The 53,531-nt window shown below is 72.5% G+C and carries 62 protein-coding genes and 1 pseudogene (1 of these 63 only partly in view); 25 read left to right on the forward strand and 38 right to left on the reverse strand.

The features are described from left to right. Window positions 1-91 precede the first annotated feature (91 nt). Both IQ279_RS03115 and IQ279_RS03120 read right to left on the reverse strand, forming a co-directional pair. A complete protein-coding gene (locus IQ279_RS03115) occupies window positions 92-466 on the reverse strand; it encodes a hypothetical protein (RefSeq protein ID WP_206346738.1) in 375 nt (124 codons plus the stop codon). Continuing rightward, window positions 463-690: a hypothetical protein gene (locus IQ279_RS03120; RefSeq protein ID WP_206346739.1), complete on the reverse strand. Its 228-nt coding sequence runs from the start codon at window positions 688-690 to the stop codon at window positions 463-465. Before IQ279_RS03120 ends, IQ279_RS03115 begins: the two co-directional genes overlap by 4 nt. A gap of 174 nt (window positions 691-864) precedes the next feature. Between IQ279_RS03120 and IQ279_RS03125 the strand changes: the two genes are divergently transcribed. The 3 genes from IQ279_RS03125 to IQ279_RS03135 all read left to right on the forward strand — a co-directional run bounded on the left by IQ279_RS03125 (window position 865) and on the right by IQ279_RS03135 (window position 2,615). Further along, on the forward strand, window positions 865-1,695 hold the full coding sequence (locus IQ279_RS03125) for a helix-turn-helix domain-containing protein (protein ID WP_206346740.1): 831 nt from the start codon (window positions 865-867) through the stop codon (window positions 1,693-1,695). Beyond that, entirely contained in the window at window positions 1,692-1,907 is a 216-nt protein-coding gene (locus IQ279_RS03130) for a DUF397 domain-containing protein (protein ID WP_206346741.1), read from the forward strand. The genes IQ279_RS03125 and IQ279_RS03130 overlap by 4 nt, the downstream gene beginning before the upstream one ends. A gap of 408 nt (window positions 1,908-2,315) precedes the next feature. After that, entirely contained in the window at window positions 2,316-2,615 is a 300-nt protein-coding gene (locus IQ279_RS03135) for a DUF6342 family protein (protein ID WP_206346742.1), read from the forward strand. 90 nt (window positions 2,616-2,705) lie between these two features. On the opposite strand, the gene IQ279_RS03140 is transcribed toward IQ279_RS03135, so the two are convergent. Then, window positions 2,706-3,353, reverse strand: a complete 648-nt coding sequence (locus IQ279_RS03140) for a helix-turn-helix transcriptional regulator (protein ID WP_206346743.1) — start codon at window positions 3,351-3,353, stop codon at window positions 2,706-2,708. A gap of 92 nt (window positions 3,354-3,445) precedes the next feature. On the opposite strand from IQ279_RS03140, the gene IQ279_RS03145 reads away from it, so the two are divergent. Beyond that, window positions 3,446-3,904, forward strand: coding sequence for a hypothetical protein (locus IQ279_RS03145; protein ID WP_206346744.1), 459 nt, complete (start codon window positions 3,446-3,448; stop codon window positions 3,902-3,904). A 369-nt stretch (window positions 3,905-4,273) separates the two neighbouring features. Here the strand turns inward: IQ279_RS03145 and IQ279_RS03150 are convergent, their stop codons facing one another. From IQ279_RS03150 to IQ279_RS27715, 11 genes are all read right to left on the reverse strand, one after another. Further along, window positions 4,274-4,495: a hypothetical protein gene (locus tag IQ279_RS03150; protein ID WP_206346745.1), complete on the reverse strand. Its 222-nt coding sequence runs from the start codon at window positions 4,493-4,495 to the stop codon at window positions 4,274-4,276. Window positions 4,496-4,580: 85 nt separating this feature from the next. Continuing rightward, window positions 4,581-5,552: a CAF17-like 4Fe-4S cluster assembly/insertion protein YgfZ gene (ygfZ, locus tag IQ279_RS03155; protein ID WP_206346746.1), complete on the reverse strand. Its 972-nt coding sequence runs from the start codon at window positions 5,550-5,552 to the stop codon at window positions 4,581-4,583. A gap of 9 nt (window positions 5,553-5,561) precedes the next feature. Beyond that, window positions 5,562-6,050, reverse strand: a complete 489-nt coding sequence (locus IQ279_RS03160) for a Fur family transcriptional regulator (protein ID WP_206346747.1) — start codon at window positions 6,048-6,050, stop codon at window positions 5,562-5,564. Between the two features lie 45 nt (window positions 6,051-6,095). Further along, window positions 6,096-6,725, reverse strand: a complete 630-nt coding sequence (locus IQ279_RS03165; protein WP_206346748.1) for a restriction endonuclease subunit S — start codon at window positions 6,723-6,725, stop codon at window positions 6,096-6,098. After that, the gene (locus IQ279_RS03170; RefSeq protein WP_206346749.1) at window positions 6,722-8,404 is read right to left on the reverse strand and encodes an N-6 DNA methylase; all 1,683 of its coding nucleotides are present in this window, start codon (window positions 8,402-8,404) and stop codon (window positions 6,722-6,724) included. The genes IQ279_RS03165 and IQ279_RS03170 overlap by 4 nt, the downstream gene beginning before the upstream one ends. Before the next feature lie 16 nt (window positions 8,405-8,420). Continuing rightward, window positions 8,421-9,065 (reverse strand): hypothetical protein, encoded by a 645-nt coding sequence (locus IQ279_RS03175; protein WP_206346750.1) that lies wholly within the window; start codon window positions 9,063-9,065, stop codon window positions 8,421-8,423. Window positions 9,066-9,617: 552 nt separating this feature from the next. Beyond that, window positions 9,618-10,187, reverse strand: coding sequence for a heme-binding beta-barrel domain-containing protein (locus IQ279_RS03180; RefSeq protein WP_093847181.1), 570 nt, complete (start codon window positions 10,185-10,187; stop codon window positions 9,618-9,620). Between the two features lie 322 nt (window positions 10,188-10,509). Next, window positions 10,510-11,328, reverse strand: a complete 819-nt coding sequence (locus IQ279_RS03185) for a hypothetical protein (protein WP_206346751.1) — start codon at window positions 11,326-11,328, stop codon at window positions 10,510-10,512. A gap of 187 nt (window positions 11,329-11,515) precedes the next feature. Further along, a complete protein-coding gene (locus tag IQ279_RS03190) occupies window positions 11,516-12,415 on the reverse strand; it encodes a hypothetical protein (protein ID WP_206346752.1) in 900 nt (299 codons plus the stop codon). Next, entirely contained in the window at window positions 12,412-12,798 is a 387-nt protein-coding gene (locus IQ279_RS27710; protein ID WP_241027539.1) for a hypothetical protein, read from the reverse strand. Before IQ279_RS27710 ends, IQ279_RS03190 begins: the two co-directional genes overlap by 4 nt. 147 nt (window positions 12,799-12,945) lie before the next feature. Further along, window positions 12,946-13,338, reverse strand: coding sequence for a hypothetical protein (locus IQ279_RS27715; protein WP_241027683.1), 393 nt, complete (start codon window positions 13,336-13,338; stop codon window positions 12,946-12,948). Window positions 13,339-13,445: 107 nt separating this feature from the next. On the opposite strand from IQ279_RS27715, the gene IQ279_RS03200 reads away from it, so the two are divergent. Then, complete coding sequence (locus tag IQ279_RS03200; protein WP_206347165.1) at window positions 13,446-13,808, forward strand: DsrE family protein; 363 nt, start codon at window positions 13,446-13,448, stop codon at window positions 13,806-13,808. A gap of 172 nt (window positions 13,809-13,980) precedes the next feature. On the opposite strand, the gene IQ279_RS03205 is transcribed toward IQ279_RS03200, so the two are convergent. From IQ279_RS03205 to IQ279_RS03230, 7 genes are all read right to left on the reverse strand, one after another. Further along, on the reverse strand, window positions 13,981-14,268 hold the full coding sequence (locus IQ279_RS03205) for a DUF1416 domain-containing protein (RefSeq protein WP_206346753.1): 288 nt from the start codon (window positions 14,266-14,268) through the stop codon (window positions 13,981-13,983). Window positions 14,269-14,321: 53 nt separating this feature from the next. Further along, window positions 14,322-15,167: a sulfurtransferase gene (locus IQ279_RS03210; RefSeq protein WP_206346754.1), complete on the reverse strand. Its 846-nt coding sequence runs from the start codon at window positions 15,165-15,167 to the stop codon at window positions 14,322-14,324. Window positions 15,168-15,335: 168 nt separating this feature from the next. Next, window positions 15,336-15,419 carry a putative leader peptide gene (locus IQ279_RS28760; protein ID WP_369126573.1) on the reverse strand — a complete coding sequence of 28 codons (84 nt, stop codon included), beginning with the start codon at window positions 15,417-15,419 and terminating at the stop codon, window positions 15,336-15,338. Window positions 15,420-15,673: 254 nt separating this feature from the next. Beyond that, on the reverse strand, window positions 15,674-16,360 hold the full coding sequence (locus tag IQ279_RS03215) for an LmeA family phospholipid-binding protein (protein WP_206346755.1): 687 nt from the start codon (window positions 16,358-16,360) through the stop codon (window positions 15,674-15,676). Between the two features lie 210 nt (window positions 16,361-16,570). Continuing rightward, on the reverse strand, window positions 16,571-17,737 hold the full coding sequence (locus tag IQ279_RS27720; protein WP_241027541.1) for a hypothetical protein: 1,167 nt from the start codon (window positions 17,735-17,737) through the stop codon (window positions 16,571-16,573). After that, window positions 17,734-18,000: a MoaD/ThiS family protein gene (locus tag IQ279_RS03225; protein WP_206346756.1), complete on the reverse strand. Its 267-nt coding sequence runs from the start codon at window positions 17,998-18,000 to the stop codon at window positions 17,734-17,736. The genes IQ279_RS27720 and IQ279_RS03225 overlap by 4 nt, the downstream gene beginning before the upstream one ends. 12 nt (window positions 18,001-18,012) lie before the next feature. Beyond that, window positions 18,013-18,933 carry an alpha/beta hydrolase gene (locus tag IQ279_RS03230; RefSeq protein ID WP_372445074.1) on the reverse strand — a complete coding sequence of 307 codons (921 nt, stop codon included), beginning with the start codon at window positions 18,931-18,933 and terminating at the stop codon, window positions 18,013-18,015. Window positions 18,934-19,172: 239 nt separating this feature from the next. On the opposite strand from IQ279_RS03230, the gene IQ279_RS03235 reads away from it, so the two are divergent. The 5 genes from IQ279_RS03235 (at window position 19,173) to IQ279_RS03255 (ending at window position 24,333) form a co-directional block, all read left to right on the forward strand. After that, window positions 19,173-19,997, forward strand: a complete 825-nt coding sequence (locus IQ279_RS03235; RefSeq protein ID WP_206346758.1) for a response regulator transcription factor — start codon at window positions 19,173-19,175, stop codon at window positions 19,995-19,997. Window positions 19,998-20,021: 24 nt separating this feature from the next. Further along, window positions 20,022-21,047 carry a LacI family DNA-binding transcriptional regulator gene (locus IQ279_RS03240; protein ID WP_206346759.1) on the forward strand — a complete coding sequence of 342 codons (1,026 nt, stop codon included), beginning with the start codon at window positions 20,022-20,024 and terminating at the stop codon, window positions 21,045-21,047. Between the two features lie 103 nt (window positions 21,048-21,150). Next, on the forward strand, window positions 21,151-22,122 hold the full coding sequence (locus IQ279_RS03245; RefSeq protein WP_206346760.1) for a S1C family serine protease: 972 nt from the start codon (window positions 21,151-21,153) through the stop codon (window positions 22,120-22,122). 22 nt (window positions 22,123-22,144) lie between these two features. Continuing rightward, a complete protein-coding gene (locus IQ279_RS03250) occupies window positions 22,145-22,924 on the forward strand; it encodes a response regulator transcription factor (RefSeq protein WP_206346761.1) in 780 nt (259 codons plus the stop codon). Beyond that, window positions 22,921-24,333: a HAMP domain-containing sensor histidine kinase gene (locus tag IQ279_RS03255; protein ID WP_206346762.1), complete on the forward strand. Its 1,413-nt coding sequence runs from the start codon at window positions 22,921-22,923 to the stop codon at window positions 24,331-24,333. Before IQ279_RS03250 ends, IQ279_RS03255 begins: the two co-directional genes overlap by 4 nt. On the opposite strand, the gene IQ279_RS03260 is transcribed toward IQ279_RS03255, so the two are convergent. The 5 genes from IQ279_RS03260 to IQ279_RS28435 form a co-directional block, all read right to left on the reverse strand. Then, window positions 24,321-24,488 carry a hypothetical protein gene (locus IQ279_RS03260; protein WP_206346763.1) on the reverse strand — a complete coding sequence of 56 codons (168 nt, stop codon included), beginning with the start codon at window positions 24,486-24,488 and terminating at the stop codon, window positions 24,321-24,323. The two genes, IQ279_RS03255 and IQ279_RS03260, sit on opposite strands and share 13 nt — an antisense overlap. 64 nt (window positions 24,489-24,552) lie before the next feature. After that, the gene (locus tag IQ279_RS03265; RefSeq protein WP_206346764.1) at window positions 24,553-24,912 is read right to left on the reverse strand and encodes a DUF4180 domain-containing protein; all 360 of its coding nucleotides are present in this window, start codon (window positions 24,910-24,912) and stop codon (window positions 24,553-24,555) included. A gap of 97 nt (window positions 24,913-25,009) precedes the next feature. After that, on the reverse strand, window positions 25,010-25,177 hold the full coding sequence (locus IQ279_RS03270; RefSeq protein WP_206346765.1) for a hypothetical protein: 168 nt from the start codon (window positions 25,175-25,177) through the stop codon (window positions 25,010-25,012). 102 nt (window positions 25,178-25,279) lie between these two features. Beyond that, a complete protein-coding gene (locus tag IQ279_RS03275; protein WP_206346766.1) occupies window positions 25,280-25,618 on the reverse strand; it encodes an SCP2 sterol-binding domain-containing protein in 339 nt (112 codons plus the stop codon). A gap of 137 nt (window positions 25,619-25,755) precedes the next feature. Next, window positions 25,756-27,069, reverse strand: coding sequence for a hypothetical protein (locus tag IQ279_RS28435; protein WP_206346767.1), 1,314 nt, complete (start codon window positions 27,067-27,069; stop codon window positions 25,756-25,758). A gap of 260 nt (window positions 27,070-27,329) precedes the next feature. Between IQ279_RS28435 and IQ279_RS03285 the strand changes: the two genes are divergently transcribed. Further along, a complete protein-coding gene (locus tag IQ279_RS03285) occupies window positions 27,330-27,572 on the forward strand; it encodes a hypothetical protein (RefSeq protein ID WP_206346768.1) in 243 nt (80 codons plus the stop codon). A gap of 343 nt (window positions 27,573-27,915) precedes the next feature. On the opposite strand, the gene IQ279_RS03290 is transcribed toward IQ279_RS03285, so the two are convergent. Next, window positions 27,916-29,733 (reverse strand): bifunctional metallophosphatase/5'-nucleotidase, encoded by a 1,818-nt coding sequence (locus IQ279_RS03290; RefSeq protein WP_206346769.1) that lies wholly within the window; start codon window positions 29,731-29,733, stop codon window positions 27,916-27,918. Between the two features lie 146 nt (window positions 29,734-29,879). On the opposite strand from IQ279_RS03290, the gene mshD reads away from it, so the two are divergent. Beyond that, complete coding sequence (gene mshD, locus IQ279_RS03295; protein WP_241027542.1) at window positions 29,880-30,803, forward strand: mycothiol synthase; 924 nt, start codon at window positions 29,880-29,882, stop codon at window positions 30,801-30,803. Between the two features lie 17 nt (window positions 30,804-30,820). Here the strand turns inward: mshD and IQ279_RS03300 are convergent, their stop codons facing one another. The 5 genes from IQ279_RS03300 to IQ279_RS03320 form a co-directional block, all read right to left on the reverse strand. Further along, window positions 30,821-31,708, reverse strand: coding sequence for a hypothetical protein (locus IQ279_RS03300; protein ID WP_206346771.1), 888 nt, complete (start codon window positions 31,706-31,708; stop codon window positions 30,821-30,823). A 528-nt stretch (window positions 31,709-32,236) separates the two neighbouring features. Further along, a complete protein-coding gene (locus IQ279_RS03305; protein ID WP_206346772.1) occupies window positions 32,237-33,640 on the reverse strand; it encodes an SWIM zinc finger family protein in 1,404 nt (467 codons plus the stop codon). A 59-nt stretch (window positions 33,641-33,699) separates the two neighbouring features. After that, the gene (locus tag IQ279_RS03310) at window positions 33,700-33,906 is read right to left on the reverse strand and encodes a DUF397 domain-containing protein (RefSeq protein WP_206346773.1); all 207 of its coding nucleotides are present in this window, start codon (window positions 33,904-33,906) and stop codon (window positions 33,700-33,702) included. Between the two features lie 85 nt (window positions 33,907-33,991). After that, complete coding sequence (locus IQ279_RS03315; RefSeq protein ID WP_206346774.1) at window positions 33,992-34,198, reverse strand: DUF397 domain-containing protein; 207 nt, start codon at window positions 34,196-34,198, stop codon at window positions 33,992-33,994. Next, window positions 34,195-35,082: a helix-turn-helix domain-containing protein gene (locus IQ279_RS03320; protein WP_206346775.1), complete on the reverse strand. Its 888-nt coding sequence runs from the start codon at window positions 35,080-35,082 to the stop codon at window positions 34,195-34,197. Before IQ279_RS03320 ends, IQ279_RS03315 begins: the two co-directional genes overlap by 4 nt. Before the next feature lie 502 nt (window positions 35,083-35,584). Between IQ279_RS03320 and IQ279_RS03325 the strand changes: the two genes are divergently transcribed. From IQ279_RS03325 to IQ279_RS03340, 4 genes are all read left to right on the forward strand, one after another. Then, entirely contained in the window at window positions 35,585-37,798 is a 2,214-nt protein-coding gene (locus IQ279_RS03325) for an RNA degradosome polyphosphate kinase (RefSeq protein ID WP_241027543.1), read from the forward strand. Beyond that, window positions 37,782-38,981 (forward strand): CHAD domain-containing protein, encoded by a 1,200-nt coding sequence (locus IQ279_RS03330; protein WP_307792113.1) that lies wholly within the window; start codon window positions 37,782-37,784, stop codon window positions 38,979-38,981. The genes IQ279_RS03325 and IQ279_RS03330 overlap by 17 nt, the downstream gene beginning before the upstream one ends. After that, on the forward strand, window positions 38,981-39,502 hold the full coding sequence (locus IQ279_RS03335; RefSeq protein ID WP_206346778.1) for an NUDIX hydrolase: 522 nt from the start codon (window positions 38,981-38,983) through the stop codon (window positions 39,500-39,502). The genes IQ279_RS03330 and IQ279_RS03335 overlap by 1 nt, the downstream gene beginning before the upstream one ends. A 157-nt stretch (window positions 39,503-39,659) precedes the next feature. After that, window positions 39,660-40,082 carry an Hsp20/alpha crystallin family protein gene (locus IQ279_RS03340; RefSeq protein ID WP_206346779.1) on the forward strand — a complete coding sequence of 141 codons (423 nt, stop codon included), beginning with the start codon at window positions 39,660-39,662 and terminating at the stop codon, window positions 40,080-40,082. A 67-nt stretch (window positions 40,083-40,149) separates the two neighbouring features. On the opposite strand, the gene IQ279_RS03345 is transcribed toward IQ279_RS03340, so the two are convergent. Then, window positions 40,150-40,977 carry a class I SAM-dependent methyltransferase gene (locus IQ279_RS03345; RefSeq protein ID WP_206346780.1) on the reverse strand — a complete coding sequence of 276 codons (828 nt, stop codon included), beginning with the start codon at window positions 40,975-40,977 and terminating at the stop codon, window positions 40,150-40,152. Between the two features lie 202 nt (window positions 40,978-41,179). On the opposite strand from IQ279_RS03345, the gene mshA reads away from it, so the two are divergent. From mshA to IQ279_RS03390, 9 genes are all read left to right on the forward strand, one after another. Then, on the forward strand, window positions 41,180-42,499 hold the full coding sequence (gene mshA, locus IQ279_RS03350) for a D-inositol-3-phosphate glycosyltransferase (RefSeq protein WP_307792115.1): 1,320 nt from the start codon (window positions 41,180-41,182) through the stop codon (window positions 42,497-42,499). Beyond that, a complete protein-coding gene (locus IQ279_RS03355; RefSeq protein ID WP_206346781.1) occupies window positions 42,492-43,025 on the forward strand; it encodes a type III secretion system chaperone family protein in 534 nt (177 codons plus the stop codon). Before mshA ends, IQ279_RS03355 begins: the two co-directional genes overlap by 8 nt. A 279-nt stretch (window positions 43,026-43,304) precedes the next feature. Next, a complete protein-coding gene (locus tag IQ279_RS03360) occupies window positions 43,305-44,519 on the forward strand; it encodes a substrate-binding domain-containing protein (protein WP_206346782.1) in 1,215 nt (404 codons plus the stop codon). A 5-nt stretch (window positions 44,520-44,524) separates the two neighbouring features. Further along, the gene (locus IQ279_RS03365) at window positions 44,525-45,280 is read left to right on the forward strand and encodes an ABC transporter ATP-binding protein (RefSeq protein WP_206346783.1); all 756 of its coding nucleotides are present in this window, start codon (window positions 44,525-44,527) and stop codon (window positions 45,278-45,280) included. Then, complete coding sequence (locus IQ279_RS03370; protein ID WP_307792120.1) at window positions 45,277-46,101, forward strand: ABC transporter ATP-binding protein; 825 nt, start codon at window positions 45,277-45,279, stop codon at window positions 46,099-46,101. Before IQ279_RS03365 ends, IQ279_RS03370 begins: the two co-directional genes overlap by 4 nt. Beyond that, window positions 46,101-46,973: a branched-chain amino acid ABC transporter permease gene (locus IQ279_RS03375; protein ID WP_206346784.1), complete on the forward strand. Its 873-nt coding sequence runs from the start codon at window positions 46,101-46,103 to the stop codon at window positions 46,971-46,973. The genes IQ279_RS03370 and IQ279_RS03375 overlap by 1 nt, the downstream gene beginning before the upstream one ends. Further along, window positions 46,970-48,130, forward strand: coding sequence for a branched-chain amino acid ABC transporter permease (locus IQ279_RS03380; RefSeq protein WP_206346785.1), 1,161 nt, complete (start codon window positions 46,970-46,972; stop codon window positions 48,128-48,130). Before IQ279_RS03375 ends, IQ279_RS03380 begins: the two co-directional genes overlap by 4 nt. Continuing rightward, complete coding sequence (locus tag IQ279_RS03385; protein WP_241027544.1) at window positions 48,127-49,098, forward strand: alpha/beta fold hydrolase; 972 nt, start codon at window positions 48,127-48,129, stop codon at window positions 49,096-49,098. The genes IQ279_RS03380 and IQ279_RS03385 overlap by 4 nt, the downstream gene beginning before the upstream one ends. Window positions 49,099-49,489: 391 nt before the next feature. Next, on the forward strand, window positions 49,490-50,248 hold the full coding sequence (locus IQ279_RS03390) for a phosphoglyceromutase (RefSeq protein WP_206346786.1): 759 nt from the start codon (window positions 49,490-49,492) through the stop codon (window positions 50,246-50,248). Between the two features lie 104 nt (window positions 50,249-50,352). Here IQ279_RS03390 and IQ279_RS03395 read toward each other — a convergent pair whose 3' ends face one another. The 5 genes and pseudogenes from IQ279_RS03395 to IQ279_RS03415 all read right to left on the reverse strand — a co-directional run. Then, the gene (locus tag IQ279_RS03395; RefSeq protein ID WP_206346787.1) at window positions 50,353-50,526 is read right to left on the reverse strand and encodes a hypothetical protein; all 174 of its coding nucleotides are present in this window, start codon (window positions 50,524-50,526) and stop codon (window positions 50,353-50,355) included. Window positions 50,527-51,020: 494 nt separating this feature from the next. Next, window positions 51,021-51,872, reverse strand: a pseudogene (locus IQ279_RS03400) (tyrosine-type recombinase/integrase); the annotation flags it as partial. A 262-nt stretch (window positions 51,873-52,134) separates the two neighbouring features. Further along, window positions 52,135-52,908 (reverse strand): aminotransferase class IV family protein, encoded by a 774-nt coding sequence (locus tag IQ279_RS03405; protein WP_206346788.1) that lies wholly within the window; start codon window positions 52,906-52,908, stop codon window positions 52,135-52,137. A gap of 75 nt (window positions 52,909-52,983) precedes the next feature. Continuing rightward, on the reverse strand, window positions 52,984-53,397 hold the full coding sequence (locus IQ279_RS03410; protein WP_093847114.1) for a PIN domain-containing protein: 414 nt from the start codon (window positions 53,395-53,397) through the stop codon (window positions 52,984-52,986). Then, window positions 53,379-53,531, reverse strand: partial view of a hypothetical protein gene (locus IQ279_RS03415; RefSeq protein ID WP_206346789.1) — the 3' portion only. Its footprint extends 132 nt past the window's final position; 153 of the gene's 285 nt are visible here — the last part of the coding sequence; its start codon lies beyond the right edge, outside the window; the stop codon is at window positions 53,379-53,381. The genes IQ279_RS03410 and IQ279_RS03415 overlap by 19 nt, the downstream gene beginning before the upstream one ends.

The raw sequence follows: 53,531 nt of genomic DNA on the forward strand, positions 1-53,531 counted from the left end.
CACCAGGTTCCCGGAAGCGGAACGGGCTGGGTACTACCACTTGGCTATAGCACGGTGTTATGGCCCGGGCTTTCGGAACCCTGAGGGCGGCTCAGAGGTAGATCTGCCGCCCGCAGTCGCGGCAGTGGATCCTGCCGCCGAGCCTCCCGATCCGCCGGTGCCCGCACGCGCCGGTCCCCGCCGCACCGCCCGTGCCGCCCGTTCCGTCCGGCGGCTCGTCCCGGCCGTGGGACTGGAGGCGCACCATGTGGTCCAGCTCCGCGATGCACGGGCCGCACGCGTACACGTCGCCCGCCGCGCCGGGAGTGCGCACCGAGCCGATCCACAGCACGCGCACACCCTCGCGGCGGCAGTACAGCCAGCAGCCGCCCGTGGTCCAGCCGTTGGCGTCGTCGGTGTGCGCCGGCAGCGGCCACCCGTCGCGCCACGGGCGCTCGGCGGCCGGGGCGAACGAGGGCGGCGTCACACCGCACCCCGCTCGATGACGGCCGCCAACTCCCGCGCCACCGGCGCGGAGCACTCGCCGAGAACCACCATCGCGTAACCGGCCGCCCCGTCCGCGCGCACGGGGATGCGGACGTCCACGGCCGGGAACCGGATTCCCGCCCGCCGCAGCGCCTCGGCGAGCGCGTCACGGGCCGCCTCCGCCTCCCCGATCCGTTGCTCCCCAACCTGATCCGAGTCTTTCATCACCATATGGTGTGATCCCTCCACCGTATCCCTGTGCGAGAAGCGACAGCGCGACTACCGTCGGTCGCGTTCGCTTTACGAGCATGAACCGGAGTGGAGCGCGAACACCCGTGGCCGGAAAGCCCTTCCCGGCCGCCCGGTGCCGCTTCCACACATTCCACGGAGGGGGACGGAATGCCGCCGAGAAGAGTGGTCACAGGTCGCAGCCAGGAGCCGCGCCGGCGGTTCGCCGAGGAGTTGCGCACCCTGCGCACCGAACGCGGCGACAGCCTGCGGAAGCTGGGTGAGGCACTGGGCTGGGACTGGTCGCTGTTCGGCAAGATGGAAAGCGGCCACACCATCGGCAGCCCGGACGTCGCCCAGGCTCTCGACCAGTACTACGGCACCCCCGGCCTGCTGCTGGCCCTGTGGGAACTGGCGGCCGGGGACGCCACCCGGTTCCGCGAGAAGTACCGCCGCTTCATGGCACTCGAGGGCGAGGCGGTGAGCATCCAGAAGTACTCACCCGGTGTCGTGCCGGGGCTGCTCCAGACCGAGGCATACGCCCGTGAGCTGTTGACGCTGGGTGGCCTGCGTCCAGGCGACGAACTGGAGCAACAGGTGAAGGCGCGCATGAGCCGCAGAGATGTCCTGACGGGCGATGGCGCACCTCAGCTCAGAGCGATTCTCGACGAGGCCGTCCTGCGCCGCCCGTTGCCGGACGCCACGGTATGGCGCGAGCAGTTGAAGTATCTGGTCGATACGGCAGAACTGTGGAACGTGATACTGCAAGTGCTCCCGTTTCGCGCCGGACTGCGCGAGCTGAGCCACACGGACACGGCGTTCCTGCGACTGCTGGACGGCAGGACCGTCGCCTGGGTGGAGACCGCCTACAGCGGGAAGTTGATCGAGGAAGCGGCCCGGGTCGAAGAACTCCAGGTCGGCTACGATCGGCTGCGCGACCACGCCCTGTCCCCGCGTGACTCGGCGGAGTTCCTACTCCGACTCCTGGAGGAGCTTCCATGACCACCTCCCCGCACGAGATAACCGCCGCACGGTGGCGCAAGTCCAGCTACAGCAACCTCAATGGAGGCGACTGCGTCGAGGTGGCCGACAACCTCCCGGGCACCGTCCCCGTACGCGACAGCAAGGCCCCGCACGGCCCGGCCCTCGCCTTCGCCCCGGACGCCTGGGCGTCGTTCCTCACCGCCGTCAAGGACGACCGGCTCACCGGCTGAGCCGGACCGGCGGGCACCTCGGAGTTCGGATGCCGATGTCCAGCGGTCTCACCGGCGAGGAACCGGAGACCAGTGCCGGACCGGAGGGGCCGGCGGCCGCGGCGAGGACCGGGTGGCCGAACCAGGCGCGCACCTACAGGGCGGTGACAGGGAAGCGCCCCGAACCAGCCTCAAAGTGATCAGATGTTGGCATCCGCTGTCATCAAGGTTCCCTGAACGAAAGAGAAGGGAAATAAGCGAACCTCTGTCACTGGAATGGGCGAAGCGTGTGTAGTTTTTCAGCGGGTTCACGGAAGAGCTTGTGAAGCCGAAGGAAGGGCGGGCCTTCCGGTGTTTGGGCATGCTGGCTCACGTATGCTCGGATTCCCGGAACAAAAGGGGTCCGCCGTGATCAAGAGGGGGTGCATCATGGCAGACATCGACCTCGGGCTGGCGACCGACTGGGACGAGGGGGACACTCACGGCCGGATCAAGCTGCGGCAGAATCAGGTCTACCCGAACGCTCCCAAGAAGGACGTGCTCATCAGCTCGCCGGTGAGCATCGAGCTGTCGGTGAACACGAACTACTCCACCTCCCAGGAGGCGGACAAGATCTACTTCACGACGCACCACGGCTCCACGAAGAAGATCATCGCGATCCTCGACTCCGACGGTAACCTGCGCATCGCCGGTCGCCTGATCGAGGAGCAGCGGGACCTGTCGTACTGACGGGCGGGTCACCGTGACGGCCCGCCGGCCAGGTCGGCGGGCCGTCACTGCTTTTCCCACTCCGGTGCGGACTGTTGAATCCTCTGTCGGTCAACTGCCGTACAGCGAGCGGATATCCGCCGCGGCGCGGGCCAGATCCGCGCGGGCCTCGGAAGGGGCGAGCACCTCCACGTCGGCGCCGAACTGGAGGAGCTGGCGGACCGCCGGGAGGACCGGGTAGTCGAACCCGGCGCGCGCCCAGCCCGCTCCGTCCGGGGTGGAGGGCTCGCCCGCGAGGTGCGCGCCTGCGATGCGCACCACCATGTCCAGCCGCTCGCGCCGCACCCGCGCCGTGATCCGGACGCCGCCGGGACGGTCCTCCACCTCGCGCCGCAACCCCGCCCACACCTGAGCCAGTTCCACGCCCTCGCGGCGCCGCACCGGCGACTCGGTGACGGCGAGGTCCGTCAGCCGGTCGGCGCGGAACAGCCGGCCGCGCCCGCGGTGGTCGGCCACCAGGTACCAGGTGCCCGCCTTGGCGACCAGCCCGTAGGGATCGACGGTGTAGGCGCGCGCCTTTTCCCGGCCGCCGTGCCGGCCGCGTTCGGCGTAGGCCGGGATCCCGGCGGCCGACAGGGCCTCGATGTCGCGGTGGACGGTGCGCACCGACACCTCCAGGCGCTCGGCGAGCTCCGCGGCCCGCACCCGGCCGCGGGTCTGGAGGAGCAGGAGGATCGACAGCAACCGGTCGGACTTCACACCGCCGAGTGTGCCCGGAGAACATGACGGCGGTTGTCAGGTTATGCGGGCAGCCTGCGGCCGTACGCACGGTGCGGACGGAGGAGTAGCCCATGAGCCACGGGAGCAGCCCGGTCGCGGCCGGAGAAGGCGAAAGGGCGGGGCGGAACGGGCGGGATGCCGGCCACCCGGTCCGCCGCCTGCTCGCCCTGGACGCGGCCGGGATGGCCGTCGTCGGGCTCGTCTACCTGGCCGCCGCCGCGCCGCTGGGCAGGGCGCTGGGGCCGGGTACGGCGGTGGTGTCCGCGGTGGGTGCGGGGATGCTGGCCGGTGGGGGAGCGGTCGGCCTGGTGGCGCGGCCGCCGTACGTCCGGCCGGGGGCGGTGCGCGCGGTGGCCGCCTGCGGGTTCGGCCGGCTCGCGCTCAGCCTGGCCGTCCTGGCGTCCGGCCTGCTGGACCTCACCGCGAGGGGGAGGGCGTGGACCGTGGTGCAGACGGTCCCGGTGGGCGTCCTCGCCGTGCTCCAGGCCAGGGCGGCGGCCACCGTCAGCGGCGGGAGGAGCCTCGGCTGACCTGCCGGGAGCGGTCGCGCCTGCGGCGCGAGGAGTTCGACGGCCGCTTCCTGCCGCCGCCGTCCCGTCCCGGGCCCTCGCCCTTGGCGGCGCGGGCCGCGCCGGTCGCGTCGGCGGCAGCGGCGGTGTCGGCGTCGAACGGCGGCTCTCCGGTCTCCTCCGCGTCGTCGTAGTCCGGGATGTCTCCGAAGTCCGGTGCCTGGAAGGGGTTCCGGGCCGGGGGCCGGGCCGCCGCCTGGGGGGTCGGGGGCGCCTGGTCCGGAGCGGAGAACAGTTCGGTGGTGTCGATGGGGAGATCTGCCTCTCGGGGCGGAAACGTGGTGTGGGGGGAGGCGGCCGACCGCCTTGCGGCGGTCGTGCGCGGCGGCCTCAGAGAGCGTTCAGCTTGTGGTATGGGCTGAGGATCCGCACCTGCTTGGACCCGAAGTCGACGAGTACCGCGACGCCTTCCTCGACGGTGACGATCCGGCCGAGGCCGTACGTGTCGTGGGTGACCCGCTCACCCTCGGCGAAGTGCTTGTCGGGCGGTGCGACAGGGGCTTTGAAGGGGCTGGTGGGCAGGTGGCGCCGGGCTACGGCCGATTTTGTCATTAACGCCAGTATGCACCCGGCGGTCCGGCTCGCGCCCCTGCGTACCGCTTCCACTTCCCGGTCCGCACCTTCCGCCGGGGCGTTCCTACGGCTCGACGACGGTCTCCTGGGCAGCGGCGGTGTCGCCCGCGATCAGCTCCGCGTCCACCGGGACGTTCCGCTTCACCAGGGCCAGAGCGATCGGGCCCAGTTCGTGGTGGCGGGCCGAGGTGGTGACGAAGCCGAGCTGCCGCCCCTCCTCCCCGTCCTTGGCCAGCCGCACGGGCGTGCCGTGGCCGGGCAGGTGCACCTCGCTGCCGTCCAGGTGGAGGAAGACCAGCCGGCGCGGCGGCTTCCCCAGGTTGTGGACGCGCGCCACGGTCTCCTGGCCCCGGTAGCAGCCCTTCTGCAGGTGGACGGCCGTGCCGATCCAGCCCAGCTCGTGCGGGATGGTGCGGTGGTCGGTCTCCAGCCCCAGCCGGGGCCGGTGCGCCTCGACGCGCAGCGCCTCCAGCGCCAGCACGCCGACCGCCGGGCCCAGGGAGGCGGTGTAGGACTCCAGCTCGCCGCGCGGCAGGAACAGGTCCCGCCCGTACGCCGTCTCGCGGACGGCCACGCCCTCGGGCACCTCGGCGATGGAGCCCGCCGGGAGGTGCATCACGGCGTACGCGGCCGTGGCGTCGGCGACCTCGACCCGGTAGAAGAACTTCATGCTCTCCAGGTAGGCGATCAGCGCTTCCCGGGTGCCCGGCTCGACGTGCATCCAGGTCGTGGCGCCGTCGTCCACCAGATAGAGCGCGTGCTCGATGTGGCCGTTGGCGGAGAGGATCAACGCCTCGGTGGCGTGGCCGGGCTCCAGCTCGCTGACGTGCTGGGTGATCAGCAGATGGAGCCAGCTCAGCCGGTCCTCGCCGGTGACGGTGACCACGCCGCGGTGCGAGAGGTCGACCACTCCGCCGCCGTCGGCGAGCGTGCGCTGCTCGCGGAAGAGGTCGCCGTAGTGCGCGGCGACGCCTTCGTCCGGCGCCTCGGCGGGGACGGCGCCGGGCAGCGACAGCAGGGGGCTCTTGTACGACATGCGGCCAGCCTACGACCCGGAGCCGCCCGCGCTCTCGTCCGCGTCCCCCTCGGTGTCCTCCGCCGTGTTCCCATCGGCGGCCCGCTCGGCGCAGTCGCGGCAGCGGCCGAAGATCGCGAAGTGCTTCATGTCCGTGTCGAAGCCGAACTTCTCGCGCAGCCTGTCGGTGAAGTCGGCGGCGAGCGCGATGTCGGCCTCGATCACCGTGGTGCAGTCCCGGCACACCAGGTGCATGTGGTCGTGCCGGTCCGCCAGGTGGTAGGTGGGAGCGCCGTGGCCCAGGTGGGCGTGGCTGACCAGCCCCAGCTCCTCCAGGAGCTCCAGCGTGCGGTAGACGGTGGAGATGTTCACGCTCCCCGCCGTGCGACGCACCTCGGCGAGGATGTCCTCCGGAGTGGAGTGCTCCAGCTTGTCCACGGCTTCCAGCACGAGCTGGCGCTGCGGCGTCAGCCGGTATCCGCGTCTGCGTAGGTCGCTCTGCCAGTCGGTGCTCACCACAGTTGCCAGTGTAGGAGGGGCGCCGGGCATAGCTGCCGGATCGCGCTATCGAGCGCCGAGGAGCCCGGTGAACAGCAGGTCCTCCAGCGTTCCGCGGAGTTCGGCGGTTGTCCGTGCGATCTCCGTGTGGATCCGGACCTTCTCGTCCAGCGCGGCGAGCTGTCCGCCGATCTCCCGCTGGGTATGGAGGGGGGGCAGCACGACGGGGATGCCGCCCAGGTCCTGGAGGGAGACGTGCTGGATCGTCGACCCCCGGGTGTGCCTGGCGACGTAGGCGGCGACAGCCGGTCGCGAAAGGCAACACACCAGGAAATCGGGGAGGACCTCGTCCAGAGGCCTGATCCTCACCAGGTGCCCGCTGAACAGCCAGCCTGCCTGCTGTTCGGATACCAGGGCGATACGCCCTACGGCGCCCGAACGGGCGAGGAGAACGTCTCCGGGCCTGAGACGGTGGTGGGAGGACCGGATGGGAACGGCTTCCTCCGGGATCCTGCCGACACTGTCCGGAGTGATCCGCCGACCGCTGATATCCCGGGGCCTGACAAGGGGAACGCCCTCACCGTCGTGCCGACCGGTGCGCAGGGTGGCCCAGGACGGCCCGCCCTGGAGTTCGCATACCTCCGCGAGACGCACCTCGCGCCATCCCGGCGGCAGTGGACCGGTCGGTCGGCTCATGCGTTGTGCCTCCGCAGTATCGATTCGACAGCCGCGTCAATCCTCGCCGCTTCCTCGTGCAGCCTGGCGAGTTCGTCGCGCAGACCGCCGATACGGGCGCGGTGGTCGGGCGCGCCCCCCTCCACAGGAGCGGGGGACACGTACAGGGAGGGAGCGAGGGCGTAGCCGTTACCGCGTATCTCGCCGATGCTCGCCGACCTGCTGAACTCGGCCCTTCCCCGGTACGCCGTACCCGTCGCCCGGGCGTCCCGCCAGGCGTGGTACTCCCGGGCGACGGCGGCGATCTCGTGGTCCGGCAGGTGCCGGACGCTGCGCGAGAGCATCTCCCCCAGAGCGCGGGCGTCGATGAAGAGGATCTCGTCACACCTTCCCGTCGGCGCACTCAGGATCCACAGCGTCACGGGGATGCCGGTGGAGAAGAAGAGCCCCGGGGGAAGCGAGACCAGGCACTCCACGGCGCCGTCCTCCACCATGGCGGACCGGATCGCCCGCTCTCTCCTGTTGGCCGAGGTGGCCGCGATGTTGGCCATGACCAGACAGGCTCGTCCACCGGGAGAGAGCAGGTCCACGGCGTACTGCAGCCAGTCGAAGTTCGCGTTGTGGGAAGGGGGCGGCCCGTACCGCCAGTGGTCCGACTGGCGTACGGAGCCGGCGACGCGGACATTGAACGGAGGATTGGCCAGAAGGAGACCAACCTTGCGTCCGAGCGGAGCCGTGAGCGCGGACGGAGCAGCGGCACCCGGTTTCATATCGGCCGAGGAGTGTCCGCGCAGGCCCAGCCCCATCCTTGCGAGTCGGAGGGGGAACTCGGGCAGACCGGCTCCGCTGACCCGGGTGGAGCCCGCGGAGCCTGTGGCGGTCCAGGCGTCGACGACGGCCGTCAGCATCTCGCCCGCACGGCAGAACGGGTCGTGCGCTTCGGTCGCGTCGACAGCGGGTGTCACAAGAGCAGCGGCAGCGCGCGCCACGGACACGGGGGTGAAGAGCTCGCTTCCCGCTCGCCCGGCCCACTCCTCGGTATATCTCTTCACCAGGAGATCGAAGGCGCGGACATACTGACCCAGGTCCTCCGCGGCATGCGCGTCGATCAGGCGGACGGCATCCGCCAGGGCCTGTTCCCTGCCCTGCCAGGACTGCACGGTGGAAGGAGAGAGCCCGGTCGGAAGACCGCCCGCGATCACCTGCCGGAGGTCGGCGGTTTCCGGACCGCGCGCCGTGCGGTCGGCGAGCTTCCTCAGTGAGCTCCACACCTGGGGTTGGGAACCGCACAGGTAGATCAGAGCCAGCAGCATCTCGGCGCGATCGGGCAGGGGCACACTCCCGCGCGGCAGGAGGGCTTCGTCGCTCGCGAGCCGCTCGACGGCGCGCAGCAGCGGTGCGGCGTCCACAGCCTTCGAGGGCGCGACGGTGGTCGCTTCCGAGCCGGAACGGAAACGATCTCCGTATGTCGTACCGGCAGGCTCGCCATCCCCGCGTGCGTTCACCGGGATGACGCGGCGGTCCAGCCAGTCCGCGACCTCCGCCGCGCGGAAGAGTTCCGTTCCGCCCTCCCCGGCCGGAACGGGTCCGGGAAACGTGTCGGGGTGACGCCGCTCCCAGTTGCTGACAGCGGGGCGGCGCACTCCGGCGAGCCGGGCGATCTCGGCCCGTGAGACGAGCCTGCCGTCGAGGTCTTCCACGGGCGCCTCCTTCCGGTCAGAAGCGTGAATCCGGCCCGTTGCGGCGGGCGAGTACGGAGGGGAAGCGGTCGAGTGCCTGGATCTCCTTCACGAGCTCAGGACTCATGTACCCCAGCAGACGGTAGATCTTGGTGTGATCGGCGGCCAGGTCGCGGTGGTGGACGGGCTCGTGGTGCATGACCCGGTTCCGGAGCAGCACCAGCGACCAGAGACTGTCGTAGAGGACCCCACGCCTGCCGGAGTAGTGCGGGAAGGCACGGTGCAGGACGGGAACCCACAGGGAGCGGTCGTAGCCACGGCTGAGAAGAGAGGCCCAGAAGCCGAAGGACAGTTCGGCGACCACGCTGTCCGCGGGCACGGACCGCAGGCCGCGATCCTCGCATTTGCGCCGTGCTCGGGCGACCAGACGCCGGCCGTTTCCGTTGAGGGGGAAGGCGTCCCACCAGTCCTCCCCGTACTGCTGCCCGATCCGGTCGTGCAGGGCGTTGCGCAGAGTCACCTCAAGGCAGTGCAGAGGGCCGTAGAGAGCGGCGGATGCCTCCACGTTCCACCAGTAGAGCCGTGTTGCCGCGGTGGCGTCTCCCCCGGTCGCCCGCAGGTAGCGGTTCAGACGGGGCTCGGAGAAGGCGCGCAGCATCCAGTCGGGCAGTTCCTCGGCCATGGTGCTCCCCCCGGAGGCGAGGGCTGCCTCTCGCAGCCCGGTGCGTTATCGGACGGTCGTGGTAGCGTGGTGGTGAAAGCCCCTGGTCCGCCTCTGCAAGCAAGCCGCCAGGGGCACGGCTTTCGGAACCCCCGGTCACCGCTGATGACCGGGGGTTCCGCTGTTTTCCGGGCTCTCTCCGGATATGTACGCGGAACCGCTCCGCCGCGAGGCGGCGAATCGAGGCGTTGGGGGGAGAAGTTAGCGACAGAGCAGAAGGATGTCAAAGAGCACTTCCATGCTCTTTGTTTTGTTAACTCCCTGTGGGTTGCATGGAGGGCATGGCTCTTCCCTCGTCCCGCGAGACTCAGCGGACCCGTTGTTGCGGGAGAGAAGGACGAAAGTGTCGCACCTGAGAACAAGAAACCCTCGTGGTGGTCGGTGATGGACCACCACGAGGGTGTGAAGCCATAAAAACTGTTAACCCCTGCGGGGTCGCGCTCACGCTCCGGAGCGGCGGCCCCGGCGCCGTCCGGGCCCGCCCGGGGGAACGGGAAGCGGCCTGCTCGCGGCCTACTTGAAGAAGGCGATCCCGTCGTCCGGGAGGTCCTTGAGGTCCTTGGCCCACTCGCTGGGGTCGACGACCTTCTTCAGGTGCGCCGACATGTACGGGCGCAGCGGGCGCTCCGGGTCCGGGGTGGCCAGTTCGCCGACCCACATCAGGTCGCCCTTGACGTAGCCGTACAGTCGCTTGCCGCCGGAGTACTCGCCGGCCGAGGACAGGCGGGCGAAGGCGTCCGTGACCAGGTCGATCTGCGGCTTCTGCTCGGCCATCTCGCCGTGCCAGACCTCGACGATGCCCCGGTCGCGGGCCATGACGGCCTCGACCCGGCGCTCCGCGTCGATCTTCCAGTAGCCGCTCTCGCTCTCCAGCGGGCGGACCTTCTCGCCCTTGTCGTCCAGCTCCCAGGTACGCGAGACGTACTCCAGGAAGTCCCGGCCGTCGTGGGAGAAGGTGACCTCCTGGCCGAAGTTGCACTGCTCGCGGTCCGGGAAGTCCGCGACGCCCGCGCCCGCCCAGTCGCCCAGGAGGAACGCGAGGGGGACGAGGTCCGGGTGGAGGTCGGACGGAATCTCGATCATGGGGTGCTCAGACGATCTGTCGAGGGCGTGTGGTCGGTGGTGCGGCCCGGGCTCGGGCCGCACGCGGCCCGGGTCACGGAACGGGGACGGGTCAGCGCTGGCCCTGGTAGAGCTTCTTCACGGTCAGGCCCGTGAACGCCAGGACGCCGATACAGACCAGGACCAGCAGGGCGGTGAAGAATGCCTCAAGCACGGGAGCGCTCCTCGGGGGCTCGGCACGGACGTACGGGCCGGCGGGCGGCCCGCCGACGAGTCTAGTCGGCCCGTGGCGGGGCGGTGCTGTGAGGTGTGCCGCCCCGCCACGGGGCCGGTTGCGGCGGGCTCAGCCCAGGAGCTGGGCCTGGAGGATCACCGTCTGCCGGAACGGCACCGCGGGGGCCGTTCCTTCCCGGGTCTGGACGATCAGGGCCACGGTGTCCCCGGCGAGCAGGTACGCGTGGCGGGTGTGCGCCTCGCCGCGGGGCTTCGGCTCGTCGTACACCTCGATCTCGACGTTCTCCGGTACGGCCTCCGGTGGCCGGCTCTCGTCCATCTCCGACTCCGGGGCCTCGGCCAGGGGCAGACCCGGCACCAGGCCCCCGTACAGCACCTCGGCGTGGAGGTCGCCCGCCACGGCGCCGCTGTTGAACCGCAGCAGGTGGACGCTGGTGCGGGTGCCGTCCGGCATGACCCAGCCGCGGGCGGCGATGTGCCGTACGGCGTCGTCCGCCAGCCGCTGCCGCAGCTCGTCCCGGTCGGCCTTCTCGTAGAGGGCGGTGTAGTCCTCGACCGTGACCCAGCCGCCCTTCGGCGAAGGGAGCCCGCCGTCCTTGCCGGCCTTCCCGCCCTCCTCGGCTCCCTCGGGCAGGGGGATCAGCAGTTCGCGCAGGTCGGCGTGGTGGATCTCCGCCTCGTTGCCCTGCGCGAACGGGCGCGGGGAGCCGGAGGGGAGGGCGGGCAGGGTCAGCCGCGGATACTCCCAGCGCCCGTCGCTCTCGGTGGCCAGGCCCGGCACCTCGTGGCGTTCCAGCCGCGTGATGCCGTAGGCGGTGCCCGCGCAGAACACGCCGAAGACCGTCACGGCGGCCGTCCAGCGGCCGACGGCCCGCAGCACGCGGGCCGACGGGCGGCGGCGCTTCGGCGGCGCGGGGGGAACGGGCACGGCCGGGGCGGGGAAGGGGGAGGGGGAGGGGGAGGGGGAGCGGACGGCTGGGGAGGCACGGCGGCCACCTGCGGGGCCTGCGCTGTCTGCGCTGTCTGCGCCGAAGTCTCCGCCGTCCCGGTGCTCTGCTCCGTCTGCGGCGGGACGGCGGGCGCGGCCGGCTCCGGCCGGTCTGTCACGGGCTCGGTCATACGTACTCTCCCGGGGACGCCAGGTGGTCGAGCTGGTCCTTCAGCAGTTCGGCGGCGTCCTTCCTCTCGAAGGGCTTGACACCGTCGACCCGGAACGAGATCAGGTACTCGTCCTGGTAGGCGGTGCAGAACATCGCGTCCAGCTCGGAGTCGCCGTCCTCGGGCGGCAGGAAGCACCGCGCGTTGTCGTGGCCCTTGATCTTCGGGCCGTCGCGGAAGACCGACAGGGCGTCGGCCAGCCCGGACTGGAAGCCGCTCAGGTCCTTGACGCCCTTCTCGTTCTTCATGCGCGCGAGCTGGATCTCTGCCGTGAACCGGTTGTCGTAGGGCGTGTACGTGCGCATCGCGATGCCCTGGACACGCAGCTTCTCCACGTACTCGCGGTGCCGGCGGCGCTCCTTGCCCGGCAGTCCCTTGCCGCCCTCGCGCAGCAGGGCCTGAGCCTGCCGGCCGCTCAGTTCGGTGTCGTTGCCGAACTCGGAGACGTCCGGGCCGAGCCGGAAGTCCTCGGGGACCGGCAGCAGCTTCCTGCGCAGCTCGCCGTCGGTGCGGCCCTCCCTGAGGTCGGGCACCGGATCGTCCTCGGAGGGGGTCCTCGCGGGCTTCTTCCAGACCTTCGTGGGGGCCGAGACGTCGGCGCCGTTCACGGTGGCCTTGGTGTAGGCCAGTCCGCCGCAGGCGGCGCCGAGCACCAGGGCGGCGGCCAGCAGGGGGACGAGGACGCGGCGGAGCCGGCCCTTCCCGCGCGGTCCGGCGTCCTGCGGACCGTCCGGAGCCGCGGCGTCGGGCGCCTCCGGGACGGTTCCCGGCTCCGGGGCGGCGGGCGCCTCCGGCTGTCCGTCCGTGGCCTCGGCAGGTGCGCCTTCGATGTCGTTCCGGTTCTCCTGGTCGCTCACAGCCGCTCCAGCTGCCGCTCGGCCAGGGACCTGATGTCGCGCTCGGCGATCGGCTTGGTGTCGTAGATCCAGATGTCCATCATGATGTCGCCGCGCTGGGCGATGGCCCGGGCCTGGTACATCGGGAGGTAGCCGGGCTCACGGTCGGGCCGGTCGAAGACGTAGTAGCGGCCGTTGCCCGACCCCTTCAGCGCGGAGCCGTCGTTGCCCGTGTGCGAGTCGAAGGACATGTACGCCTGCTGGCTCTTGGCGTGGTCGCGGGCGGACCGGCGCCTCTCCTCGCGGAACTGCACGAGCCTGATGCTCACCGTGTGGTGTGCGCTCGGACGCCAGGCCGTGGTCGCGACGCGGCGCAGGTTCTCGTCGGCCAGATAGGTGAACATGCGGCTCGGGCTCTCGAACTCCTGGGCGTAGCCGGACGGCGAGAGCCAGTTGTCCGACTCCGACGGCCTCTCGGACTCGCGGGCCTCCTCGGGCCGGTCCAGGAGCAGCTTGCGCAGATCGCCGTCCGTGCGTACCCGCCGGTCCTCCTAGGCGGTGAGCGGTTCGGGCGCCTCGTCCTCGGGCAGCGGCTTCTTCGGATACGACAGCTCCGCCTGGGACAGCGGGGGCAGTGGGGTGGGCGCGCGGTCGGCCTGGACGGTGTAGCCGCCCGCGAGGCCGCCGACGGTGCCGAGCAGGGCGGCGCAGGCCAGCAGCAGGGCCGTACGGCCGCGCCGCGGCGCGGCCGTTCCCGGGCCGGTGGCGCGGGCGGCGTCGCGGGCTGGGCCGTGGGGGGTGCCTCCGGCGGAAGCGGGGGCGGGGGGCCGGCCGGGAGAGCCTGCGCGGGCTCGGGTGCCGGGTCGGGTGCCGGGTCGGGCCCGGCCGCGGACTCGGGAGGTTCCGCCGGTGCCGGCGGGGGCGTGGACATGAAATCTCCTCACACGTTTGTCAGTTCGCTGACAAGAGCGCGGGGAAGAAGGCTGTACCCGGACCGGTCACGATCGGATTGCGGTGCGGACCACGGGCTACCGTGGTCCGCATGGCAGCTGTGTCGAAGAAGCTCGTGATCAAGGTGACGGCCGGGGCGGACGCGCCCGAGCGGTGCTCGCAGGCCTTCACGGTGGCGGCGGTGGCCGTGGCCAGCGGAGTGGAGGTGTCGCTCTGGCTGACCGGGGAGTCGTCGTGGTTCGCGCTGCCGGGCCGGGCGGCGGAGTTCGAGCTGCCGCACTCCGCGCCGCTGCCCGACCTGCTCGACGGCGTCCTGGCGGGCGGGCGTATCACCCTGTGCACCCAGTGCGCGGCGCGGCGCGGGATCGAGGAGAAGGACGTGATCGAGGGCGTCCGCATCGCCGGGGCCCAGGTGTTCGTCAGCGAGATCACGGGCGAGGGCGTGCAGGCCCTCGTCTACTGAGCGCCCGTCCGGCGCCCGTCCTGTACCCGTTCCCGCCGGACGTGCGCCGGGCGCGCGCCGGACATCCGCGCCCGGACAGGACGGAGGCCGTGCCCCGCACAAGGTGTCCAACCCCCGGGGCACGGCCTGAGTGCGTCGTACGGCCCGTCCCGCGGCCGTCACGCGGTCACGGTCACACCGTGATGGGGACCTCCACCAGGCCGCCCTGCTGGGCGACGACGGTGCGGTCCGCGGTGCCGCCCGGAACCAGGGCGCGCACGGTCCAGGTGCCCTCGGCCGCGTAGAAGCGGAACTGGCCGGTGGCGGAGGTGGGGACCTCGGCCGTGAACTCGCCGGTGCCGTCCAGCAGCCGGACGTACCCGGTGACGGGCTCGCCGCCGCGGGTCACCTGACCCTGGATCGTCGTCTCACCGGGCTTGATGGAGGAGGCGTCGGGGCCGCCTGCCTGTGCTCCGCACATGTCGGGTGCTCTTCCTTCCGGAACGAGGAGTTGAGTGTGGAGGGGGAGGTGGCTCAGGCGCTCTTGCCGTCGCCGAGCTCGATCGGCACGCCGACCAGCGAGCCGTACTCGGTCCACGAGCCGTCGTAGTTCTTGACGTTCTCCTGGCCCAGCAGCTCGTGCAGGACGAACCAGGTGTGGGCGGAGCGCTCGCCGATGCGGCAGTAGGCGATGGTGTCCTTGGACAGGTCCACACCCGCCTCCTGGTACAGCTCCTTCAGCTCGTCGTCGGACTTGAAGGTGCCGTCGTCGTTGGCCGACTTCGACCACGGGATGTTGCTGGCGGTCGGGACGTGGCCCGGGCGCTGCGACTGCTCCTGCGGCAGGTGGGCGGGGGCGAGCAGCTTGCCGCTGAACTCGTCGGGGGAGCGGACGTCCACCAGGTTCAGCTTGCCGATGGCCTCGACGACGTCGTCGCGGAAGGCGCGGATCGACTTGTCCTGCTCCTTGGCCCTGTACTCGGTCTTCGCGCGGGAGGGCACCTCGGAGACCAGCTCGCGGGCGTCCAGCTCCCACTTCTTGCGGCCGCCGTCGAGGAGCTTGACGTCCTGGTGGCCGTAGAGCTTGAAGTACCAGTAGGCGTAGGACGCGAACCAGTTGTTGTTGCCGCCGTAGAGGACGACGGTGTCGTCGTTGGAGATGCCCTTCTCGGACAGCAGCTTCTCGAAGCCGGCCTGGTCGACGAAGTCGCGGCGGACCGGGTCCTGGAGGTCGGTCTTCCAGTCGATCCGGACGGCGTTCCTGATGTGGTTCTTGTCGTAGGCCGAGGTGTCCTCGTCCACCTCGACGATGACCACCTTGGGGTCGTCGATGCGGGCCTCGACCCAGTCGGCGTCGACCAGGACGTCACTGCGGCTCATGTCTCTCCTCCGGAGGGCAGGTACTGCGGGGTGTGCGGTGCGGTGGACGTGCGTGCGGCGGCGCTGGGCGCCGGCGGGCGCGCACGGGGCTGTACGCCGCGGTGGCGGGGACAGCGGGGGTGGTGTGCGGCTGCGGTCCGGGCTGCGAAGGGCACCGAGAGCCGGCCGTCAGACGACGGCGCGACAGAGCATGGCGGCGACACGGCAAAGATCGACCGCCCGTCGCTTCGTGAGATCCGCCTGTCGCTTCATGGGGCCGATCGTAGGTACGGAGAGGCGGGCGTGTCACCGTAGTTCCACATGGTGAGAAGCGGATGCCCGGAAAGTGAGACGAAAGAAGAAGGGTGTTGCCCTCCCGAACGGATGCGCGGACGCCGGGGAGAGGGTTTCTGAGGAGCGGACTCGCGTGTCTCGAAGAGTGGACGTGGTGGCGGTGCGGAGGCGGTGCGTGAGGGGCGGTGCGTGAGGGGCCCGGCGAGCGGAGCGGGCGGTGGTCCGGCCCGGCGTCAGCCGGCCAGATCCACGTTCGAGCCGCTCAGGTGCAGCACGACGCCCTTCTCGTCCACCTCCGCCCTCTCCAGCTTCAGCCCCCTGGGAAGACCGGTGATCTCCAGCTTGCGGTCTATCTGCGCCCGCACCATGTCCTCGGCCACGGGCAGGTCGGGCAGGTCCTCGGCGTGCAGCGCGACGGTGTCGCCGTTCTCCACCTTCAGCGAGCTGTGCAGGGTGAGTTCCACGAGGGTGAGGTTCACGTCCAGCCTCACCTGGTTCTTCGCGGCCCGCTCCGCGCCGGCGTAGGCGAGTGAGGCGCCCTTCGCGCCCGCCTCGGTCAGATCCTGGTAGCTGATCCGCGCGCTGCCGGTGGCCCGGTCGGCGACGGCGGAGGAGAAGTTGTTCTCCAGTCGCACGTCGCCGAGGTGCACGTCCACCTCGGTCACGTCCACGTCGCGCCCGCCGACCTGGACCGTCAGCCCGTTCATCGTGGCGTCCACCGACTCCAGTTCCTTGCCCACGACCTGGGTCAGGAAGGGGAAGCCGTTGATCTCCACGGCGGGCCGCTCGTCCAGGCCCCTGGAACTCCGGACCTTCTCGGCGACCTCGTCCTCGGCGAAGTTCACCGCCAGCCGGTCGGCGCCGACGAACAGGCCGCCGAAGAGGACGAGAAGTCCCAGCAGGGCTTTGAGTGCGCGCATCGTGGTGGTCCCCCCAGGGTGGCCGGGTGCGGTCGGGTCGGTCGGACTGGTCGCGCTGATCGGACTGGTCGATTTGATCGACGCCGACAGAGGCCGATCGGGTTCCGGCGAGCCTAACCCGTGGTGTCCTGTGACAGGTCTGTACCACCGGACCCCATGCGGCGGCCGGGCCCGCCGCCCCCGAACCCGTGCGCCGCCCGCCGTGCGCCCCTACACGAGCGCCCTGCCGAGCAGGTAGACCGCCGGCACGGCGGCGGTCAGCGGCAGTGCCACGCCGGCCGTCATGTGGACGAACCGGGAGGGGAAGTCATAGCTCGCCACACGCAGCCCGATCAGCGCGCACACCCCGGCCGCCAGTCCCAGCACCGCGCCGGAGCCGCCCAGGGAGGTGAACTGCCCGGCGGTGGCACCCGCGCCCGCCGCGGCCGACAGCGAGACGACCACGGAGACCGCCTGCGGCAGCGGCAGCGCCCGGGCGAGCGCGGCGGCCGCCACGGCGAGCGCGCCGACCGTCACCGCGTCGGGCTCGGCGGCCAGATGGCCGGTGGCGAGCACCGCGAGGGCGGTGGAGGTGACCCCGGCCGTCAGGGCGTACAGGCGCTCGTCGGGCGAGGAGTGGTTGCGCAGCTGGAGGACGAGGACGAACAGGACCCACGCCCCGAGCGTGCCGATGACGACGGCCGAGGTGTGCTCGACACCGAGCGCCAGCAGGGCGATGTCCGCTGTGACGCCCGCCAGGAACGCCAGGGCGATGCCCTGCCGCGCGGGCCACATGCCGTTGAGCCGGAACCAGCCCGCGGCCGTGACCGCCTGGAGCAGTACCACGGCGACGGCCGACACCGGGCGGGAGAGCTGGGCGGTGGCCGCGAGCAGCACGGCCAGGAGGGCGGTGAGTGCGGCGGGTGTCAGGCCCGGCGCGATGATCGGACTGCCGGTGCGCCGCGGGGCGCCGGTGGCGGAACCGGCCGCGGCGGTGGGAGCGGTGGCGGGGGCCGCGGCGGTGGCGGTGTGAGCGGCTGACGCCGCGCCGGGCGCGCCGGTCCGCTCCGGCGGCAGGGGTCCTGGGCCGGGGTGGTGGGGCGGCGCGGGGACGCCGGGTGCGCCGTACGGCTCCCGGCCCGGGGCGGCGTACCGGCCGTGCTGGTCGTAGTGCTGGTACTGCTCGTGCTGCTGGTACCGGCCGTACCTCTCCTGTCCGCCGTGCTCCGCGTACGCCTCCTGTCCGCCGTGCCCGCCGTACGCGTCGTACCCGCCGTACGCGGGGCCCGTGTGACCCGAAGGGCCGTGGCCGTGGTCGTGCTCGCGGCCGTACTCATGGCCGTAGGGGCCGGGCTGCGAGCCGTACGGCTGCCCGGGCGGGTACTGCTGGTCGGTCATCGGGAGCCTCCCGCGAAGGGGGGAAGCACCTCGACGGTGCCGCCCTCGATCAGTCGGACCAGGTGGTGGTCGCGCTTGCCGACCGGCTCGCCGTCCACCAGGAAGGAGCACAGGCCCAGCACCCGGTCGAAGTCCGGCCGGCCGGCGTGCCGCCGGCGCGCCTCGGCCAGTGCCTCGGCCAGCGTGTGGGCCTCGTATCTCTCCTCGGTGATCCCGGCGGCGGCCTTGGCCGCGGCCCAGTAGCGGATCATGCCGCTCGGCATGGTGTGTCCCTCTCAGCCGTCCGTCGTGCCGTCACCATGATGGCGCGGCGCCCGCCCGGTCCGCGCCGTCGCCCAGGCGGCGATCCGCTCCAGCAGCTCCGGGGGCGCGGCGTTCTCGGCGTGTCCGAAGCCGCGCTCGATCCACAGCTCCGCGGCCGCCGGACCGGCCGCCTCCACCAGCGAGTACGGGTGGTCCAGCGGGAAGTAGGCGTCCCGGTCGCCGTGCACCACCAGCAGCGGGGTCGGGGCGATCAGCGGCGCGGCCTCCACCGGCGACAGCGGCACCGGGTCCCAGTCCCGGTGGTGGATGCGGGTGCGCAGCCCGTAGCGGGAGACCAGGCGCCCGGCGGGGTGCTGGATCGCCCAGTGGACCCGCCGCATGGCCGGGGTGCCCCGGTAGTACCAGCGGGCGGGGGCGCTCACGGCGACAACCGCATCGGTGTGTGCACCTGTGCGCCCCCGGTGCATCCTGTGCGCAGCGTCACCGTCACCGGCACCGGCGGCCGGCCCGGCACCGGCGGCCGGCCCGGCACCGCCCGCCTCCCCGCCCGCCTCCGTCCGGTGCAGCGCCGCGTGCCGCAGCACCACCGAGCCGCCCATCGAGAAGCCCGCCGTCACCACCGCCGAGTGCCCCAGCGAACGCGCCCAGCGCACCGCCGCGGCGAGGTCGAGCACCTCCCGGTCGCCGACCGTGGAGCGCCCGCCGGAGCGGCCGTGCCCGCGGAAGGAGAACGTGATCACGTCCGCATGCCGGGCGAAGACCTGTGACACTCGTCGCACCGCGGGCCGTTCCAGCGAGCCGGTGAAGCCGTGCGCGACGACGATCGCCGGGCCCCGTCCGGCGGCCCGTGCCGTGCCCTCGTCCCGGCCGTCGGAACCCCCCTCGCGCGGCTGGTGGCAGGCGTCTATGCCCACCCCGTCGTCGGTCCGCAGCCGTGCCCGCAGGAGCGTGCGCGGAGGCGTCCGCCACCCCGCGCCCCGGACACCCTCGGTGACCGCCCCGCCACGGGAAAGCCCTTCCTTCCCCTCCGCATCCTCGCTCATGTGGGATATTGTCGATGACAAGAAGGATCCGGGCAGCGCCGCCCCCGGGTCCTTTCGTGCTTTCGGAGCGCAGTACGAAGCAGTGCCGCCACACGCCCCACCACGGGGCCGGGGAAGGACTCGACGTCATGAGCTCACTACTCCTGCTGACCAACGCCCTCCAGCCCTCCACCGAAGTCCTGCCCGCGCTCGGCCTGCTGCTGCACAACGTCCGTGTGGCCCCGGCCGAGGGCCCGGCGCTGGTGGACACTCCCGGCGCCGACGCCGTCCTGATCGACGGCCGCCGCGACCTGCCGCAGGTGCGCTCCCTGTGCCAGCTGCTGCGCTCCACGGGGCCGGGCTGCCCGCTGATCCTGGTGGTCACCGAGGGCGGTCTCGCGGCCGTCACCGCCGAGTGGGGCGTGGACGACGTACTGCTGGACACCGCCGGCCCGGCCGAGGTCGAGGCCCGGCTGCGGCTGGCCACCGGACGGCGGCAGATCTCCGGCGAGGACGGCCCGGCGGAGATCCGCACCGGCGACCTGTCGGTGGACGAGGCCACCTACAGCGCCAAGCTCAAGGGGCGCGTGCTGGACCTGACCTTCAAGGAGTTCGAGCTGCTGAAGTACCTGGCGCAGCACCCCGGCCGGGTGTTCACCAGGGCGCAGCTCCTCCAGGAGGTGTGGGGCTACGACTACTTCGGCGGCACCCGGACCGTCGACGTCCACGTACGGCGGCTGCGGGCCAAGCTCGGCCCGGAGCACGAGGCGCTGATCGGTACCGTGCGCAACGTCGGCTACCGCTTCGTGCTGCCGGAGAAGAAGGAGCCGACCCCCGAGGAGCGCAAGGCGCGCAAGGACGCGAAGGCGACCGTGGACGCCGCCGAGAGGATGGCGCAGGACGCGGCGAACGGTGTCGGCGGGGAAGCGGCCGGGAGCGGGCGGAGGACCGCCGCTCGCCGGGGAGGGGACTGAGTCGGCGCGCGTAGACTTCCCGCTGTGGCGAAGGTGACGCGGGACGATGTGGCGAGACTGGCGGGTACGTCGACCGCGGTCGTCAGTTATGTGATAAACGATGGGCCGCGGCCGGTCGCGCCGGCGACCCGCGAGCGCGTGCTCGCCGCTATCAAGGAGCTGGGATACCGGCCGGACCGGGTCGCGCAGGCGATGGCGTCCCGGCGCACCGACCTGATAGGGCTGATCGTCCCCGATGCCCGGCAGCCGTTCTTCGCGGAGATGGCGCACGCGGTCGAACAGGCCGCCGCCGACCGCGGGAAGATGGTCCTCGTCGGCAACTCCGACTACCTCGATGAGCGCGAGGTGCACTATCTGCGGGCCTTCCTCGGCATGCGCGTCTCGGGCCTGATCCTGATCAGCCAGGGCCCCAGCGAGCGCGCCGCCGCCGAGATAGAGGCGTGGGACGCGCGCGTGGTGCTGCTGCACCGGCGGCCCGAGGCGATCGACGACGTGGCCGTCGTCCTCGACGATGTCGGCGGCGCCCAGATGGTCACCCGGCACCTGCTGGAGCACGGCCACGAATACGTGGCCTGCCTGGGCGGCGTGGAGTCCACTCCCGCCTACGGAGACCCGGTCACCGACCACGTCGAGGGCTGGCGCCGGGCGATGAAGGAGGCCGGCCGCTCCACCGACGGCCGCCTCTTCCAGGCCCCCTACAACCGCTACGACACCTACCGCGTCGCCCTGGACCTGCTGGCCGGCCCCGACCGCCCGCCCGCGCTGGTGTGCGCCACCGACGACCAGGCCATCGGTGTGCTGCGCGCCGCCCGCGAGCTGGGCATCGACGTGCCCGGCGAGCTGGCGGTGGCCGGCTTCGACGACGTCAAGGAGGCGGCGCTGACCGACCCGCCGCTGACGACGGTGGGCTCGGACCGCGAGGCGATGGCCCGCGCGGCGGTCGACCTGGTGCTGGACGACGGGGTGCGCACGACGGGCTCGAGGCGCGAGCGCGTGCGCCAGTTCCCCTCGGGGCTGGTGGTGCGCCGCTCCTGCGGCTGCGGCGGCTGACGGGACTGGAGGAACCGGGGCCGGGGCGCCCCGGAGGCGGTTCTTCCCCGGGTTTCAGCCCGTCCTCATAAAGTTCTCATTCCGGACGCGCACGGTTGTGCGCATGAGCGACCACGAGACGAACCGCGCGTATCCGCCCCGCCCGCCGTACGAGCCCCCCGTCCCGGCCCCCGCCCCCGAACCCGATCCTGACCCCGCCCCCGGCGCGCACGCCCGGCGGCGGGCGCGCCGCCCGGTCGGGCTGCTGGCGGCCGTGGCGATCGTGGCCGCCGCGGTCGGCGGCGGTACGGCGACCCTGGCCGCCGGGACGTTCGGGAACGGCGCCGCGCCCGCCGCCACCTTCCCCGTCCCCGGAACCAACGCCTCCGACACCGGCACCGGTGTCACCGAGGTCGTCGAGGCCGTCACCCCCAGCGTCGTGGAGATCGGCGCCTCCTCCCGCTCAGGTTCCGCCACCGGATCCGGCGTGGTGATCTCCGAGGACGGCGAGATCCTCACCAACAACCACGTCGTCTCCGGCGCCACCGAGATCGAGGTCACCTTCTTCGACGGCGGCACCGCCCGCGCCGAGATCGTCGGCACCGAGCCCGACCTCGACATGGCACTGATCCGGGTCGAGGGCGCGGGCGACCTCACCCCCGCCGAGCTCGGCGACTCCGAATCCGTCCGCGTCGGCGACCGCGTCGTCGCCTTCGGCTCGCCCCAGGGCCTGTCGGGCACGGTCACCAGCGGCATCGTCTCCGCCAAGGGCCGCGAGGTCACCGTGGAGCGGACGGGCGAGGAAGGCCGGCCCAGGGACGACCGGTCCTGGCCCTTCGAGTTCGACGGCGACCGGTACAACGGCGAGCTGGGCCCCGAGACCACCACCTACGAGGCCATCCAGACCGACGCCTCCCTCAACCCCGGCAACTCCGGCGGACCGCTGGTCGACATGAACGGCCGCGTCGTCGGCATCAACTCCGCCATCCACGGCAACGCCTCCACCGCCGCCGAGGCGGGCAGCGTCGGCCTGGGCTTCGCCGTGCCCGTCGACGACGTCAAGGAGATCCTCGACGAGCTGCGCGCCGGCGGATGAGGCGGGTGCGACACTCGCCACCATGACCACCAACGTCTCTCCCTCCGCGTCCCGTCCCGCCCCGCCCGCGCGCGTGCTGGTCGTCGACGACGAGCCGGCCGTACGGGAGGCCCTGCGCCGCAGCCTGGCCTTCGAGGGCTACGAGACCGAGCTCGCCGCCGACGGCCTGGAGGCGCTGTGCCGGGTGGAGGCGTACCGCCCCGACCTGGTGATCCTGGACGTGCTGATGCCGCGCATGGACGGGCTGACCGCCGCCCGGCGGCTGCGTGCGAGGGGGGTGACCGTCCCCGTGCTGATGCTCACCGCCCGCGACACCGTCGGCGACCGCGTCACCGGCCTGGACGCGGGCGCGGACGACTACCTGGTCAAACCGTTCGAACTGGACGAGCTGCTGGCCCGCATCCGCGCCCTGCTGCGCCGCGGCTCCTACGCCCGCGAGCAGGCCGGCGCCGAGCGGACCGAGGTGCTCTCCTTCGCCGACCTGCGCATGGACCTCACCACGCGCGAGGTCACCCGCGGCGGGCGGCCGGTGGAGCTGACGCGCACGGAGTTCACGCTGCTGGAGATGTTCATGGCCCATCCGCGTCAGGTCCTCACCCGCGAGCAGATCCTCAAGGCCGTCTGGGGCTTCGACTTCGAGCCCTCCTCCAACTCCCTGGACGTGTACGTGATGTACCTGCGCCGCAAGACCGAGGCGGGCGGCGAGCCGCGCCTGGTGCACACCGTGCGCGGCGTCGGCTACGTCCTGCGGGACGCCTCGGGCAGCACCGCCGGCCCCGCGCCGGGAGAGGCGCGCCCGTGACGTCCCGGCTCAACTCCCTGCCACTGCGCTCGCGCCTGGCGCTGCTGGTCGCGGCGGCCGTGACGGTCGCGGTGGCGGCGTGCTCGCTGGCCGCCTGGCTCCTGGTGCGGGCGCAGCTCGTCGACTCCCTCGACGACGCCCTGCACGCCAACCGGGTCCCCGACCGTCAGCTCATCAACCTCGTACGCGCCGGGCAGTGCCGGGCCGTTCCGGAGCGGGAACGGCTGGAGACCCCCAACCCGTTCGACTCCACCGTGCAGCTCGTGGACCGCGACGGCGACAACTGCATGGCCTTCGGGGAGCGGCCCCTGCCGGTCTCCGCCGCCGACGTGGCCGTCGCCCGCGGGGAGCGCGCGGAGGCCCTGCACACCGTCACCGCGGGGGGCGAGGAGTACCGGGTGCTCACCACCCCCCTGCGCGGCACGGACGCCGCCGTCACCGTGGCCCGCCCGATGGCCGAGATCGACCAGAGCCTGGGCACCCTCGCCCTCGTCCTCGGCCTGGTCGCCGCCACCGGCGTGCTCGGCGCGGCGGGCGCCGGCGTCCTGCTCGCGCGCGCCGGCCTGCGCCCGGTGGACCGGCTGACGGGCGCGGTCGAGCACGTCGCACGCACCGAGGACCTGGCCGTCCGCATCCCCGTCGAGGGCGACGACGAGATCGCCCGCCTGTCGCGCTCCTTCAACGCCATGACCGCCGCCCTGGCCACCTCCCGTGACCTCCAGCAGCAGCTGATCGCCGACGCCGGACACGAGCTGCGCACCCCGCTGACCTCGCTGCGCACCAACATCGACCTGCTGGTGCGCAGCGAACAGGCCGCCCGCCCGCTGCCGCCCGGGGACCGCCGGGAACTGCTGGAGTCGGTGCGCGCCCAGATCGGCGAACTCGCCGCCCTCATCGGCGACCTCCAGGAGCTGTCCCGGCCCGACGCGGCGCCCGCCGGCGGGCCGGTGGAGATCACCGGCCTGCACGAGACCGCCGAACGAGCCGTGGAACGCGCCCGGCTGCGCGGCTCGGACATCACCATCACCCGCGACCTGGCCCCCTGGTACGTGCGCGCCGAACCCGCCGCGCTGGAGAGGGCGGTGGTCAACCTGCTGGACAACGCGGTGAAGTTCTCCCCGCCCGGTGGGACGATCGACGTCCGCCTCGACGGCTCCACCGGCGCCCTGCGCGTACGCGACCGCGGCCCCGGCATCCCCGAGGACGAACTCCCCCACGTCTTCGACCGCTTCTGGCGCTCCCCGTCCGCCCGCAGCCTCCCCGGCTCCGGGCTGGGCCTGGCCATCGTGGCCCGCACCGTGCGCCGCAGCGGCGGCGAGATCGCCCTCCACCCGGCCCCGGGCGGCGGCACGGAAGCCGTCCTGCGCCTCCCCGGCGCCCCGGTGCCCCCGCCGGATCAGCGCCCCTGACCGTCTGATCCTCCGGTCGCGAGGTGGGCGTTGGGTTCTCGGGCCGCGGCCGCCGGCTCGGGGATCTCCACGACCTCGACCCCGGCCCGGGCGACGTCCTCTTCGATCGAGCGACGCTGCGGGGACCGTCGGTCGCCGATCTCGCGGAACTCCATGGGACGGCCGTAGGGCACGGGTCGGCGCGCCGCGGCGGAACGGCGCGGGACGGCGCGGGACGCGCTACGGGGCGAGGCGCTCGGCGAGTTCCGTCTCGTCGGCGACGAACCACGTCTGCCGTCCACGGTCGCACTCGCGGACGAAGTCCCGCAGCGCCGTGCCGGCCGCCGTACGGGCGGAGACGTCGCCGACGACGGCGAGTCCCAGGCGGTAGTTGGCGAACTTCTGGACGATCTCCCCGGCGAGGCCGGTGCTCAGCCGGAAGAAGTCCTCGTGCAGACGCCCGGCGGGCACGGCGACCCACCGGGCGCCCTGGTAGCCGGCGTCGCCGATCAGGTCCAGCGCCTCGCGCTCCCCGATGGCCGCGCCCTCGTCGGCGCACATCAGGACGGGGATGCCGTGGAACGTCCGAAGGGTGGTCATGGCGGCCGAGCCTAGGCGGGGCGGCGCACGGCGTCGAAGCGTTTTCCGGTGCCGGGTCCCGGCCCGGTGCCGGGACCCGGCGGAAACCGGGCGCCGCTCAGTCCAGCTCCACGTCCTCGGCGATGCGCCGGGCCCTGATGTAGGGGCCGCCCTCGTACTCCTCGTACAGCGTCTCCGCGAGGTCCACGCCGAGTTCCCGCTCGACCTCGGCGATCTCGAACTCGCCCACGGTGCCGGTGACGCGGACCGCATCGTCCTGGTCCACGGCCGGCATGTTCCCCTCGAAGACCAGCAGCGGTTCGATGTCGCCGGGCTCAGCGCCGCCGATGGTCGAAGGCAGCTGGTGGCGCTGAGCCCGATCGCGGGGCTAGCTGCGGCACATCTCCAGCAGCCTGCTCAGCCGCGTGCTTGCCACCTGGTCACCCGTGATTTTCGCCTTACCGGCGAAATACAGCGGCATCAGTGCGCTGTCGTCCTCGTAGACCCTCTGGAAGTCTTCAGCCCTGATGGAGAGGGTGGTCTGCGGTGTGCCGGTCGCTCCCTTCGTGACCTTGGGGCCGCTCGGCGAGGCATCGACCGTCCAAATACCTCCGTCGCCCGTGATCTCCATCAAGAAGACGGCATTGATCGCCGTTGCCTTGTCCGGTTGCCGGGCGAAGATCTCGGGAAGTTTCGTGTCGAACAGGTGACGGATGTCGACGGACATCGCTCCTCCATCTGTAGTCGTGACGTTCGGTGACCCCTGCGGCTGTACGTGAACAGCACCTGGAGCCGGACCTGGCCGCCGGTGGCGGGGACGCGCACCTTCGCGGGGTCGGCGGCGGCCCGTGCGCCAGGGCGGGCCTACACGGTCAGTACCTGCTCCTCGGCAAGGCGCTGGAGAGGCTGGAGCGTGCGGGTGCCTGCGTCGTCCTCTTCCCAGGTCTGGACATCGGCGTCGTTGGGGTACTGGCCGGTGACGTAGTAGTCCGTGGTGAAGCCCAGGGCGGCCTGGTCGCCCAGGGTGTCGCCGTTGGCGCGCACCGGCAGCAGGGTGTGGTGTTCCATCCACAGGCACGCGGAACTGTACGGGGGGATGGTCAGTCCGCGGGTCTTGGTTTCCTGGCGCATCGAGCTGACGCTGTTGCGGCGCTCGTAGCCCATTTCCACGGTGGTGGACATCGACGCGGTGACCGTCGTCTCGACGCCGATACCGAACGGCTTGCCGCCGGCCGACACGCCGATCTCCATGCCCACGGTGACACCAGTGCTCTCACAGAAGGCGGAACTGCTCTCCTGGGTGACGCCGGTGGTGACCGCCTGCGACTCGTTCTGAGGCTGGCTGCCGTTCTGGTTGTCGCGGAACAGGATCAGTTCGAAGTGGCGCTTGCGGCGCAGCTTGTAGAAGGGGGAGTTCTCCACCTTCCACTTCTCGTCGCGGCTGTCGTCACGGACCATGTAGTAAGGCACGGTGACGGTGCGGTCGGTGATCACGGTCTGCGCCGGAGGACGGGCGTGCGAGGTCAGCTCCGGGATCTTCGGGCCGTCGTGCTTCTCGATGACCGCGGGCAGGTCCAGGATCCAGGTGCTCTCTGTCGGCGCCGGCTTGCCGGAGGTCTTCACCCCGGTGAAGTTACCCACCGGCAGGTACAGGTGCTCGTCCAGGTCACCGTCCGGGTAGGGAGGCGCGACGACCGACCACAGCCTCGTCCCCCCGCTGGACTCGTAGATCAGATTCCCGCACTCCCCCTGACGCACGTAGGTGCGCCCGTCGGTGTGCACGCCCCGCTTCACACACGCCACCATGCCCGCCGAGCCCACGATCTGGTCACTCGGCCAATCCCAGAGGTGCACGATGTCCCCCAGGGCGACGTACCCCTCAGGAGGGATCGGACGCCACACCCCCCAGGAGTTGGGGCCGAAATCGGGCAGTTGGGCGACCTTAATCCACCGCACCGGCTTCCGCAGCAGACTCTGGTCCGCTGAGCAGTCCTTCAGCATCAGCACACCCGCGGCGCCCTGCATCCCGTCCGGCCCCAGTTTCTGCCCGGTGCTGATCAGTTCCGGCGGAACGTCGTCAGAACTCTGGAAGTACGACAACAGGGCCCCGACCGGAACTCCCTGGTACGTCGGCTGGAACGAGAGCTCCAGATCCCCGTACCGTTGTGTTGGACTCACCCGTAACTCCCATCGCTGTCGTGAACACTACCCAGGAGTCTCTCTGGGAATTGTCGGGGCCACCCGCGCCAAGTCCTCACACCATCCGCCAGGGGGAACAGGCGCACGCCTGTGCGCAGGACGCCCTTCACCGCACTGGGGCAGCCGTGCCTGTCCCGTGACATCGGACTTGACCGGTTGGGACCGTCAGTGGTTCCTGCCGTTGAAACTGGATCTGCGGGGGCCTGGTGACGTTTACATGATCCGGTCGTTCCCAGTCCATGAAGATCACTTCCCGCATCCTCGCCGTGGCCGCCGCGAGCGGCGCCCTGCTGGCCACCACCGCTTCGGCGCACGCCGCCGATGTCCTCAACATCTTCAACACCAAACGCCTCCCGGTGTCCGTCCCTTCGTCGGGCAACACCACTGCGGACAGCATCTCGATCGCCGACATCAAGCAGGGCCTAGATCGGCGCGGACGCCCTGCGGCTCAAGGGGACCGGGCGCTGGTCAAGGCGCCTTGACCAGCGCCCGGCCACTTCGGTGGCAATCGGTCAAGGTTCGATGCCACGGGTCACCCGGCGCGCGGGCGGCCCCGCGCTCCGGGTGACCGGACGCCGGGGCGGCCAAATCGGCGAACCGACGCGCACAAGCATTCCGGCCCTGGTACCGGACCATGCCGCGCACGCCGTTTCCACCCCTGCCGGCGCCGGATCTCCACCCGGGCGGCGGCGCGTGGTCCGAGGCCTCGGGGGAGCCGTGAAGAACGCCGCCGACCGGTCGGGTGACCGGTCGGCGGCGTTGTGGGGGAGCTCTGCGGGCCGGGGGAAGGCGGCCCGCGGAGGGAGGGTCATCCGCCGTGGGGGGTTACCGGATGACCGTGATCCGGTCCGCCGCCGGGGCGTCGATCGGGTCGGTGGCGGAGGAGTTGGCGGTCAGGTAGTCCTGGAGGGCGGCCAGGTCGTCGCCGCCCACCAGCGGGTCGGTGCCCTGCGCCAGCGTCGGGAAGCCGTCGCCGCCGCCCGCCAGGAAGGAGTTGACCGCGACGCGGTAGGAGGCCGACGGGTCGATCGGCTCGCCGTTCAGCCGCACCGAGTCCGCGACGATCCGGTCCGCGCCGGACCGGCTGAGGTCGAGGGTGTAGGTGAGGCCGGAGGAGACCTGGAGGATCTTCGGGGAGGCCTCGTTGGCGCCGCTGACCTGCTCGCGCAGCACCGTCAGAAGCTGCTCGCCGGTGAGGGTGGTCAGGTTGACGGTGTTGGAGAAGGGCTGGACGGTGAAGCCCTCGGCGTACGTCACCACGCCGTCGCCCTCGGCGCCGGAGGCCGCGTGCACCAGGTCGGAGCGGATGCCTCCGGGGTTCATCAGCGCCAGGTCGGCCTCCGGGTCCAGCCCGCGGGCGTGGGCGAGCTGCGCGTCGGCGATCAGGTCGCCCAGCGGGGACTCGGGCACGGTGCGGTCGGCGGTGATGTCCTCGGAGATCCAGCCGATGGGACGGCCCGCGACGGGCGCGGCCAGCCCCTTCCAGTAGTCGATCAGGGAGGTGAGGTCGGCGGCCTTCTCCTGGTTGCGGTGGACGACGCGGTTGGTGCCCTCCACCGAGGCGCGCACGATGTCGCGGGTGCGGCGGTCGTACTCCATGTTCAGCTCGGTGAACAGCCGGCCGTAGGAGGCGGCGGAGGTGACCAGGCGGTCCTCGCCCCGCGGGTCGGGGATGGAGCAGACGTACGACTGGTGGGTGTGGCCGGTGATCAGCGCGTCCACGCCCGCGTTCGTCCGCTTCGCGATGTCGACGATCGGGCCGGAGAGCTTGCCGCCGTCCTTGCCGCAGTCGGCGTTGTAGGCGCTGGAGGGCAGGGCGCCGCCCTCGTGGATCAGCGCGATGACGGCGTTGACGCCCTTGCGGCGCAGCTCCTTGGTGTACTTGTCGATGGTCTCGGCCTCGTCGAGGAACTTCAGTCCCTTGACGCCCTCGGCCGAGACGATGTCGGGCGTACCCTCCAGCGTGACGCCGATGAAGCCGACCCTGACGCCCTTCATCCTCTTGACGGTGTAGGGGGCCATCAGCGGCTTGCCGGTCTTCTCGTCGACGACGTTGGCCGCGAGGATCGGGAAGTCGGCGCCGCCGAAGGTGCGGCCCTCGTCGTAGCAGCCGTCCTCGGGGTGGCAGCCGCCCCTCTGCAGGCGCTTGAGCTCGGCCGCGCCCTCGTCGAACTCGTGGTTGCCGACGCCCACGACGTCCATGCCGAGCGCGTTCATCGCCTCGATGGTGGGCTCGTCGTGGAAGAGGCCCGACAGCAGCGGGCTGGCGCCGACGATGTCGCCGGGGGCGACGGTGACCGAGTACGGGTTGCCCTCGCGGGCCTCGCGCAGGGAGGTGGCGAGGTACTCGGCGCCGCCCGCGTCGATCTGCTCGGTGGTGCCGTCGGGGTGCTCGTGGGTCACACGGCCGGAGGAGCCGGCCGGGGGCTCCAGGTTGCCGTGGAAGTCGTTGATGGCGAGCACCTGGAGGTCGACGGTGCGGCCGTGGTGCCTGCCGCGGTCGCCGTGCGCGCCGGGACCGTCCGACGGGGCGTCCTGCGCGGCGGCGGGCATGGCGGCGCCGAGGGCGCCGACGGTCAGCAGACCGGCCGCGGCTGCGGTGAGTCTGCGGGAGAGGGGAGACCGCTTGGGCGGAGTGGACATGTTCTGTCCCCTTCTGTTCCCTTGTCGAGGCCGTGAGTTGGCCCGGAAGTGGCCGTTGATGGCGGGGGAAGCCTAGGTCAACGCGCGTAGCGTGTCATTGTCACGTTGGTAACCGAGTGGTTTCGATGCTGCGTAGGCTTCTCCCTATGAGCGACGTGGTGGTTGTGGACGAGCTGACGCCCGAGGCCGTGCGGCAGGCCCAGGCGCTGATCGACGAGGCCGCCCGGGTGGACGGCCAGCCGGCCGTCTCCGAGCAGGGCCGCCTCCAGCTGCGCGGCGGGCGCCGCGCGGGCGTACGACACCTGCTGCTCTGGCAACGGGGGGAGCTGGCCGGTTACGGACAGCTGGAGGACACCGATCCGGTCGAGGCCCCGACCGGCGAGTTCGTCGTCCACCCCGACCACCGCAACCAGGGCCACGGACTGGCCCTGGGCCGCGCGCTGCTGGAGGCGTCGGGCCGGCGGCTGCGGGTGTGGGCGCACGGCGGCCACCCGGCCGCCCGCCACCTGACCCGGCTGCTCGGCCTCACCCTCTTCCGCGAACTGCGGCAGATGCGGCGCCCGCTGGCGGGCCTGGACCTGCCCGAGCCGTCGCTGCCGCCGGGCGTGCGGCTGCGCACCTTCGTCCCCGGACGCGACGACGCCGCCTGGCTGGCCGCCAACGCCGCCGCCTTCGCCCACCACCCCGAGCAGGGCGGCATGACCCAGCGCGACCTGGACGACCGCAAGGCCGAGCCGTGGTTCGACTCCAAGGGCTTCTTCCTCGCCGTGCGCGGCGGCGGGCGTGACGGGGAGGGCGAGGGGGAGGAACTGCTCGGCTTCCACTGGACGAAGGTCCACAGCGCCGAGCAGCTCGGCGAGGTTTACGTCGTCGGCGTCACCCCGGGCGCCCAGGGCGGCGGCCTGGGCAAGGCGCTGACGCTGGTGGGCCTGCGCTACCTCGCCCGCGACCGCGGCCTGCCGACCGCGATGCTGTACGTGGACGCCGACAACACCGCGGCCGTGAAGGTCTACGAGGGGCTGGGGTTCGAGACCCACGAGGTGGACCTGATGTACCGCACAGAGGGCTGAGCCGGCCGGAGACGGGATCAGGCTGCCGCGGATGCCCCCAGTACGTCCCGCAGCCGGCGGGCCTCCTTCGCCAGGCGGCCGCTCTCGCCCCGGGCTGCGGCCTGGGCCACCCCGCCGACCGGACCGCGCGCACCGCAGGTCCCGGCGCACTCGGCGGCCAGCGCCAGCAGATCCGGCAGCCCCCGCACCGGCCCCCGCACCGGATCCGGCGCTGCCAGCATCCCCGGCAGCGCGGCGGCCAGCACCGCGAACACCGTGGCCGGGGCCCCGGCACGCACCGCCTCCCGCAGCGACTCCAGCAGCCGGTTCGGCTTCACCGTCCCGGCCGCCACCGCCTCGGCCACGTCCCGGCCCAGCCGCGCCGCGTCCAGATCGCCGCGCGCCGCCAGCACCAGCAGCGCGTCCACGGCCGCGGTGCGGTCCTCCGGGTGCCGCGCGCCCAGGGTGTGCGCCAGCCCCAGGTGGACGGCCTCTCCCGCCTCGCCCCCGGCCTCGGCCAGCGCGGGCAGCCGGGCCGCGCCGCCGCGCAGGTCCTCGTCGCCGGTGGCGGCGAAGGTGGGCTGCAGATGCAGGGCGACCAGCTCGCGATGGACGGGCAGGACGGACGGCCACAGGTGGGCACTGCCGGTCCAGGACGTCTCGTCCCGCTTGCCGTCGGCGATGTACCGGCCCAGCAGCCGCTGGAAGGCCGGGCCGAGCGGGCAGGGCAGGGCCACCGCCTCCCTGGAGAGGCGCACCCGGACGACGGGGCTGCCGTAGCCGTGGACCCGGTGCGTGGGCCGCGCGCCGCGGACCGGCTCGGGCAGTGACGGGCCGCCCGCCTCCAGCCAGGCGCGCACCCGCAGCCCCGCCTCGCCCTCCAGCCGTCCGGTGGCGGCCAGGACGTCCGGGCCGGCGGCGGACACGTCCAGCCGGAGCAGGGCCTGATCCAGATCGCAGGGCCGGGCACGGCGCCCGCCCGCTCGTACTCGGCCAGGCGTGCGACCAGCTCGGCCGGGTCGATCCGCCCGTCGGCGGTGGTGGGGGTGGCCAGCAGGAACGGCGGCGGGTCGTTCAGCACCCGCCACGCGGCCTCCAGCAGACGGGCCCCGAGGACCTCCCCGAAGGGCGTGAAGTCGCGTCCGCGCGGATACCACAAGGCATGGGCGTCCGCCGCCGACGGCGGGGGAGGGGTGTCCTCGCCGCACAGCACCGCCGCCACGTAACGGATGTGTCCCTGCCTCGGATCGCCCCACCAGCCGTTCTGCGTGTTCAAGGGGTGGTCGCGTATGACCGGCTCCAGCGCCCGCACCAGGCCGTCGCGGTCCCGGTGGGCGTGGCGGACCAGGCCGTCCAGGGCCCGCTCGAAGGCGGCAGCGTCGACACCGGGGGTGGCGGAGGGCCGGAACTGGGCCGCCCGCGCGGCGGCCGGGCCGGGGCGCCTACCGCGCCGATCACCGGGCACCCGCCGTGGTGGCAGCGATGGTGGTGTCCCCGGCGTCCAGGGTGATGCGCACGGCCAGGGCGTGGCGGCACGGGCCGCGCCCGCCCCGGTAGCGGGCCCACCAGCGGCAGGTGCAGCTCAGCCCCTCGCTCCCGGACCGCACCCGGTGGTCGTGGTCGCCGGCGGCGACGGTGAAGGTGCCGTCGGCCTCCGCTCGTACCGCACCGGCCGCCACCAGCTCGCGGGCGGCGCGCAGCCGGGGGTTGTGCCGCTCGGCCCGCCCGGCGTCGTAGGGCAGCTCGCGGTGGAAGTACGCCGCCTCGGCGGTGTCGTAGCCGATCCGTCCGGCGGTGCCCAGCACGGTCAGTGCGGCGCGCACCCGCTGCGGCGTCAGGCCCGACCGCCGGGCCAGCTCCCCGACGTCCACACGCGGCTCCCAGGCCAGCAGCACCGAGACCAGATCGGCGTCCTCGGCAGCCTCCTCACCGGACAGCGCCTCCAGCACCGCGCCCTCGCCCGAGAAGCCGCGCGCGGGATCGGGGGAGAGGGCGAGGGTGAGCCGCATCCCCGGCAGCAGCAGCTCCCAGGCGGAGGCCGCCGAGCCGCTCGCGGTCGTCGCGGGCGGCCCGTACAGGCGCAGCCCGGTGGCGTGGCGCAGCACCCGCAGCAGGGCCGAGAGCCGGTCCGGGCCGGGCAGGCAGACGGCGCCGGGCACGGGCCGGGTGGTCGGCCGCAGGGAACGCCCGGCCTGCACCACCCAGAGAGCGGACCCCGAACCCGGACGGGTGCGCGGCAGGGAACGCAGGAGGCGCACCGCCTCGGCGGCGGTGACCTCCGCGCGCAGGTCGAAGGCGGAGGCGATCACCTGGGTCTCGGCGAAGCCGCGCAGCCAGCGGTCCGGCAGCGGCACCTTCTTCTCCACCACCGGCCCGTCGAAGGTGGTCACCTCCATCTCCTCCGGACCGACCCGCAGATGGAGGGGATCGGAGGGGCCCACCCGGACCAGTGCCTCGCGCAGCGGGTTGTTGACGTCCACATTGGTGGTGCCGTGGCCGATGTCGTCCCCGTCCAGGCCCTCGCCGAGGATGTCGAGACGGGCGTAGACGCCGCAGCAGCCGGAGAACGACTCGAACCGCAGCCGGTCGCCGTTGCCCGTCACCACCGGATCGAGGGACGCGGCCGCCAGGCGCTGGTGGTAGCGGGCCGAGGCCACGTCGGCGACGGACAGCAGAGCCGCGGCGGCGGCCTCGGGCGCGGTCACTAACCCGGAGAAGAACCGGGGATGCGCGCTCATCCCCGCCGGCGTCGCCCCGCCCGAGGTCTCCAGCCCCAGCTCGGGCCCGCCCGCGCCGCCGCGCACGGTCGAGGGCCGGAGATAGGTGTAGGTGTGCACCGCTGATGCCGTGGTCGTCATGGCACACGAACGTAGAGGCGACCTCTGACATTCAGTCCGAACGGCTGTGGACCACCCGGTCAGCGACCGGCGGCGTACGCGGTGAAGCCGGCCCATGCCTCCAGCGCGAAGGCGAGCCGGGGCCCCTGGGCGTTCTTGGAGTCGCGGACGTGGGCGGTGCCGGGGGTAGCCGCGACCTCGACGCAGTCGGGGCCGTCGTTGGTGCTGTAACTGCTCTTGGCCCACTCCAGCTCCGAGCCGTCTCCGGCGGAGGGCTTGAGGGTCATGTCATCTCTCCCAGCGGTTTTCCGATGAAAGCCGACGTTCCTCGGGGCGGGCGTCCGGACCCGGACGCCGTGGCGCAGGCGCGGATCAGCGCCCTGCGGTGTGCGCGATGAAGTCGGCCCATGCACCCGGTGCGAAGGCGAGCCGGGCGCCTCGTATGCGCTTGGAGTCGCGGACGTGGATGGTGCCGGGTGTGGCCGCGACCTCGACGCAGTCGGGTCCGTCGTTGCTGCTGTGGCTGCTCTTGGTCCACTTCAGCTCGGAGCCGTCTCCGGCGGAGGGCTTGAAGGTCATGTGATCTCTCCCAGTAGTTTCTCGATGAAGGCCAGCGATTCCCGAGGAGGCAAGGCCTGCGCTCTGATCATCCCGTACCTCATCTCAAGGATCTGGACCTCTCTGGGATCGGAGACCAGACGGCTGGTCAGCTGAGCTTCGGAGTAACCCACCGTCGTACCGTCCTTGATCTTCAGTACGCGAAGTTCGCCGGCCATCCCCGCGTGCTTTGCACGGTCTGTCGGCATCACCTGGATCTCGACGTTCCGCAACTGGCCTACTTCCAGAAGGTGTTCGAGCTGGCGACGCAGCACCATTCTGCCTCCGATCGGACGCCGCAGTGTCACCTCTTCCTGGACAAAGGTCAGCAGAGGGGCGGGCCGACGTCCGAAGATCTCCTGCCGGGCCATCCGAGCGGCCACCTGTCGGTCGATCTCGTCCTCACCGTATGGTGGGAGCCGCATCTCGAACAGCGCTCGTGTGTACTCCTCCGTCTGCAACAGGCCGTGCATGTTGTGATTGGCGTACGCGCCCAGCTCGACGGCCTCGGACTCCAGCTTGGCCAGATCGCGCACTTTCTTCGGGTACCGGGCCTCCTCCACGTCCTTCTTCATCGCGGCGAGCTTGCCGTCCGCGCCCATGACCCGGTCCGCCTTGGTCAGGAAGTCCGGGTGCGGCAGCCGCCTGGCGCGCTCGACGGCCGAGACCATGCCCAGGCTGTAGCCGATGGCGTCGCCCAGCTCCTGCTGCGTCAGGCCCGCTCCTTCTCGCCACAGCTTGATCTGGCGGCAGGTGGCCCGGACCGCCGGGCCGTAGTCGTCCTCCCAGTCCTCCTCCCAGGAAGCGCCGTCCGCGCCGTCCGTGGTGTGGTCCGAGCGGTCCCTGCCGCAGTTGTCCGTGCTCATGTGCACCGTCCCCTCCGTCACGCCCGTGTCCAACGGGCTCGCCCCCGGCCCGTCACCCCGTACAGGCCGCACAGATCCGGCCCGCGACTCCACAGCGGCCGGTGTCCGGGGCACCGCCGGATCGCCGCCATCGGCCACAGTAGTGATGTATCGGTCACTATGGGTGACGAGAGTTCGAAAATCGCTCGAACGGGAAATTCCGCCTCGCTCGGCCCCGGCTCGTACCCCGCCCACCCCGCCCCGGCGGCACCCACCGCACACCGCCGTACACTCCCGGAGCACCGCCGCGACGGTTCGCCGGAGCGAATCGTTCCGGTTTCCGGCACCCGCGCGAAGTGCGGGGATCGCCTGACAGCCATGTCGGCTTAACCGGCGATTCAAACTCGCTTGCGAGCATCGCGGAATGCAGCCCGTCGTGCCGAAGGCGTCGGCCCCGGGGCCACGCCCCGGGCCGCAGCTTCCCGACGCGCCGTTGCCTCTGGCGGCGCGGAACAATGGAGGAATGAGCCAGCCTGTCCAGCCTTCAGTCGGTTCCATCGCCGCCTCGCGTCCCCACGCCATGATCACGCCGGGGCACGCGATCGAGCCCGACCTCGACAGCGACTCCGACGCCTACCGGGAGGGCGAGGGCCCCGACGGGGCGGACGAGGAGCTGCCGCAGGGACGTTTCCTCGACCGGGAGCGCAGCTGGCTCGCCTTCAACGAGCGGGTGCTGGAGCTGGCCGAGGACCCCGCCACGCCGCTGCTGGAGCGGGCGAACTTCCTGGCCATCTTCGCCAGCAACCTCGACGAGTTCTTCATGGTGCGCGTCGCCGGCCTCAAGCGCCGCATCGCCACCGGCGTGGCCACCCGCTCCGCCTCCGGCCTCCAGCCGCGCGAGGTGCTGGAGCTGATCTGGAACCGCTCGCGCGAGCTCATGGCCCGGCACGCCGCCTGCTTCCAGCAGGACGTCCTGCCCGCCCTGGCCGACGAGGGCATCCACCTGGTGCGCTGGCCGGACCTGACGGAGAAGGAGCAGGCCCGCCTGTTCACCCTCTTCCGGCAGCAGATCTACCCCGTGCTGACCCCGCTGGCGGTGGACCCGGCGCACCCCTTCCCCTACATCTCCGGGCTGTCGCTGAACCTGGCCGTGGTGGTGCGCAACCCGGTCAGCGGGCACAACCACTTCGCGCGGGTGAAGGTGCCGCCGCTGCTGTCCCGCTTCCTGGAGGCCTCCCCGCAGCGCTACGTGCCGATCGAGGACGTGATCGCGGCCCACCTGGAGGAGCTGTTCCCCGGGATGGAGGTCCTCGCCCACCACATGTTCCGGGTCACCCGCAACGAGGACCTGGAGGTGGAGGAGGACGACGCCGAGAACCTGCTGATGGCGCTGGAGAAGGAGCTGATGCGGCGCCGCTTCGGCCCGCCGGTGCGCCTGGAGGTCGAGGAGTCCATCGACCCGTACGTGCTGGACCTGCTGGTGCGCGAGCTGAAGGTGACCGAGGCCGAGGTCTACCCGCTGCCCGGCCCGCTGGACCTCACCGGCCTGTTCGGGATCGCCTCGCTGGACAGGCCGGAGCTGAAGTACCGCAAGTTCGTCGCCGGCACTCACCGCGACCTGGCCGAGGTCGAGTCGGCGTCCGCGCCCGACGTCTTCGGTGCGCTGCGCGAGCGCGACGTGCTGCTGCACCACCCCTACGACTCCTTCTCCACCTCCGTGCAGCGCTTCCTGGAGCAGGCCGCGGCCGATCCGGACGTGCTGGCGATCAAGCAGACGCTGTACCGCACCTCCGGCGACTCCCCGATCGTGGACGCGCTGATAGACGCGGCCGAGTCCGGCAAGCAGGTGCTGGTGCTGGTGGAGATCAAGGCCCGCTTCGACGAGCAGGCCAACATCAAGTGGGCGCGGAAGCTGGAGGAGGCCGGCTGCCACGTCGTCTACGGCCTCGTCGGCCTCAAGACGCACTGCAAGCTGTCGCTGGTGGTGCGGCAGGAGGGCGAGACGCTGCGCCGCTACAGCCACGTCGGCACCGGCAACTACCACCCCAAGACCGCCCGCCTGTACGAGGACCTGGGCCTGCTGACGGCCGACCCGCAGGTCGGCGCCGATCTGTCCGACCTGTTCAACCGGCTGTCGGGCTACTCGCGCCGCACCACCTACCGCCGGCTGCTGGTCGCGCCCAGCTCGCTGCGCGACGGGCTGATCCAGCGCGTCAACCGCGAGATGGCCCACCACCGGGCCGGGCGGCCGGCGTATGTGCGGATCAAGGTCAACTCGATCGTCGACGAGGCGCTCGTCGACTCCCTCTACCGCGCCTCCCGGGCCGGGGTGCCCGTGGACGTGTGGGTGCGCGGCATCTGCGCGGTGCGGCCGGGGGTGGCGGGGCTGTCGGAGAACATCCGGGTGCGCAGCGTGCTGGGGCGCTTCCTGGAGCACTCCCGGGTCTTCGCCTTCGCGGGCGGAGGCGATCCGGAGGTGTGGATCGGCAGCGCCGACATGATGCACCGCAACCTCGACCGGCGCATCGAGGCGCTGGTACGGGTCACCGACCCCGGCCACCGGGCCGCCCTCGACCGGCTGCTGGAGACCGGCATGGCGGACACCACCGCCTCCTGGCACCTCGGCCCGGACGGCGAGTGGACGCGCCATGCGACCGACGCCGAGGGACGGCCCCTGCGGAACGTCCAGGAAATGCTCATCGACGCCCGGAGGCGCCGACGTGGTCCAGCCACATGACCTGCCCCTCAGCGCGGCCGACGGGGGAGGGGAGCCGTATCCGCGGACGCTTCCGGAAGTCCGCGAGGGCCCCGGCGAGGTGCTCTCGGATCTGGGGGAGGCCACGGCGGGCGAGGTGCTGGCCGAATACCTCCACCGGCAGGCCACCGGTTTCCTGCGCGGCCTGCGGCTGCACGAGGAGAGCGCGGGCAGCGCGGAGTCGGCGGCCGTCGCGGCCGAGGCCGTGCGGACGATGCGCCGCTGCGCCCGCCGTGTCGGCGCGGCGCTGCGGGTCTACCGGCCGCTGACGGAGGCCGCCCGGGCCGAACAGCTCGGCTCCGAGCTGGCCTGGCTGTCGGGCGTGCTGGGGCGGGAGCGGGCGTACGAGGTGCGGCTGGAGCGGCTGCTGGGGGCGCTGCACCGGCTGTCGTCGGCGCCGTCGGGGACCGCGGGTGCCGACGGCGCCGCCCCTGCCGGACCGCCCGCCCGGCGCGGCTCCTCCTCGCCCGGCGGCGGCCTGGGGATCGGCGCGGCCCGCGCCGGGGCACTGCTGGAGCGGCAGCTCACCCTCGCCCGGACCCGCGCCCACTCCGCCGCCCTCCAGACGCTCGGCTCGGCCCGCTTCCACGCCGTGGCCGACGCGGTCGCCGTCCTGGCCTCCGAGGCGCCGCTGGCCGGTGAGGCCGCCGCCCGCCCGGCCGCAGGCGTGCTGCCGCCGCTGGCCGAGCTGGCCCACCGGCGGGTGGCTGAGGCGGTGGACGCGCTGCCGCTGACCCGGGCCCGCCAGTCGTACAACGGCGAGGCGTTCGCCCACACCCTCGTCGTGGACGGGGAACTGGACGCGGCCTGGAACCAGGTGCGGCTGCTGGTGCGGCTGCGCCGCTACGCCCACGAGGTGCTGGGCGCCGACGATCCCGCGCTGACCGCCGCGAGCCGGGCGCTGGACCGGCACCGGGACGCCGCCGAGGCGGCCTCGGCGGCGGCGGCCGCCGCCCGTACCCCCCGTATCGCCCCCGCCACCGCCTATGCGCTGGGGGTGCTCCACGCCGATCAGCGGCACGAGGTGGAGGCGGCGAGGTTCGGCTTCGGGCGGCTGTGGCGCCCGGCGGCCTCCGTCCACCGGGCCCGGCACGCCGGAGCGGACCAGCAGGCGCCGGGGACGGACGCGGCTCCGGTGGCCTTCGGCGCGGAGTGGGGCCGCTGATGGGCGGCCCGGGCGCCGGCCCCGCGCCCGGCTCGGACTCCGGCTCCGGCTCACGTTCCGGCCCCGGCTCCGGCCCCCGCTCCCGTACGATCCGCGCGGCCGGCTGTGTGCTGTGGCGCCGTACACGCTCCGGCGGGGGGACGGGCGAAGGCGCCCGCGCCGGCGGGGCGGACATCGAGATCGCGCTCGTCCACCGCCCCAAGTGGGACGACTGGTCGCATCCCAAGGGCAAGCTCAAGCAGGGCGAGACGGCCCTGCCCGCGGCGGTGCGCGAGGTGCGCGAGGAGACCGGCATGTCCTGCACACCGGGTGCGGTGCTGCCCACCACGCGCTACGAGACCGGCGGCCGGACCAAGGAGGTCCGCTACTGGGCGGCCGAGGCGACCGGCGGGGCCTTCACTCCCGGCGACGAGGTGGACCGGCTGCTGTGGCTGCCCCCGCAGGAGGCCCGGCGGCGGCTCACCCAGGAGCAGGACCGGCTGCTCGTCGACGCCCTGCTGGCCGCCCTCCACCTCGGCTGAAGCCCCGGCCCGGTTCTCCCGACCAACACCCGAAGCACCTGCCCTGAGCTGCCATTTCAGCAGACTTGAGTCATCACTTGTCAATTTTCCTTCCTGGAGTTATACAAGAGTCAGAGGGCATCACAGGACGCAGTGCCGAGGAAGGAGATGACCCGTGATGCTGATGCGCACCGACCCGTTCCGCGAGCTCGACCGCCTCACCGAGCAGCTGCTGGGCACCACGGCCCGCCCGGTCGGAATGCCGATGGACGCCTACCGTTCCGGTGACGACGTGGTGGTCCACTTCGACCTCCCCGGCGTCGACCCGGAGAGCATCGACCTCGATGTCGAGCGCAACGTCCTGACCGTCCACGCCGAGCGCCGGTGGCTCGGGCCGGAGGACGCCGAGCGGATCGCCGCCGAGCGGCCCACCGGCAAGTTCAGCCGGCAGCTGTTCCTCGGCGACACCCTCGACACCGACCGGATCGACGCCTCGTACGACGCCGGTGTCCTGACGCTGCGCATCCCGGTGGCCGAGCAGGCCAAGCCGCGCAAGATCCAGGTCAGCGGCGGCTCCGGAAAGAAGCAGCTGACCGGCTGACCAGTCGGCCGGTCGAGCGGCCGGCCCCGAGGGCGCCGAGGGCCCGAGGAATTCGGGCCCCGCGCCCTCACGTCCCCTTCCCGCCCCCGCCGCCCGGCGCCAGGGCCTCCCACCGCACGGTGACCTCGCCCTGGCGCCAGCGGCGCGGCCCGTCCAGGACCGGCCAGCGGGCGGCGACCTCCTTCACCGAACGCATCCAGCGCTGGCGCGCACCCAGCGCGGCGTACGGCGAGGCCGCCGCCCAGGCCCGGTCCAGGTCGAGCAGGAAGGCGTGCACCGGCTCACCGGGCACATTGCGGTGGATGAGCGCCTTGGGCAGCCGTTCGGCCAGGTCGGACGGGGTGCCCAGGGAGCCGAGCCGGGTCGCGAACGTCACCGTGCGCGGCCCCTCCGGGCCGATCGCCACCCACACGTGCCGCCGCCCGATCTCGTCGCACGTCCCCTCCACCAGCAGCCCACCGGGTGCCAGGCGGCCGCGCAGCCGGTCCCAGACGGGGGCAACCTCCCCCTCGTCGTACTGCCGCAGCACGTTCGCGGCCCGGATCAGCGCGGGCCGCCGCCCGCCCGGCAGCGGCACCTCGAAACCGCCGTGGGCGAAGACCAGTCCGGGGCGCTCGTAGGGGCGGGCCGCCTCGACCCGCGCCGGATCGATCTCGATCCCGGTGACGCTCACGGACCCGCACGCCGTACGTAGCCGTTCCAGCAGCTCGACGGCCGTCCAGGGCGCGGCGCCGTACCCCAGGTCCACGGCGACGGGGCCGTGAGGGCCGGCGGCGCGGCGCAGCGCGGGGCCGTGGACTGCGGCGATCCAGCGGTCCATGCGCCGCAGCCGGTTCGGATTCGTCGTTCCCCGCGTGACGGCCCCCACCGGCCGCTCCGCCCCACGCCTGCCCATGCCCGCAACCCTACGGTCCGCCGCGCACCGCCCGGCGCGGGCCCGGCAGCCGTCCGCGCCCGCGTGTCACGCCCGCGCGCCGTGTGCCGCGTCACGGTTTGGCAAAGCGAGCGGGCGCGGGAAGGGAACGGCCCACGCCGGTGTTGACGAACCGAGAGAGCGGACGGTCGCTCGGCGTCCCACCCCGTAGGAGGCAGCGCAGGTGAGCCCGCATCCCACCAGGCTCGGTCGGCGGCTGCACCGGTTCACGCGACGACCCCGCCGCGTGGCCATGCTCAGCGTCCACACCTCGCCGCTGCACCAGCCCGGCACCGGTGACGCCGGCGGCATGAACGTCTACATCGTGGAGCTGGCCAGGCAGCTCGCCGCCCAGGGCACCGAGGTGGAGATCTTCACCCGAGCCACCGCCGCGGCCCTCCCGCCCGCCGTCGAACTCGCCCCCGGCGTACTGGTGCGGCACGTGGACGCCGGCCCCTACGAGGGGCTCGCCAAGGAGGACCTGCCCGCCCAGCTGTGCGCCTTCACCCACGGAGTGATGCGCGCCTGGGCCCGCCACCGGCCCGGCCACTACGACCTGGTCCACTCCCACTACTGGCTCTCCGGCCACGTCGGCTGGCTCGCCGCCGAGCGCTGGGGCGTCCCCCTGGTGCACGCCATGCACACCATGGCCAAGGTCAAGAACGCAGCCCTCGCCGAGGGCGACGCCCCCGAGCCCGCCGCCCGTGTCATCGGCGAGACGCAGATCGTGCGGGCCGCCGACCGGCTCATCGCCAACACCGCCGAGGAGGCGGGCGAGCTCGTCCACCACTACGACGCCGACCCCGCCCGCACGGCAGTCGTCCACCCCGGCGTCAACCTCGACCGCTTCCGTCCCGCCGACGGCCGCGCCGCCGCCCGCGCCCGCCTGGGCCTGCCGCGGGACGCCTTCATACCCCTGTTCGCCGGGCGGATACAGCCGCTCAAGGCCCCCGACGTCCTGCTGCGCGCCACCCGCCTGCTGCTGGACGAGGACCCCTCCCTGCGCGAACGCCTCGTCGTCCCCGTCGTCGGCGGGCCCAGCGGCAGCGGACTGGCCAGGCCCGAGCAGCTCCAGAAGCTCGCCGCCCGACTCGGCATCACCGACGTGGTGCGCTTCCACCCGCCGGTGGGCCAGGAAGTCCTCGCCGACTGGTACCGCGCGGCGAGCGTGCTGGTGATGCCCTCCCACAGCGAGTCCTTCGGGCTGGTCGCCGTCGAGGCGCAGGCGTGCGGCACCCCCGTCGTCGCCGCGGCCGTCGGCGGGCTGCCGGTGGCGGTGCGCGACGGGGTCAGCGGCTTCCTCGTCGACGGCCACGAGCCGGCCGGCTACGCGCGGGCGCTGCGGCACCTGATCGACGGCCGCGAGCTGGCGGCCCGCATGGGCGAGGCGGCCGCCCGCCACGCGAGCGGCTTCGGCTGGGACACCGCAGCCGCCACCACCGCCGAGGTGTACGCCGAGGCGATGGCCGGACGGCGCCGTCGCCTACGATCGGCGCATGGGTGACAAGCGCGACAACAGCGGCGACAGCGACGGTGGCGGCGCGACCGCGAAGGCCAGGGCCGCCATCGAGCGGACGCTGCGCGAGGCCGAGCTGGAGTGGGAGAGCCCGTCCGACGGCAACTACGTCGTCACACTGCCGGGCACCCGCAAACTCTCCACGACCTGCTCCCTGATCGTCGGCAGACACTCCCTGTCCGTCAACGCCTTCGTCGTCCGCCGCCCGGACGAGAACCACGCCGAGGTCCACCGCTGGCTGCTGGAGCGCAACACCCGCCTCTACTGCCTGGGGTACGCCCTCGACAGCCTCGGCGACGTTTATCTGGTGGGGAAGCTGCCGCTGCCGGCCGTCACCCCCGAGGAGGTGGACCGGCTGCTCGGCGTGGTCGTGGAGAACGCCGACGGGGCGTTCAACACCCTGCTGGAGATGGGTTTCGCCACCTCCATCCGCAAGGAGTACGCCTGGCGGACCTCCCGCGGCGAGTCCACGCGCAACCTGGAGGCGTTCGCGCACCTGCTGCGCGACGAGTGAGCGCACGGGCGGGCAGCCGGACCGGCGGACGGTAACCGGCGGACGGCGGCCTGACCGGCGGAACCGGCGGAACCGGCGGAACCGCCCCGCAGGACCGCACCGCGCAACCGGGGGCCCCGGCGCATATGTGGCGACAGTCCATGCGCCGGGGCCTTCCTGTGTCCGGCACGGACATTGCCGGTGCGTGCGGGTGGGGCGGACGCTGCCAGGCATCACCACCACGAGCCGGCCACCCACCGGTGGCCGCCCGTACACGATCCGCCGAGGAGCCCTCCCGCCATGCGCAGACCCGCCATCACCTCCCTCGCCGCGGCAGCCGTGGCAGCCGCACTCGCCACGTCCTGCTCCAGCCCCGGCTCCACCGCCTCCGGCGACGGGGGGGCCGAGGAGGTCGAGGTCGCCCTGATCACCTCCACCAGCGGCCCGCTGGCCTCCTACGGCGAGCAGTACATCCAGGGCTTCGAGGCGGGGCTCGACCACGCCACCGGCGGCACGGGCAAGATCGACGGCGTCGAGATCAAGGTCAGCAGGTACGACGACGGCGGCGACCCCGCCAAGGGCGTCTCGCTGGCCAAGAAGAGCGCCGGCCAGGGCGTGCGGATCATCGCCGGCACGGCCGCCTCCGGCGTCGCCACCCAGATCGCGCCGGTCGCCGCCCAGAACAAGATCCTCTACATCTCCGGACCCGCCGCCACCGACGCCCTCACCGGCGCCAACAAGTACACCTTCCGCTCCGGGCGCCAGACCTTCCAGGACGTGGCCACCGCCCAGCAGATCCTGATGAAGCAGGAGGACGGCGGGAGCGGCGAGGGCGGCAAGGGGAAGAAGGTCGTCGTACTCGCCCAGGACAACGCCTTCGGTCAGGCCAACGTGGCCGCCGTCGAGAGCGTGCTGGGCACCGGCGGCACCACCGTGGACTCCGTCCTCGCCCCGCCCAGCGCCACCGACCTCACCCCGACCGCCACCAAGGTCAAGGCCGCGAAGCCCGACATGGTCTTCGTCGCCTGGGCCGGCGACACCGCCCAGTCGATGTGGACCACCCTCGACCAGCAGGGCGTGCTCGACGCCGCCACCGTCGTCACCGGACTCGACAGCCGCGCCAGCTACCCCGTCTTCGGCAAGGCCCGCGACAAGGTCACCCTCCTGGCGCACTACGTGCCCGGCGCCATCGACAACCCCGAGGCGAAGGCCGTCGAGGAGTACTTCGGCAAGAAGGGCTGGAAGACCGACCTGTTCACCCCCGACGGCTTCAACGCCGCCCAGATGGTCGCCCAGGCCGTCCGCGAGGCCGGCGCCGACGGCGACACCGACGCCATGGTCGAGGCCCTGGAGGGCCACACCTTCGCGGGCGTCAAGGGCGAGAACACCGTCCGCGCGACCGACCACGCCCTGCTCCAGCCCATGTTCCAGGCGGAGTTCGACGGCGACGCGCCGAAGGTGGTCCTCACCGTCGACGCGCAGGGGGTCGCCCCCGCCGAGAAGAAGATCGGCTGACGGCTGTGGCACCTGTCCTCGAACTGAGCGGACTGAGCTGGTCCGTCGGTGCGGCGACCATCGTCGACGGGGTCGAACTAGCAGTGACGGAAGGGGAGTTCGTCGCCGTCATCGGCCCCAACGGCGCCGGCAAGACCTCCCTGTTCAACCTCGTCTCCGGTATCACCCGCCCCACCGCCGGCACCGTCCGCCTGGACGGCGCCGACATCACCGGCCTGCCGCCCCACCGCCGCGCCCGCCGCGGGCTGGGCCGCACCTTCCAGTCCTCCTCCGTCTTCCCGACCATGACCGTCGCCGAGCACGTCGCCCTGGCCGCCCGCGCGGCCGGCGCGAAGCGGATCGCGGAGGACGGGGAGGGCGTGCGGGGCGTACTGGAGCGCGTACGGCTCGCCCGCCGCGCCGGCGACCTCGCCGGGGGCCTGTCCCACGGCGACAAGCGCAAGCTGGAACTCGCCGTGCTGCTCGCCCCCACCCTCGCGCAGGGCGGCTCCTCGCCCGCCGGACCCCGTCTGATGCTCCTGGACGAGCCCATGGCGGGTGTCGCAGCCGAGGAGGTCGGCGAGCTGACCGACGTCATCCGAACCCTCCACCGCACCGAGGGCCGCACCGTGCTGATGGTCGAGCACCACATGGACATCCTGCTCGGCCTGGCCGACCGGGTGGCCGTGATGCACCACGGAACCCTGCTGGCCACCGGCACCCCCGACGCGGTGATGGCCGACCCGACCGTCCAGGAGGCGTACGTGGGGGAGGAACTGTGAGTACACCGGCCGGGCACGAGAGCCCGCAGCCCATCCTGTCCGTGCGCGACCTGCGGGTGCGCATCGGCCAGTCCAGCATCCTCCAGGGCGTCGGCTTCGACGTCGCCCCCACCGGCACCACCGCCCTGCTGGGCCGCAACGGCGTCGGCAAGACCACCACCGTCCGCGCCGTGCTGGGCCTGCTGCCCGAGGAGGGCGAGGTCACCGGCGGCACCGTCCGCCTGGACGGCGAGGACGTCACCGGCCACCGCACCCACACCGTGGTGCGGCGCGGCGTCGGCTACGTGCCCGAGGACCGAGGGGTGTTCGGCTCCCTCACCGTCGCCGAGAACCTCACCCTCGCCGAACGCGCCGGCGGCCCCCACCACTACGACCTCGTCCACGACCTCTTCCCCGAGCTGAAGGCCCGGCGCGCGCAGCGGGCGGGCACCCTCTCCGGCGGCCAGCAGCAGATGGTCGCACTCGCCCGCGCCCTGCTCAACGACAACCGCCTGGTCATCGTCGACGAGCCGACCAAGGGACTGGCGCCCCGCGTCGTCACCGAGGTCGCCGAGGTGCTCCAGCGCGCCGCCGAACGCGTCCCCGTGCTGCTCGTCGAACAGAACCTGGCCGTCGTACGCCGCCTGGCGCGCGACGCCGTGGTGCTGGACGCGGGCCGCACCGTCCACACCGGCGACGCGGCCGAACTCCTCGCCGACCGCGAGCGCACCACGAGCCTGCTCGGCGTCGGCCGCCACGAGCGGTCCGAGCGGTCCGGACAGGCCGAGGAGCGGCCCGAGGAGCGGGAACAGCGCGAGCACGCGACCAAGGAGAGCACCTGATGAGCACGCTGGTCCTGCTCACCCTCACCGGACTGGGCCTGGGCGCCCTGTACTTCCTCATCGCCTCCGGCCTCGCCCTGATCTTCGGCCTGATGGACGTCCTCAACTTCGCCCACGGCGCCTTCCTCACCGTCTCGGCGTACGCGGCCTGGCGCACCGCCGAGACCGTCGGCGGCACGGGCGGGCTGGCGCTGGCCGCGCTGTTCGGCACCGCCACCGGCGCGCTGCTGGCGATCGTCGTCGAACTCGTCCTCATCCGCCGCCTCTACGGGCGTCCCCGCGAGCAGATCCTGGTCACCGTCGGCCTCTCGCTGGCCGTCCCCGCGCTCGTCCAGGCCGTCTGGGGCGCGGACTCCCGCCCCTTCCCCGTCCCCGACGCGCTGTCGGGCACGGTCGGGGTACTGGGCGCGCAGGTGCCGGTCAGCCGCTTCGTGCTGATCGCGGCGGCCCTCGCGGTACTGGCGGCCGTCAACCTCTTCCTGTCCCGCACCCGCTACGGACTGATCGTGCGGGCGGGCGTGGAGGACCGGGCGATGGTCACCGCCCTGGGCATCGACGTCACCCGCGCCTTCACCCTCGTCTTCGCCATCGGCGGCGCCCTCGCCGGACTGGCGGGCGTACTCGGCGGGCTCTACTTCGGCTCGCTCTCACCCCACCAGGGCACCTCGCTGCTGGTGTTCGCCTTCGTCGTGGTGGTCATCGGCGGCATGGGCTCCATCCCCGGTGTGGCGCTCTCCGCGCTCGCCGTCGGCCTGGTGCAGCAGTACGCCAACTACTACGTCGACGGCTACGGCGACTTCGCCGTCGTCGTACTGCTCGCGGCCGTCGTCCTCGCCCGCCCCGCACCCCGACTCGCAGGAGGAGTCGCATGACAGCCTCCCCGGCCTCCCCGGCCTCCTCGGCCGCCCGGGCCACCGCACCGCCCTCCTCCGGCGAGCGGCCCGCACCCACCACCGGGCCCACCGGCCCCGCCGCCCGGCCCGCCCGCCGGTGGCGGGGACTGGCCGCACCGGCCGCCGTACTGGCCGTCCTGGCCCTGCTGCCGTACTCCGCCCTGGAGATCCCGGTACTGCTCGACGGCCCGGTCAACTCGCCCGGATCGCTCCAACTGCTGGCTCTGTGTCTGGTGTTCGGCGGATTCGCCCTCGGCTACGACCTGATGTTCGGCCGCACCGGCCTGCTCTCCTTCGGCCACGCCCTCTACGTCGCCGGCGGCGCGTACGGCACCCAGCTCGCCATGACCGAACTGGGCCTGGGACTCTTCCCCGCCATCGGCCTGGCCCTGGCCGGCGGCACGGCCGCCGCCGTCCTCCTGGGCGCCGTCTCCCTGCGCGGGCTGGCCCTGGGCGGCATCGGCTTCGCCATGGTCACCCTCGCCTTCGCCCAGGCCGGCTCGATCTGGGTGCAGCGCAACCCGGGCGGCCTCACCGGCGGCGAGGAGGGCCTGCCGCTGCACACCGGCGGCGTGCCCGACGCGCTGGTCGGCGTGCAGAACACCGCCAACGTCTACTGGCTGGCCCTGGCCTACCTCGCCCTGACGGCCGCCGTGGTGTGGACGGCCGTGTCCCTGCCGGTCGGCAGGGTCTGGCAGGGCATCCGCGACAACGAGCAGCGGGTCTCCGTCCTGGGCTACGACCCGTTCCGCCACAAGCTCGGCGTCTTCGTCCTGGCCTCCGCCCTCGGCGTGCTGGGCGGCGCGATGCACCTGCTGGTCACTGCGGGCGCCACCCCGCGCTCCAGCACCCCGGAGTTCACCCTCACCCTGCTGGTGATGGTCGTCCTGGGCGGCAGCGGCACCCGCTGGGGCCCGCTGATCGGCGGCGTGCTGTTCACCTTCCTCGACCAGCGGCTGGCGGTGCTGGCGAGCTCGGACCTGGTGCACGGGCTGCCGGGTATCCTGCGCGCGCCGCTGTCGGAGCCGATGGTCGTCCTCGGCACGCTGTTCGTGATCGCCGTGTACGCGGCACCGGGCGGCATCGCGTCGATACGGCGCTCGCTGACCTGGCGGAGGGGAGAGGAGACCCGATGACGGACCCGATGACGGACCCGGCGGCGGACCCGAGGACGGACCCGGCGGCGACCCGGCGCACCGGACGCCCCGGACGCACCGCGGAGGAGACGGCCGTCCCGGTGCGCGGAGGGGAACTGGCCGTCTCGCGGTGGCCCGGCGCCGGGGAACCGGTGATCGCCCTGCACGGCATCACCGCCAACGGCCGCTCCTTCGCCGCCCTGGCCGCCGCCCTGGGCGAGGACACCCCGCTGTACGCCCCCGACCTGCGCGGCCGGGCGCGCAGCGCCGCGCTCCCGGGGCCGTACGGGCTCACCGCCCACACCGAGGACGTCATCGCCCTCCTGGACCACCTGGGACGGGAACGCGCGGTGCTGGTCGGCCACTCCATGGGCGCCTTCGTCGCCGCGCTGACGGCCGCCCGCCACCCGGACCGGATCGCGGGCGTGGTGCTGGTGGACGGCGGCGTGGGCTTCCCCGCCCCCGAGGGGACGGACATCGACGAGCTGCTGGAGGCCGTCATCGGCCCGGCGATGCGGCGGCTGTCGATGACCTTCCCCGACCGGGAGGCGTACCGCGCCTTCTTCCGCGAGCACCCCGCCCTGGGCCCGCACTGGAACGACGACGTCCAGGCCTACATCGACCGCGATCTGGTGGGGCGGGAACCGGAGCTGCGCAGCAGCTGCGTACTGGAGGCGGTACGGGCCGACGGGGCGGACGTCCTGGCCGGCCCGGAGACCGTCGCGGCGGTGCGGACCGCCGCCTCGGCCGGGGTGCCCATGACCCTGCTGTGGGCCGAGCGCGGCATGCTGGACGAGCCGCGGGGGCTGTACGACGAGGACCGCCTCGCCGCGGCCGGCCTCGGCCCCGGAGCCGGTTCCGGTGTGACCGTGCGGTGCGTGCCCGGCGCCAACCACTACTCCGTCCTGCTCGCCCCCGACGCCACGGCGGCCATCCGCGCGGCCCTGGAGACCGTACGGACCGCCTGACCCGCCGCGAGGCCGTCCGGCACGCCGCCGTCCGCACGCGGGCGGCGGCGTGCCGCCACAGGATGCCGGGGCGGACCTCCTGTTCACCGGCCCGCTGCCGAACCGACCCCGTCCGCCGCGTCACTCGCCGTCTCCGTCCCGGAGGCGGAGGCTTCCGCCTCCGCGGCCCCGCCACCCTGCCGGGCCGCGGCCCGCACCAGCAGCACATAGCCCGCCGCCGCGACCGCGCCCACCACCGCCGAGGCCGCCCACAGCGTGCCCGCCCCCCAGCGGTCGATCGCGGACCCGGCCGCCCCCGTACGCCCGCCCGCCCCGTACGCCCGCCCGGGCCCGTGTCTCGCCAGTCGGCCGCCCCCGGCCCGCCCACCGGACGTCGATTAGGCTCGGGCCCATGGCCGACGCACCGTACAAGCTGATCCTCCTCCGCCACGGCGAGAGCGAGTGGAACGCGAAGAACCTGTTCACCGGCTGGGTGGACGTCAACCTGACCGAGAAGGGTGAGAAGGAGGCGGCCCGCGGCGGTGAGCTGCTCAAGGACGCCGGCCTGCTCCCCGACGTCGTGCACACCTCCGTACAGAAGCGCGCCATCCGCACCGCGCAGCTCGCCCTGGAGACCGCCGACCGCCTCTGGATCCCCGTCCGCCGCTCCTGGCGCCTCAACGAGCGGCACTACGGCGCGCTCCAGGGCAAGAACAAGGCGCAGATCCGCGACGAGTTCGGCGAAGAGCAGTTCATGCAGTGGCGCCGCTCCTACGACACCCCGCCGCCGGTCCTGGAGGACGGCGCCGAGTGGTCGCAGAGCGACGACCCGCGCTACGCGATGATCCCCAGCGAGCTGCGTCCGCGCACCGAGTGCCTCAAGGACGTGGTCATCCGGATGATGCCGTACTGGTACGACTCGATCGTCCCGGACCTGATCACCGGCCGCACCGTCCTGATCGCCGCGCACGGCAACAGCCTCCGCGCGCTGGTCAAGCACCTCGACAACGTCTCCGACGCCGACATCGCGGGCCTGAACATCCCCACCGGCATCCCGCTGTCCTACGACCTGGACGCCGACTTCCACCCGGTCAACCCGGGCGGCACCTACCTCGACCCGGACGCGGCCAAGGCCGCCATCGAGGCCGTGAAGAACCAGGGCAAGAAGTAGCCGTACGGCACGAACGAGCCCCCTACCAGCGGTTTTCCACTGGCAGGGGGCTCGTTGCATCATTTGGGCCGCCCGGGGGGCCGTCAGAATCAGGGACGCCGGGCTCAGGCGAGTCGGATGCGTGCCTCGAACGTGATCAGGAACGCTGCAAGCCCCATGACCGCAGCAACGTAGGCAGACACCGCAACCTGGAACGGCAGCGCAGCGACACCAACACCGATCAGGGCGAACGGCAGCCCGCGGGGGGTTACCTCGACTGCCAGAGTCGGACGTACCATGGAGTCCTCCTTCGTGTGTTGCTTAATTGAACTTGGGTACCGCGAACGGAGAATCAGGCCGCCCCCTGGCCCGGGGGCGGCCTCTCGCGTCACCGAAACTCTATGCGGCGCGACCAGCAGGCACAAATCCCCTGCATGGAAGGGGTGATCATGGTTCGGGTGGAGTATTCAGCGAGTCCATCCCTGAGGTTTAGGAAGACTCCCGGGTGCCGTTTTATACGCCGTCTGGTGTGCACGCCGTCTGGTGTGCACGCCAGACGGCGTGCAGGTGGGAGGGGTGGAGTGGGGCCTGAGCGACTTACCCTCTCAGACTTAGGCGCGAAGTCTGTAGGGGTTCTCCGGATAGTGGTCGGCGATAGATTCGCGGATAGTGGTTCGCAATATGTTCGCGGATAGTGGTCGGCGATAGATTCGCGGATAGTGGTTCGCAATATGTTCGCGGATAGTGGTTCGCAATAGATTCCGCTTGTGTTTCGAGGGAGTAGCGGGTTGTGTCACCGTCGGGTGAAGGCTGTGGCCACGGCCTTGCGGGTGCGCTCCTGGCTGGACGGCATCAGGTGCGCGTACACCCGGAGCGTCAGCCCGGGGTCCGAGTGCCTTGACGCTCTCCCCGGCGTCCAGGAGCACCGAGGCGTAGAAGTGCCTCAGCGCGTGCATGCCGTCCTCCCGTGACGCCTTGTACGACTCGCCGCGCCCCGGCGTCGGAATCACACCGGCCGCAGCAAGCGCGGGCTTCCACGCGTCCTCGTTGAGCGTGTTGCGCCAGATGTGGCCGCCCATCGGAGCGGTGAAGATCAGCCGCTTGGTCACGAGCTGGCCGTTCGCCGTCTTCCACGGCAGCGTGATGTTCACCGGCGGGAACCGCCGCATGTGGGCGCGCAGGGCATCCGCGACGGGCCGGGGGAGGGGGACGTCACGGAGCTTGCCGCCCTTGGGCGGGGCGAACACGGGTTTGCTGCGGCTGAGCTTGAGCTGCTGGACGACATGCAGTGTGTCCGTCTCGAAGTCGATCGCGTCCACGGCCAGGCCGAGGATCTCCCCCTGCCGCAGGCCGCAGCCCGCGCCGACATCCACCATGGCCCGGTACCGCTCAGGGAGCGCGGCCCGCATGGCGAAGACCTGCTCGGCCCGCCACGGGGTGATGCGCCGGACCTCCACGGTCGGCGGGCGGACCGACCGGGCAGCGCACGGGTTGCGTGCCAGATAGCCGTCATCCACGGCCGCACTCAGCACGACCGCACGTTGGAGTAGATCACCCGTGCGTACGAGCCGGAGAGCCCGGCCGCCTCCAACTGCGTGACCCACGCCCGGATGTGCGTCGGCTGGAAGGAGCCCAGCGGCCGGGACCTTCGCCGTCGCGTGGCCGCAGTCGGTGCGAAGCGACGCGCGCGGCGGTGGACGGCTCCCTGATCACGGACTACCGAGCAACCACGGGACCACCTGCTCACAGCCACCGACTGGAGCACTTGCCCTCGACGTGGTCCTGCGACGTGCGGCGGCTCTTTGGCAAGGGTCACGAACGGCCCGTCGTCCGACGGGTGCCACCTCGGCCTCTCCCCTTGTAGTTGCCGGTCTCCCACCGTCCCGGGACCATCCCCGGCGACACCGCTACAGGGGGTCCCCGGGGATCCTGGTGTACTGCCTGCGCAGCTCCTCGATCAGCGGATGCGTGTCCGGGAGCGGGAGGTCGTCCAGGCGGCCGATGGCCCGGACGCCGATGGCGGCGTTGGTGGCGAAGGCAGCGTCGAACCCGGTGACGTCGGCGAGTCCCACGGGAGCCAAGACCGAGACGTGGATCCGCTGGAGCAGCCGCATGGTGATGCCGGCCAGGCACTCCGCGTCCGGCCACACCACCTGCCCGCCCCGGACGAAGCCGATGTTCCAGGTGCCGCCCTCGGAGATCATGGACCGGCCGTCCACGAACAGTGCGTCGTCGAAGCCCGCGCGCTGTGCCGCGCGCCGGTGCCGCAGCGAGCCGAACAGCCCGACGCCCTTCACCCCGGGCATGTCCCGGGTGTACGCGGCCGACCGGATACGCAGCGGCGGAAGCGGCAGACTGCCCGCGCCGCGGGTGGTCACCAGCACGTGCGGGTGCGCGTCCGACCCGATGCGGCCCAGGTCCAACGCCGGGTCGAAGACGGTCACCCTGACGACACGGGATCCGGTCCGGGGAGCGGCCCTGCGGACGAACTCCAGGACGCGCTCGGGGTCGAGGTCGGTGTCGAACACCGCCCGGCAGTCGCGCACCAGCCGGTCCAGGTGCAGGGACAGGCCGCGTACCCGGCCCTGCTCGACGCGCATCGACGTGAAGTGGCCGTAGTTGGTCAGCGCCAGGGCCTGGAGGGCGTCAGGGCCGACCGGCTCACCGTTGAGTTCCGCCATGCCCCTGAGTCTGGCGCCTGCGGCCGGCAGGCACGGGCGAGACGGAGCGGGACAAGCAGATCTTGCAGGCATCGGCTACACGGCGACGAGGCGCACCCTGTCGCCGCAGAGCTTCGTCATGTCGTCGATGTCCGAGGTGAGCATGACGACCGGACGGCGCTGACGCAGCGCCGTCTCGGCCACCGCGGCGTCGATGGCGTATTTGTGACCGTGCAGCCCGGCGTTGATCAGCATGGCCGAGGCGGCCTTGGCCTCCTCGTCACCGACGGGCACGATCCGCACGCCGGACAGGACCCACGCGAGCCGCGCCCTGTCGGTCCGGCGATGCACCGCCTCAATGATGGTGAGCGCGCTGATGACCACCTCCATGCCCCGCTTGCGGGCCTCGGCGATGAGGGCGACGACCGGCTCGTGATCACTGACGAACTTCGACAGACCCTCACAGTCGAGAACGAGGGTGCCTTCGTGGCTCAGCTTGCGGCGGGCCACTGCCCCTCCTCGGCGAACACCTCGTCGAAGACCCGGCGTGCCCGCTCCTGCTCGTGCTCGGAGATCGGCCCCTGACGGCGTTCGTAGTCGGCCAGGTACTCGTCCAGGATCTGACCCCGCAGCTCGCGCTCCAC

It is taken from the genome of Streptomyces verrucosisporus (assembly GCF_017114865.1).
Taxonomy (GTDB): domain Bacteria; phylum Actinomycetota; class Actinomycetes; order Streptomycetales; family Streptomycetaceae; genus Streptomyces; species Streptomyces fenghuangensis.

Bases quoted from the DNA above. Each gene is read 5' to 3' on its own strand.
- IQ279_RS03120 (WP_206346739.1), bottom strand. From the start codon at position 690: ATGAAAGACTCGGATCAGGTTGGGGAGCAACGGATCGGGGAGGCGGAG.
- IQ279_RS03125 (WP_206346740.1), top strand. From the start codon at position 865: ATGCCGCCGAGAAGAGTGGTCACAGGTCGCAGCCAGGAGCCGCGCCGG.
- IQ279_RS03130 (WP_206346741.1), top strand. From the start codon at position 1,692: ATGACCACCTCCCCGCACGAGATAACCGCCGCACGGTGGCGCAAGTCC.
- IQ279_RS03135 (WP_206346742.1), top strand. From the start codon at position 2,316: ATGGCAGACATCGACCTCGGGCTGGCGACCGACTGGGACGAGGGGGAC.
- IQ279_RS03145 (WP_206346744.1), top strand. From the start codon at position 3,446: ATGAGCCACGGGAGCAGCCCGGTCGCGGCCGGAGAAGGCGAAAGGGCG.
- IQ279_RS03150 (WP_206346745.1), bottom strand. From the start codon at position 4,495: ATGACAAAATCGGCCGTAGCCCGGCGCCACCTGCCCACCAGCCCCTTC.
- ygfZ (WP_206346746.1), bottom strand. From the start codon at position 5,552: ATGTCGTACAAGAGCCCCCTGCTGTCGCTGCCCGGCGCCGTCCCCGCC.
- IQ279_RS03165 (WP_206346748.1), bottom strand. From the start codon at position 6,725: ATGAGCCGACCGACCGGTCCACTGCCGCCGGGATGGCGCGAGGTGCGT.
- IQ279_RS03175 (WP_206346750.1), bottom strand. From the start codon at position 9,065: ATGGCCGAGGAACTGCCCGACTGGATGCTGCGCGCCTTCTCCGAGCCC.
- IQ279_RS03180 (WP_093847181.1), bottom strand. From the start codon at position 10,187: ATGATCGAGATTCCGTCCGACCTCCACCCGGACCTCGTCCCCCTCGCG.
- IQ279_RS27710 (WP_241027539.1), bottom strand. From the start codon at position 12,798: ATGTTCACCTATCTGGCCGACGAGAACCTGCGCCGCGTCGCGACCACG.
- IQ279_RS03205 (WP_206346753.1), bottom strand. From the start codon at position 14,268: ATGTGCGGAGCACAGGCAGGCGGCCCCGACGCCTCCTCCATCAAGCCC.
- IQ279_RS03210 (WP_206346754.1), bottom strand. From the start codon at position 15,167: ATGAGCCGCAGTGACGTCCTGGTCGACGCCGACTGGGTCGAGGCCCGC.
- IQ279_RS28760 (WP_369126573.1), bottom strand. From the start codon at position 15,419: ATGAAGCGACAGGCGGATCTCACGAAGCGACGGGCGGTCGATCTTTGC.
- IQ279_RS03215 (WP_206346755.1), bottom strand. From the start codon at position 16,360: ATGCGCGCACTCAAAGCCCTGCTGGGACTTCTCGTCCTCTTCGGCGGC.
- IQ279_RS27720 (WP_241027541.1), bottom strand. From the start codon at position 17,737: ATGACCGACCAGCAGTACCCGCCCGGGCAGCCGTACGGCTCGCAGCCC.
- IQ279_RS03225 (WP_206346756.1), bottom strand. From the start codon at position 18,000: ATGCCGAGCGGCATGATCCGCTACTGGGCCGCGGCCAAGGCCGCCGCC.
- IQ279_RS03235 (WP_206346758.1), top strand. From the start codon at position 19,173: ATGAGCTCACTACTCCTGCTGACCAACGCCCTCCAGCCCTCCACCGAA.
- IQ279_RS03245 (WP_206346760.1), top strand. From the start codon at position 21,151: ATGAGCGACCACGAGACGAACCGCGCGTATCCGCCCCGCCCGCCGTAC.
- IQ279_RS03250 (WP_206346761.1), top strand. From the start codon at position 22,145: ATGACCACCAACGTCTCTCCCTCCGCGTCCCGTCCCGCCCCGCCCGCG.
- IQ279_RS03260 (WP_206346763.1), bottom strand. From the start codon at position 24,488: ATGGAGTTCCGCGAGATCGGCGACCGACGGTCCCCGCAGCGTCGCTCG.
- IQ279_RS03265 (WP_206346764.1), bottom strand. From the start codon at position 24,912: ATGACCACCCTTCGGACGTTCCACGGCATCCCCGTCCTGATGTGCGCC.
- IQ279_RS03275 (WP_206346766.1), bottom strand. From the start codon at position 25,618: ATGTCCGTCGACATCCGTCACCTGTTCGACACGAAACTTCCCGAGATC.
- IQ279_RS03285 (WP_206346768.1), top strand. From the start codon at position 27,330: ATGAAGATCACTTCCCGCATCCTCGCCGTGGCCGCCGCGAGCGGCGCC.
- IQ279_RS03290 (WP_206346769.1), bottom strand. From the start codon at position 29,733: ATGTCCACTCCGCCCAAGCGGTCTCCCCTCTCCCGCAGACTCACCGCA.
- mshD (WP_241027542.1), top strand. From the start codon at position 29,880: ATGAGCGACGTGGTGGTTGTGGACGAGCTGACGCCCGAGGCCGTGCGG.
- IQ279_RS03305 (WP_206346772.1), bottom strand. From the start codon at position 33,640: ATGACGACCACGGCATCAGCGGTGCACACCTACACCTATCTCCGGCCC.
- IQ279_RS03310 (WP_206346773.1), bottom strand. From the start codon at position 33,906: ATGACCCTCAAGCCCTCCGCCGGAGACGGCTCGGAGCTGGAGTGGGCC.
- IQ279_RS03315 (WP_206346774.1), bottom strand. From the start codon at position 34,198: ATGACCTTCAAGCCCTCCGCCGGAGACGGCTCCGAGCTGAAGTGGACC.
- IQ279_RS03320 (WP_206346775.1), bottom strand. From the start codon at position 35,082: ATGAGCACGGACAACTGCGGCAGGGACCGCTCGGACCACACCACGGAC.
- IQ279_RS03325 (WP_241027543.1), top strand. From the start codon at position 35,585: ATGAGCCAGCCTGTCCAGCCTTCAGTCGGTTCCATCGCCGCCTCGCGT.
- IQ279_RS03335 (WP_206346778.1), top strand. From the start codon at position 38,981: ATGGGCGGCCCGGGCGCCGGCCCCGCGCCCGGCTCGGACTCCGGCTCC.
- IQ279_RS03340 (WP_206346779.1), top strand. From the start codon at position 39,660: ATGCTGATGCGCACCGACCCGTTCCGCGAGCTCGACCGCCTCACCGAG.
- IQ279_RS03345 (WP_206346780.1), bottom strand. From the start codon at position 40,977: ATGGGCAGGCGTGGGGCGGAGCGGCCGGTGGGGGCCGTCACGCGGGGA.
- IQ279_RS03355 (WP_206346781.1), top strand. From the start codon at position 42,492: ATGGGTGACAAGCGCGACAACAGCGGCGACAGCGACGGTGGCGGCGCG.
- IQ279_RS03360 (WP_206346782.1), top strand. From the start codon at position 43,305: ATGCGCAGACCCGCCATCACCTCCCTCGCCGCGGCAGCCGTGGCAGCC.
- IQ279_RS03375 (WP_206346784.1), top strand. From the start codon at position 46,101: ATGAGCACGCTGGTCCTGCTCACCCTCACCGGACTGGGCCTGGGCGCC.
- IQ279_RS03380 (WP_206346785.1), top strand. From the start codon at position 46,970: ATGACAGCCTCCCCGGCCTCCCCGGCCTCCTCGGCCGCCCGGGCCACC.
- IQ279_RS03385 (WP_241027544.1), top strand. From the start codon at position 48,127: ATGACGGACCCGATGACGGACCCGGCGGCGGACCCGAGGACGGACCCG.
- IQ279_RS03390 (WP_206346786.1), top strand. From the start codon at position 49,490: ATGGCCGACGCACCGTACAAGCTGATCCTCCTCCGCCACGGCGAGAGC.
- IQ279_RS03395 (WP_206346787.1), bottom strand. From the start codon at position 50,526: ATGGTACGTCCGACTCTGGCAGTCGAGGTAACCCCCCGCGGGCTGCCG.
- IQ279_RS03405 (WP_206346788.1), bottom strand. From the start codon at position 52,908: ATGGCGGAACTCAACGGTGAGCCGGTCGGCCCTGACGCCCTCCAGGCC.